The organism is Nonomuraea sp. KM90, assembly GCF_052246675.1.
Lineage (GTDB): Bacteria > Actinomycetota > Actinomycetes > Streptosporangiales > Streptosporangiaceae > Nonomuraea.
Genome location: NZ_JBQQCB010000036.1, coordinates 1 through 56,374 on the forward strand (window position 1 = coordinate 1; position 56,374 = coordinate 56,374).

Below are 56,374 nucleotides of genomic sequence, written 5' to 3' on the forward strand. Positions count from 1 at the left end.
CTACCTCCACCGCGACCTGCGCGCCGAGAGGGAGCCCAACGGGCAGGCCGCCCTGTTCGACGACGACGAGGACGCCCCGGCCAAGGACCTCGCGCTGCGCGCCCACGCCGTGCGCGAGCTGGCCGAGTCCCTGGAGACCTTCCTGGCCGGGCGCGGCGGCACCCAGCTCCTGGCCGACGTGGAGCTGCCGCTGCTGTCGGTGCTGGCCGAGCTGGAGCGGGCCGGCATCGCCGTCGACAGCGAATACTTCGCGGGCCTGGAGGCCGAGTTCGGGGCGGCGGTCAAGCACGCCGTGGAGGAGGCCCACCGCGCGGTCGGCGAGCAGTTCAACCTGGGCTCGCCCAAGCAGCTGCAGGAGATCCTCTTCGTCCGGCTCAACCTGCCCAAGACGAAGAAGATCAAGACCGGCTGGAGCACCGACGCCGACCAGCTCGCCTGGCTGGCCACCCAGACCGAGCACGAGCTGCCCACGATCATGCTGCGCCACCGCGACCAGCAGAAGCTGCGCACCACCGTCGAGGGACTGATCAAGGAGATCGCCGACGACGGGCGGATCCACACCACGTTCAACCAGATCATCGCCGCCACGGGCCGGCTGTCGTCGGAGAAGCCCAACCTGCAGAACATCCCGATCCGCACCGCCGAGGGCCGCCGCATCCGGCAGGGCTTCGTGGTCGGCGAGGGCTACGAGACGCTGCTGACGGCCGACTACAGCCAGATCGAGCTGCGCATCATGGCCCACCTGTCGGGCGACGAGTCGCTGATCGAGGCGTTCGAGTCGGGCCACGACTTCCACCAGGCCACCGCCGCCCGGGTGTTCGACCTGCCGCCCGAGCAGATCGACGGCGAGCTGCGGGCCCGCATCAAGGCGATGAACTACGGCCTGGCCTACGGCCTGTCCGACTTCGGCCTGGCCGGGCAGCTCAACATCCCGGTGGCCGAGGCGCGGGCGCTGAAGGAGGAATACTTCCAGGAGTTCGGCGGCGTGCGCGACTTCCTGCACGCCATCGTCTCCCAGGCCCGCACCGACGGCTACACCGAGACGATCATGGGCCGCCGCCGCTACCTGCCCGACCTGACCAGCGACAACCGCCAGCGGCGGGAGATGGCCGAGCGGATGGCGCTCAACGCCCCGATCCAGGGCTCGGCCGCCGACATCATCAAGGTCGCCATGCTCAACGTCCGCCAGGCGCTCGGCGAGGAGGGGCTGACCTCCAGGATGCTGCTGCAGGTTCACGACGAGCTGGTGTTCGAGGTGGCGCCGGGCGAGCTGGAGCGGCTCACCCAGCTCGTGTGCGACCAGATGAACGCCGCCTACCAGCTGCGGGTGCCCCTGGAGGTCTCCGTGGGCGTGGGGCGCACCTGGGAGGACGCGGGCCACTGACACGACAGGCCGTTTCGGGGGGTTCTGCACTAGCCTGTGAACCTGGTTTCACCGAGCGGCCGGGAGTTCTGTGCGGATACCAGCGTCCCTCACGCGGATCATCGGCATCGCGAACATCGTGGTGATCACGGTCGCCATCATCGGCCTGAGCCTCTTACCCGGCCCGCCCCGGCCGCATGCCGTGCCGAAGGCCGCGGGCACGGTCGAGAGCAGCCCCGCGCCGTCCCTGGCCCCGGTCGGGCAGCCGCCCGGGGTCGTGGCCACGCCCGAGTTCGCCCGGCAGGTGCGCGCCAACGAGGCGGGGCTGGTGCCGGTGCTGATGTACCACCGCATCCTGCGCAAGCGGCTCGCCTCCCTCGACCGGACGCCGGACCAGCTCAGGAAGGAGCTGGAGAGGCTGGCCGAGCGGGGCTACGTGCCGATCACCGCCAGGGAGTTCGTCAGGGGCGAGATCAGGGTGCCGGCGGGGAAGTTCCCGGTCGTGCTGACGTTCGACGACGGGCATCCCAGCCACTTCGGGCTGGACGCGAGCGGCAACCCCCTGCCCGACACGGCCGTGGGCGTCATCCAGGAGGTGGCCTCCCGGCATCCGGGTTTCCGGCCGGTGGCCACGTTCTGGGTCAACAGGGAGCCGTTCGGGCTGCGCGACCATGAGTCCCAGGCGGTCGCCGTACGGTGGCTGGTCGATCATGGCTACGAGGTCGCCAACCACACCTGGAGCCACCCGAACCTGCGCATGCTCAAGCGCAAGCGGGTGGGGGAGCAGATCGTCCGGACCGAGCGGCTGCTGAAGAAGCTCGGCGCGCCGCCCTCCGAGACGATGGCCCTGCCGTACGGGTCGCTGCCCCGCCCGAAGAAGGCCGCCAGGACCGGCTCCTGGGACGGTACAAGGTATAATTTTTCCGGCGTGTTCCTCGCCGGAGCCGAGCCGTCTCTTTCGCCCTACGCGAAAAAGTTCGACCGGGGAGCGATCCAGCGCATCCAGAGCAACGGCAAGAAGGGCGAGTGCCGCAAGTGGTGCTCCCAATACTGGCTGGAGTGGCTGGACAAGCATCCTGGTGAGCGCTACGTCAGCGACGGCGACCCGGAGCGGATCTCCATGCCGGAGGAACTACGAGGTAATATCGTCGCCAAGCGAGGGCTCCAGGTCATCGCCTATTAACTCCTCCCCGGATTGACCCCGTGGCGAAGGTCTCATATGCTGATCGCTGCGCTGTGGGCTCGCGCGCGCCTCAGACGGAGCGGGCTCGCGCTCGGTCACGTCGATGTCGTAATTGCTCGGCTTGATGCGGAAGAGGGCCTGCCGCGCATCCGCCACATCGACATCCTGTCCGCGTTCGGAGCAATTCCACACATGACGTCCAGCACTGAGGCCACCTCGAGCACCCCGCAGGTAGCGGTCAACGACATCGGGTCCGAGGAAGCCTTCCTCGCGGCGATCGACGAGACCATCAAGTACTTCAACGACGGCGACATCGTCGAGGGCACCGTCGTCAAGGTCGATCGAGACGAGGTTCTTCTCGATATCGGCTACAAGACCGAGGGTGTCATTCCCTCGCGTGAGCTTTCGATCAAGCACGATGTCGATCCCGCTGACGTCGTGGAAGTCGGAGAGCACGTCGAAGCCCTGGTCCTCCAGAAGGAGGACAAAGAGGGCCGCCTGATCCTGTCCAAGAAGCGGGCTCAATACGAGCGCGCCTGGGGCACGATCGAGAAGATCAAGGACGAGGACGGCATCGTCACCGGCACCGTCATCGAGGTCGTCAAGGGTGGGCTCATCCTCGACATCGGCCTGCGAGGCTTCCTGCCCGCGTCCCTGGTCGAGATGCGCCGTGTCCGCGACCTGCAGCCGTACGTCGGCCGCGAGCTCGAGGCCAAGATCATTGAGCTCGACAAGAACCGCAACAACGTGGTCCTGTCGCGCCGTGCCTGGCTCGAGCAGACCCAGTCCGAGGTTCGCCAGACGTTCCTCAACACCCTCCAGAAGGGGCAGGTCCGCAAGGGCGTCGTCTCCTCGATCGTCAACTTCGGTGCGTTCGTGGATCTCGGCGGCGTCGACGGCCTGGTCCACGTGTCCGAGCTGTCCTGGAAGCACATCGATCACCCGTCCGAGGTGGTCGAGGTCGGCCAGGAGGTCACGGTCGAGGTCCTCGACGTCGACATGGAGCGCGAGCGCGTCTCCCTGTCGCTCAAGGCCACTCAGGAAGACCCGTGGCAGCAGTTCGCCCGCACCCACCAGATCGGCCAGGTCGTGCCGGGTCGCGTCACCAAGCTGGTGCCGTTCGGCGCGTTCGTCCGGGTCGAGGAGGGCATCGAGGGCCTGGTCCACATCTCCGAGCTGGCAGAGCGCCACGTGGAGATCCCGGAGCAGGTCGTCCAGGTCGGCGACGAGATCTTCGTGAAGATCATCGACATCGACCTCGACCGTCGCCGCATCAGCCTCTCGCTGAAGCAGGCCAACGAGGGCGTCGGGACCGAGGTCGAGTTCGACCCGACCCTCTACGGCATGGCGGCGACCTACGACGACCAGGGCAACTACATCTACCCCGAGGGCTTCGACCCGGAGACCGGGGAGTGGCTCGAGGGCTTCGACAGGCAGCGTGAGGAGTGGGAGCGGCAGTACGCCGAGGCCCAGACTCGTTTCGAGGCCCACAAGAAGCAGATCGAGGAGGCCCGCAAGGCCGAGGCGGAGGCCGGCGAGGCCGCTCCTTCGTCCTACAGCGGCGAGACGCAGGCCCCGCAGGGCGGCTCCTCGTCGTCGGCTCCGGCCAGTGGTGCGCTCGCCTCGGACGAGGCGCTCGCGGCTCTGCGCGAGAAGCTGGCGGGTGGACAGAGCTGAGCTCGGCTCTGACCGCCTAGGGCCCCTCCGGGTGGCCTGAGGCTTCGAAAGGCCCCGCACGGGTGACCGTGCGGGGCCTTTTCGGCATCCTGGCCACACTTGATCGTGGCGGCCGGCCAATGCGGAACGATCCTTGCCGCAATGCCGCCTAAATTCGCGGCATGGAAGAGATCAAGCCTTTTCACATCGACATCCCCCAGGCCGACCTCGACGACCTGAGGGACCGGCTGCGGCGCACCAGGTGGGCCGCGCAGCTGTCCGGCGGGTGGAGCCGGGGCGTGCCCGTGGCCTACCTGCGCGAGCTCGCCGGCTATTGGGCCGACGGGTTCGACTGGCGGGCCCAGGAGGCCAGGCTCAACGCGTTCCCGCAGTTCACCACGCGCATCGACGGGCAGACGATCCACTTCCTGCACGTACGCTCGCCCGAGCCCGGCGCGCTGCCCCTGATCATGACGCACAGCTGGCCGAACACCGTCGCCGAGTTCCTCGACGTCATCGGGCCGCTCACCGACCCGCGCCGCCACGGGCTCGACCCTGACGTCGCCTTCCACGTCGTGGCCCCCTCGCTGCCCGGGTTCGCCTTCTCGCCGTTCCCCGAACCCGCCGACGAGCGGCCGTGGAGCATCGAGCGGGTGGCACGTACGTGGGCGGAGCTGATGGCCGGGCTCGGGTACGACCGGTACGGCGCGCACGGCAACGACGCCGGGGCCATGGTCACCCCCCAGCTCGCCGCCCTGGACCCCGAGCACGTCGCCGGCGCGGTCATCACGGCCGGGCTCGGCATCCCGATGGGGGCGCCGGGGGAGCTGGACGGGGCCACGGAGGAGGAGCTGGCCCAGCTGGGGCTGATGGCGGAGCGGATGGCCGGCGGCAGCGGGTACGGGGCCTACCTGGCCGCCAGGCCGCAGACGCTGGGTCATGGGTTCGTGGACTCGCCGGTGGCGCAGCTGTCCTACCTCGTGGAGAGGTTCAAGGAGTTCGACGGGTGGGGATCGGGGGACGAGCCCGTGGACCGGGACCTGGTGCTCACCAACGCCGGCCTCTACTGGCTGACGGGGACCGGGGCGTCGTCGTCGTGGCCGTACTACGAAGGGGCGGCGGGCCTGCCCATCGACCAGAGCGTGGTGCCGACCGGGGTGACCCACGGCGGGCCGGCCGTGATGCGGCGGATCGCCGAGCGCGGGAACGACCTTGTCTATTGGGGAGAGGCGGACAGTCCCAGCCACATGGTGGCCATGGCGGCGCCCGGTCCGCTGGTGGAGGGTATACGGGCCTTTTTCCGGATACTTCGCTGAGCGGGTCACAGATTTTACGCAGGAGCTTTTGCAAGGCTCTGACCTGCGGGGTTGGGCGCTGAGACACTGCCTGTGCTGTTGGTCGTCGCGACTTGTCAGGGGTTGCAGTGGGCATGGTTCAGCGGATGATCCAGGGCACGGCCGCGCTGACGGCCGCCGTGACCGCCACCACCGTCCCACCCCCACCCGCCACCTACGCCGCCGCCACCCCGCGAGCGGTGAACGCCGCCACGAGCGCCGCCTGGGCCGCACTGTCCCCGCACGCGGTCGCCTCCGGCGCGGCGGTGGCCGCTCCGGGGGTGGCCAGGCGCGACACGGAGTCCGGCGGTCCCGGCTCCTTGGTGTCCGGTGGTCCCGGTGGTACGGCGCCCGGGGGCCGCGGTTCCTTGGTGCCCGGTGGCCCCGGCGGGACGGCGCCCGGTGGCCCCGGCGGGACGGCGCCCGGTGGCCCCGGCGGGACGGTGTCCGGTGGCCCCGGCGGGACGGTGTCCGGTGGTTCCGGTGGGACGGGGTCCGGGTGGACGGAGCCCGGTGGGCTCGGCCCGGTGGGGACCGGCGGGTCCGACCCGCTGCTGTCCGGTGGTCACGGCCGATCCGCACCTGGCGGTCCCGGCTCGGAGGCGCCCAGTGGGTCCGGGCGGCTGGCGGGCGGTGCCGGGGCGGCCGGGGCCGGGGCCGAGGGCGGGGTCGCCGGGAAGGCGCGGCGGCAGGTGGCGTGGTGGGACTGCGGCGACGGGTTGCGGTGCGGCAAGCTGTCCGTGCCCGTCGACTGGGCCAGGCCGCGCGGCTCCCGTACCGAGATCGACCTGGCCTGGCTGCCCGCCCAGGACCCCGCCCGCAACCTCGGCGCGCTGGTCGTGAACACCGGCGACGAGTCCGCCGTCCAGGCCGTGCGCGCCCGGCCCGACACCGTGAGCGAGCTGGCCAGGTGGTTCGACGTGGTGCTGGTCGAGCCGCGCGGCATCGGCGACCGGGGGAGCACCTCCATGGTGCGCTGCTCCGTCCCGCCCCCCGACCCCCGGCGGCTCCAGATCACCCCCGGCCCGGCCGCCTGGCGCGCCTACGCCCGCGACAACGCCGCCTACGACCGCAGCTGCCGCATCGCCGCCGGCCCCGCGTACGCGGGCCTCACCTCCTGGCAGGTGGCCCACGACCTCGACGCCCTGCGCGCCGCGCTCGGCCAGTCGCGGCTGCGCTACTTCGGCAACGCCTACGGGGCGGTGTACGGGCAGGCGTACCTGGAGCTGTTCCCGCGCCGCGTCGAGCGGATGTACCTGGAAGGCGTGCCCGACCACACCGAGCCCGGCCTGGGACGGCGGCTGATCGCCCGCGCCCGCGCGGCCGAGCGGCAGCTCACCGCCTTCCGCGACTGGTGCGCGACCCGCATGGGCTGCCCCCTCGATGACGACGACGCCGTGTCGGTGCTCGACGACCTGCTGGAGCGTGCGCCCCTGCCCGCCGGCCCCGGGCGCTCGCTGGACGCCCGGCTGATCACGGCCGCCGTGCTGGCCGGGCTCGCCCCGCAGCGCTGGCCGGAGCTGGCCAGTGCCATGTCGGCGGCCGAGGAGGGCGACGCGAGCGCGCTGGCGCGGATGGCGGCCGTGGCGCAGCCGGTGGGGCCCGGCACGGTGGCGCGGTCGATGGCGTGCCACGACTTCATGCCCGCCGCCCCCGGCTACCGGCGGTTCCTGGCGATGGAGTCGCGGCTGCGCGAGCTGGCGCCGCGCGTGGGCTGGCTGACCGGCCGGTACGAGGTGGCCCGCTGCGTGGGGCTGCGCGGCCGCCCGAGCTGGCCGCCCCGGCCGTACCGCCCGGCCCGCGTGGGCAAGGGAGCGTCCGTGCTGGTCGGCATCGGCCGGCTGGACACCGACAACCCCGCTTCAGGCGCCGCCCGCGTGGCCGCGCGGATCCCCGGGGCGGCGGTGCTCTGGCACGGCGACGGGCACGGCGCGTACCTGCTGCAGGGCGTGAGCAAGCTGCGCGCCACCTGCCTGCGCACCCGCGTGCACGACTACCTCGTCAACGGCGTGCTGCCCAGGCCGCGCACCGTGTGTCCCGGCGAGCTCACGGCGGGCGTGGGGTCCTGAGATAGGGTGCTGCCCGTGCTGATCGAACGGGCGGTGCCGTCGGATGCCGGCGAGATCCTGACCCTGCAGCGGGCGGCGTACGTCAGCGAGGCCCAGCTCTACGGCGACCCCTACATCCCGCCGCTCGTCGAGTCGCTGGAGCAGGTCCGCAAGGTCGTCGAGGGCGCGCTCGTGCTCAAGGCGATCGACGCCGGCCGGATCGTCGGCGCGGTGCGCGGCCGGCTGTCCGGCACCACCTGCCTGGTGGGCCGCCTCGTCGTCGCGCCCGACCGGCAGGGGCAGGGGGTGGGCACGGCCCTGCTGCGCGCCCTGCACGAGCAGGTGCCGGAGGCGACGGCGTTCGACCTGTTCACCGGTCATCTGTCGGAGGGGAACCTGCGGCTCTACCGCCGTCTGGGCTACCGGGAGACGAGCCGCGAGCGGATGGACGATCATTTGACGATGGTCTACCTGCGAAGGACGCCAGATCGATCCCGTCCTCCGCGATGATCACGGCGCGGCCCATGTCGTCGTCCACCCAGTTCCACCCCCACCGCCACTCCGAGCCCGGCGGATGCGCGGCGTTCAGCCGGTCGAGCGCGGCCCGCAGGGCGGAGGCGGGCACCACGACCTGGTGCCGGCCCCGCCACGGCACGTGCTGGGGCGCCTCGATCGGCGGCACCGGGACACCGTGCCCGCGCAGCGCCGCCAGCACCTCGCCTGGGTCCACCCCGAACAGGTGCAGCGGCGTCGGCCCCCGGTCCGCCTCGGTGTGGTGGGCCAGGGCGGCCAGCCACAGCTCCGGTGTCGGGGTGCGCAGCCCGGCGGCCAGGGCCAGGCCCGTCGCGATGCCGTGCAGCTCGTGGAAGCTCGGATTGGCGAAGCCGCCGGCCCGGTGCGGCGGCCCGGCGTGGTGGGGCAGGCGCTCCGCCGCGCGCTCGCGGTCGAGCCCGGCCTGCGCCAGCACCCGCGCGGCGAGGGAGTCGCCGGCCAGCAGGGCGAGCACCACGTGCGGCGGCCCCACCCAGTCGTCCCCGGCGGCCGCCGCCTGCTCGTGCGCGGCCCGGAAGATGCTAGAGACCATGCCTACGATGATGAGCCCAAGATGATGAACCCGCGCGGCCCGATGGTGGATAGGCTTTCCGCGTGTTGAAGATTGGGCTCACGGGCGGGATCGGCTCGGGCAAGAGTGAGGTGTCCAAGCGGCTGTCGGCCAGGGGCGCGATGGTGATCGACGCCGACAAGATCGCCCGCGAGGTGGTCGAGCCCGGCACGCCCGGCCTGGCCCGGGTGGTGGCCACGTTCGGCGACGACGTGCTCCGCCCCGACGGCTCGCTCAACCGGGAGAAGCTCGGTTCGCTGGTCTTCGCCGACTCCGAGAAGCTGGCGGCGCTCAACGCGATCGTCCATCCGCTCGTGGGGGAGCGGGTGGCGCAGCTGCAGCGGCAGGCGGCCGACGACACGATCATGGTGTACGACGTGCCGCTGCTGGTGGAGAACAAACTGGCCCCGATGTACGACGTGGTCATCGTCGTGGACACGGCCGACGAGGTGCGCATCAGCCGGCTGGCCGAGCACCGGGGCATGCCCGAGGCCGACGCCAAGGCCCGCATCGCCGCCCAGGCGAGCCGCGAGGACCGGCTGGCCGCCGCCGACATCGTGATCCCCAACGAGGGCTCGCTGGACGAGCTGGACGCCCGGGTGGCGGAGGTCTGGGACGAGTTGCTGAGGCGCGCCGCCCGCGGTTGACGGCATGACCCCCTTCCATGACGATCGGAAAGATCGCCCGACAGGTTCGTGGAAGGACCGCAGATGCCGCGCTTATCGCCCTGGCGAGCCGCCGTCACCGCCGTAGCCGTCGCCCTGAGCGTGATCGTCCCGGTGGCCCCGGCCGGGGCGGCGACGCAGTCGTTCCGCAACCCGGTCAACCCGGCCGCCGACCCCAGCCTGATGTTCCACAACGGCAACTACTACGTGGCCACCACGCGCGGCGATCGCATCGGCATCTGGCGCTCGCCCAGCCTGGCCACCCTGCTCGCCGCGCCGGAGCAGGTGGTCTGGCGCGACAGCGACGCCAGCCGCAACACCCAGATGTGGGCGCCCGCCTTCCGCCACGTCGGAGCCCGCTGGTACATCTACTACACCGCCTCCGACGGCGTGGACGCCAACCACCGCATGTACGTCCTGGAGTCGGCCGGCGACGACCCGATGGGCCCGTACACGTTCAAGGCCAAGATCGCCGACTTCGGCGAGTACGCCATCGACGGCGAGCCCATCACCCACAACGGACAGCAGTACTTCGTCTGGGCCGGTCCCGGGCGCGGCATGGGCGGCCCGGCGCAGCTGTACATCGCCCGGATGAGCAACCCGTGGACGGTCACCGGCGGCCGGGTCGCGATCCCCGCCGGCGGCGGCTGCACCGAGGTGCGCGAGGGCCCGACCCCGCTCTACCGCAACGGCAGGACGTTCCTGACCTACTCCACCTGCGACACCGGCAAGCCCGACTACCAGCTGTGGATGAAGAGCATCGCGAACGGCGCCGACCCGATGGTGGCCGCCAGCTGGACGCAGCACGCCGGGCCGGTGTTCGCGCGCAACGACGCGACCGGCGTGTGGGGCCCGGGGCACCACTCGTTCTTCCGCTCGCCGGACGGCACCGAGGACTGGATCGCCTACCACGGCAAGAACACCAGCACCTACACCTACAACTTCCGCACCACGCGGGTGCAGAAGTTCACCTGGAACGCCGACGGCACCCCGAACTTCGGCCGCCCCCTCGCCGCCGGCGCCACGCAGCAGCTCCCGTCCGGCGACCCGGGCGCCGCCACGTCGGTGATCAACGACTTCGACCCGCAGGTCGCGTACGCGGGCACCTGGCAGTCCGGCTCGGGCTGCGGCAACCAGTGCTTCTGGAGCAACGACCACTGGAGCGGCCAGGCCGGCGCGACGGCGACGGTCCGCTTCACCGGCACGCGGGTGGCCCTGCTGAGCGTGCGCGACCGGGGCAACGGCATCGCCGCCATCTCCGTCGACGGCGGCCCCGAGCAGCGCGTCGACTACTACAGCGACATCCGGGTCGGCGAGCAGCTCAACTACCTGAGCCCCGTCCTGGCGCCCGGCGAGCACACGCTGCGGGTGCGCGTGACCGGCGAGCGCAACCCCGCCTCGGGCAGCACGGTGATCAGCATGGACCGGATCGAGGTGTACTAGAAGGGCGAGTCGAGCGGCAACTGGCGCACCCCCGGCAGGTACGCGTCGAGCTCGCCCAGCTCGAACCGTGACATCCCGACGACGTGCCAGAACTGCCCGCCGGGGTCGCCCTGGACCTTGTACCGGCCGTCGGGCGCCAGGGCGGCCCACCCCTCGGCCAGCCCGAGCAGGGTCGCCCGCCGCTCGCCGCCCGCCCAGAGGATCACCACGCCGTCGTCGCCGGCGCTGGCCAGCAGGTCCTGCGCCGGGCTGAAGGCGACCGACCACACCCGGCGGGCGTGCCCGGCCAGCGTGTGCCGCAGGTGGCCGGTCGCGGTGTCCCACACGCGGACGAGGAGGTCGTCGCCCCCGGTGGCCAGGCTGTCGCCGGAGGCGCTGAACGCCACGCTCCACAGCCGCCCGTCGTGCCGGTCGAGCGTGTGCGCGAGCCGGGGCTGCCAGGGCTGGCCGGGGCGCAGCTCCCACACCAGGGCCTTGCCGTCGTTGCCGGCGCTGGCCAGGTGGCGGCCGTCGGGGGAGAAGGCTACGGAGTAGACCCGGTCGGTGTGCCCTTCGAGGGTGGCCACCCGGCCGCCGGAGTCGACGTGCCACAGGCGTACGAGCTTGTCGTCGCAGCCGGTGGCCACGTAGGAGCCGTCGGGGCTGAACGCGATCGAGCGCACCCGCCCGCGGTGGTCCATCAGGTTGACCGCCAGCCGCCCGGTCGGGCGGTACCAGATCCGCACGCTGTCGTCGTCGTTGGCCGTGGCCAGCATGTTGCCGTCGGGGCTGAACGCCTCGGCCCACACGTGGTCGGTCTCGGCGTGCAGCTCGCGCTCGTAGTCGCCGGTGACGGCGTTCCAGAAGTGCACGCCGCCGTCGTTGCTGGAGGTGGCCAGCGTGGGCCCGGCGGGGGAGAAGGAGGCCGAGATCAGCCGGTCGGCCGTGCCGCTGAACTCGCGCAGCCGCCGCCCCGTGCGCGGCTCCCACACGCGTACGATGCCGTCGTTGCCGCTGGTCGCCAGCATCGTGCCGTCGGCGCTGAACCTGACGGAGGAGATGCGGCGCCCGTGGCCGCGCAGCACCCGCTGGCTCTGGCCCGTCACCGGGTCCCACAGCCGCACGGTGCCGTCGTTGCTGCTGGTGGCCAGCTGCTGCCCGTCGGGGCTGAACGCGAAGGGCCAGACCGAGCTGCGGTGCCCGGTCAGCTCGATCCGCTGGCCGCCGCCGAGCCGCTGCAGGCGTACGACGCCGTTGGAGTCGCCGCTGGCCAGGGTCTGCCCGTCGGGACTGAAGGTGACCTGGTAGACGGCCGCCGCGTGGGTGGTGTGCACGCCGCGGGCCTCGCCGGAGGGGTCCCACACGCGGACGCTGCCCGCCGTGTCGCCGGTGGCCAGCAGCGTGCCGTCGGGGGAGAACGTCACGCAGTAGACGCTGCCCAGGTGGCCGGTCAGCTCGTGCAGGAGCGTCCACGTGGCGGTGTCCCAGAGCCGGACGGTGCCCGCCTCGTCGCCGGTGGCCAGCAGGCGGCCGTCGGGGCTGTGCACGGCGCGGTAGACGCTGCCGCGGTGCTCCCCGAGCGTCTCCTTCACCTGGCCGGAGCCGAGGTCCCAGACGCGCACGACGCCCGCGGAGTCGCCGGTCACCAGCGCCGAGCGGCCGAACGAGGCGGTGAAGACGGGCGCCCGGTGGCCGCTCAGCTCGTGCTTCAGCCGCCCGGTGGCCGTCTCCCACACGCGTACGACGCCGTCCCCGCCGCCCGCGGCCACCAGCTCGCCCGAGGCGTCGAGGCGCACCGGCCACACGCCGTCGGGGTGGCCGGCCAGCCGGCGCAGCGGCTCGCCGGTCAGCGCGTCCCACAGCCGCACGGCGCCGTCGCTCGCGCCCGTGGCCAGCAGCCCGCCCGCGAACGTGACCGCGTAGACGCGGCCCCGGTGCCCCTGCAACGTGCGCACGGGCGCGCCGCCGACGCACAGCAGCACGCCGCCGTCCTCGTTGCCGATCGCGATCGTGGCGCCGTCGGGGCTGTAGGCGATCGGCTCGGGCAGGCGGCTGGTCTGGAAGTGGTAGCCGTACGGGACGCCGATGCCGGCCGGCGCGAACTCCACCTCGACCGGCTGCCCCGGCACCACGGCCGCGCCCGGCAGGTGCGGCAGCGTGCCGGTCACGTTGATCAGCGAGGCCCGGTGCCAGCGGGCGCCGTCGAGCGCCGCGTCGCTCAGGTCGACCTGGGCCAGCCGCGCCCCCGACAGGTCGGCGCCGCGCAGGTCGGCCCCGGTGAGCTGGGCGCCGTCGAGCCGCGCGCCCACCAGCCGGGCATCGCGCAGGGTCGCCCTGGACAGGTTGGTGCCCGCCAGCGTCGCCTCGGACAGGTCGGCGCCGGTGAGGTCGACCTCCCGCAGGTCCCTGGCCGACAGGTCCTCGCCCTTCAGGTTGGCCCCGCGCAGGTCGGCGCGGGCCGGCGTGCGCAGCCGGGCGGAGATCTTGACCGCGTTCGCCCTGGACACGTCGTCGCCCGGCGGGTCGGCCACCCAGGCCCGCAGCGCCCGCACGTCGGCCAGGTCGCACAGGAACTCCACGGTCAGCGCCGACAGCGGCCGGCGCGACAGCAGGAGCGGGTTGTCCAGGGTCGTGGCGATGTGCCGGGCGATCAGCCATTCCATCACCGAGGCGTGGATGAAGCCGAACATGCCCTCCTCGGTGCGCACCAGCAGGCTGCCCGAGCCCATCCGGAACGCGGCGTGCGCGGCCGAGAGCTGCCCGTCGGCCAGGTCGGTCAGCGTCTCGCCGATCTCGGTCAGCTCGTCCAGGCCCAGCAGCGCCTCCCCGGAGTCCCACAGGCGCACCGCCAGCGCGGTCACCGCCTGCCACAGCTCGTCGGTGGTCAGCCCGGCCGGCGAGCCGGGGATCCTGGCCCGCCGCTCCTCGAAGGCCAGCCACGAGCTGAGGATCTCCTCGTACAGCAGGGCCGGGCTGATCGTGTGGCGGGCCTCGGCCACCGTGCGCAGGCGGTCGGCGTCGAGGTCGGCGATGAAGCTGAGCATGCGCGGGTTCTGCGCCAGCGCGAGCAGGTCCTCGATCTCCCCCATCAGCGACATGCGGGCGGTGGCCTCGTCACCGCCGGCGAACCTGTTGGCCAGGTAGGAGCGGATCTGGTCGGGCGTGAAGTCCTCGACGCTGAGCACCCGGCGCTGCGGCAGCACCCCCACCATCTCGCCGAGCGAGGTCAGCACCTGGCTGTGGGACTTGAAGTGCTGCGTGCGGCTGGCCACCACGATCTTCGCCTTGTCGTCGGCCGCGGCCAGCAGCGTGGCCAGGTGGTCGGCCGCCCGGTCGTAGGTCAGCCGGGTCACCAGCTCGTCGAACCCGTCGAACAGCAGCACGATCCGCCCTTGCCGCAGCAGGTAGCGGAACGCCTTGAGGTCGATGAACTCCTCGCCGTGGCCGGCCAGGTGGGCCGCCACCAGCGCGTCCACCGAGTGCGCCTTGTCCAGGGCGCGCAGCTCGATGAGGATCGGCGTCAGGTGCGGCAGCTCGACGGGGATGCGGCGGGCCAGCTCGCGCAGCGCGAACGTCTTGCCGTGGCCGAAGTCGCCCAGCAGGAGCAGGAAACGGCCGTGGTCGGCGGCCAGCAGGCGCATCAGCTCGTCGGTCAGGCCCTGCTTGACCTGGCTGCCGGGGCGGTCTAGCTCGCGGTAGCGCTGCGGCACGTACAGGTCGGGCGGGTAGCGCCGGTCGGTCGTCAGCCGGGCGGTCTGCTCGGCGACGTAGCCGCTCAGGTCGAGCAGCCCCTGGAACTCGGTGAAGCTGCGCAGCCGCACGCCCTTGCGCATCAGGTCGTCGCGGATCGCGCGGGACGCGGGCGGCCCCTGGTAGACCAGCTCGGCGGCCAGGCCCACGGCGTGCGCCCGCCGGACGAACTCCGCCGCGGCCGCCTCGTCCGGCTCGCCCACGTGCGCGCCGATCATCGTCTGCCGGACGAACCCGTCCTCGGGGTGGGTGACCACCAGGTGCGTGTCGAACCTGCGGATCCTGGCCCGCTCGTGCCGGGCCTCGCAGACCTCGGTGATGCGGTCGAGCAGCAGCTCGTATGGGCTCGGCTCGCGCTCCTCGGGCTTCGGCGCGGGTGAGGGGACGGCCGGGGCCTCGCCGGTGAACGTGGCCTGCGCGGCCCGCCACCGGGCGCGGACCGGCTCGGGCCGGCCGGCGGGCTGCGTGTCCGGCAGCCAGGTGCGCAGCCCGCCGGGGCCGATCTCGACGACCTGGTGCCGCCCCGAGCGCGGCGCGGCGATGCGGCCCTCGGCCGCCGGCCCGGAACCGCCGTGGAAGAGCAGGTTGAGCCGGTGGCCCAGCAGCCGGTCGAACGTCGGTGCGTCCCTCAGCTCGTCCGGCGGGTGCCCGATCGCGCCCAGGCGCAGCCACGCGCTCTCCTCGTACGGCCGCAGCCGCTCGGCGAACCAGGCCGCCTGCGCCTCCCCGAGCTGCGCGTACGCGTCGCGCTCCAGATGGCTCATCGCCATCGTCGAGTTGAGCCCCGCCACGACCACCTTCAGATCGGGCACCTCGAACAGCGTCCACGGCTGCCCGCCGTCGAACACCCGGTCGTCCAGCCCCTGGTAGACCTCCCCGAACAGCTTCGCGAAGTGGCGCCACTTGGGCCAGTAGGGGGGCTGCGGGCTCACGTCGTCGGCCTCGCAGGTCATGAAGTAGGCGCTGGCGGCGGCCTTGGTGACGTCGCGCGGCCCGGGCAGCAGGATCAGCCGGTGCGGCTCCAGCCCGAGCAGCAGCCTCAGGTCGGTCACGAACCGCGTGGCCTGCCCGAACTGCCCCAGGCTGCCGGACTCGGTCAGGTCGCCGCTGACGACCATGAGGTCGGGGCGGGGCATGCCGCGGTCGTACATGGCGGTCAGGTCGGCCCAGATGCGGGCCTGCATGTCCTCCGGCGTGAAGGGCTCGCCGGGGTCGGGCAGCGCCCTGCCGAACCGGGGGCCGCCGATGTGCAGCACGCTGATCGACTCGCGTCCCCTGCTCTCGCCGGCCGACGGCGGGAACTTCGGCGCCGTGACCGGCGCGCGCCGGGCCCTGGCCCGCTCGGCGGGCGGCGGCAGCGTCGGGACGGGCGCCGGCACGGTGGAGCCGTCGGGGAAGGCGGGCGCGGCGTCGGGCTTGGCGCGGCCCGCCATCGCCTCCCTGACCCGTCCGAGCAGCAGCGCCCTGGCCTGCCCCGGGTCGGAGACGCCCAGCAGGTCGACCCAGGTGATCGTGGACAGCAGGCCCTCGACCTGGACGTCCTCCAGCCGGATCGTGACGAGCTTGTTGGAGGGGTTGTCGGGGTCGGCCCGCAGCGCCGCCTGCCACTCCATCCGGCCGTAGCGGGAGCCCAGGTAGTTGCGCGAGAGCACGGCCACGACGAGCTGGGCCTCGCTGACGCCGCGATCCATGAAGTCGATGAAGTTCGTGCCGGGCACGAAGTCCCAGGCCTGGATCATGGTCTTGTAGCCCGCCGCCTCGAGCTCCCAGGCGATCCACGTCGCCCAGGCCGTGTCGGCCGGGGAGTAGCTGACGAAGATCTCGGTCGGCCTGCCGTCGCGCGCCATCTGCCCAGTATCCCCTGCGGGATCGGCATTTTGGAGCCTGTGTGCGATCATCATCGGGTGTTGCGGCGTGTTGGCGTGCTCGACTGGATCAGGATCGGGCTGCTGGTTCTCGGCCTGGTCTTCGTGGCGACGGGGCTGCTGCCCTGGGCCGATGCGGTGCGCAGCCTCGACGAGATCGGCCCGCTGCTGGTCTTCCTGGTCGCGATCATCGTGCTGGCCGAGCTGACCAAGGAGGCCCAGGTCTTCGACGCGATCGCGGCGAGGATGGCGGTGCTCGGACGTGGCAACTACGCCGCCCTCTTCTTTCTTTGTGCCGCTTTCGCGTCATTTGTCACGATATTTCTGAACTTGGACACGACGGCTGTCCTGCTCACCCCGGTCATGCTCGCCCTGGCCCCCAAGGCCCGCATCGCCGCCCTGCCCCTCGCCATGACCACGATCTGGCTGGCCAACACCGCCAGCCTGCTGCTGCCGGTCTCCAACCTGACCAACCTCCTGGGCATGGACAAGATCGGCCTCGACGCCCAGGAGTTCGCCGCCCGCATGTGGGCGCCCCAGATCGTCTCGATCGCGGTGACGATGGTGTTCCTGTGGGTGTTCTACTGGCGCCGCGGCGAGCGGCGCGACCTGCGCTACACCCCGCCGGTGCTGGAGCCCGTGGCCGACCGCGTGCTGTTCACGGCCGCCTCGGCCGGCTGCCTGCTGTTCATCGTCCTGCTGCTGCTCAAGGCGCACGTCGCCGTCGCGGCCACGGTGGCCGCGGCCATCGTCCTGGGCGCCTTCGTGCTGCGCGCCCGCCGGCGCCTGACGTGGAGCCTCGTCCCGTGGCAGCTCGTCATCTTCGTGACCGGCCTGTTCCTGGTCGTGCCCACGCTCAGCGGCCACGGCCTGTCCGCTCTGATGACCTGGATGATCGGCACGGAGGGCGACCCCTACCGCACGGCCGCCGTCGGGGCCGGCCTGTCCAACCTGATCAACAACCTGCCCGCCTACCAGGCCGTCGAGATCGTCATCCCGCCCGCCGACCAGGACCGCCTGCTGGCCCTGCTGGTCGGCACCAACGTCGGCCCGGTCATCACCCCGTGGGCGTCGCTGGCCACGCTGCTGTGGTTCGAGTCGTGCCGCCGCCACGAGGTCAGGGTCCCGATGCGCCGCTTCCTGCTCACCGGGGCGGGCCTGGCCGTCGCCGGGCTCCTGGCGACGGTGTGGGCGCTGGTGGAGTTCGGCTGAGCCCGCCGGGAGCGGGTCAGGCGGCGGCGAGTTCGTAGGCGCCGGCGACCGCGTCCAGGGCCCAGCGCATCCGGGGCACGTACATCTCGGGGTGGTCGCCGGCCTCCTGCGCCACGTACGCCGCGCACCAGGACGGGTCGCCGCCGCACGCGCACAGCCGCTCGTTCACGGCCGCGCGGATCTGGAACGGGGACAGCGTGTCGGAGGGCTGCAGGGCGGTGGCGAAGAGCACCTGCGCCAGCTCGGTCGTGGTGATCATGTCGGGCTCCTCTCCGTTCGGTGCCGTCTGCCGGGCACCCTCTAACTAGACGTCGAACGGTGACAGAACTCATCGACAAAGGACACACATTTTCTGCGCACTTTTCCTCAGTGGAGCAGCGCCAGCAGCCCGGGCAGGGCGCGGGGGTGGGCGGCCACGAAGCTGCGCTCCCCGGCGGGGGCGTCGATGCACTCGTCGTACGGGCCGCCGTCCAGCGCCCGGATCTCGATGCCGGCCTCCTGCGCGAGCAGCGCCCCGGCCGGCAGGTCCACCACCCCGGCCCGGTAGCCCACCATGCCGTCGATGTCGCCGCGCGCCAGCATCGCCCACGCCAGCAGCGGCGCCCACAGCTGCAGCACCCGGCGCGCGCCGAGGTCGAGTGCCGTCTTCAGCCCCCGCACGGTCGCGTCGTCCCTGGCGATGCCGTAGCCCTGCGTCCAGGCCACCAGCGGCCCGTGGGGGCTCGGCGCGTAGGGGGGAGCCAGGCGGGCCCCTGAGGAGGCCACCGCGCCCTTCCCCCGGACGGCCGACCACGTCTGCCCCGAGACGGGGTCGTGCACCACGCCCAGCAGCGGCAGCCCGCCCCGGCACAGCGCCAGGCCCACCACGTACGTGGGCAGCCCGATCGCCACGTTGTTGGTGCCGTCGAGCGGGTCCACCAGCCACGTCCACTCGCCGCCCGCCGCCCCGGCCAGCCCGGACTCCTCGGCGATCACCGCGTGCGACGGGTACGCCGTCAGGATCCGCTCCAGCAGCAGCTTCTCCGAGGCCAGGTCGAGGTCGGTCACCACGTCGCCCGCCTCGCCCTTGGCCCGCACGCCGAGCGCGCCCCGGGTGCCCTCCAGGAGCAGCGCCCCCGCGGCCTCGGCGGCGTCCACGGCCACCGTGCGAGCGTGATCCAGGTCCATCGGGTCCCTCTCAGGTCAGGTGCGCGGCGATCAGGCGTACGGCCAGGGCCGTCTCCCCGGCGTCCAGCGGCTGCCTGGAGACGTGGTGGAGGCCGCCGCCCAGCGGCCCGAGCGACAGGTCGCGGCTGCCGGCCCGGCCCCGGCCCCGCCCGAGCGCGATCGTGGCCGCCTCGCCGCCCTCGGGCACGACGCTGCTGTGGAACCGGTCGGCGGCCAGCGTGTAGGTGTCACCGGGCCCGAAGACCTCCACCAGGCCCGTGGCGTGCCGCACGGTGCGGCGGGTGGGCGAGATGCGGTCGCCGTCGGCCCCGCTGACCACCTCGAACACCCGGTGCGTGGCGTCCGCGCCGGCGTCGGTGACCACGGCGTGCACGTTGCGCACCTGGCCGTAGAGCACGTGGCTGACCAGGTCCCAGCTGTGGCAGTGGATCTGCGAGGTGGTGCTCTCGGCGGGCGTGAGCGAGTCGGACCACAGGTGGAGGCATACCCCCTCGCCGCCGTCGCGCTCCAGCGGCAGGCAGACGAATCCGAGCGGGTGGCGCACCCCGGTCAGGCCGGGCCGCGACAGCTCCGCCAGGGCCCACGACCTGGCCTCGCCCGCCCGCAGGAGCTCCCGGACGCCGTGGTAGCTCATGACGGGTGGGCGGGGACCGGCGGGCGCGGCTCACCGTACGGGTCAACGGCACGCAGGGCCTTGCGGGCGATGTCGACGACGTCACGGCCGTTGTAGGACTTGGGCAGGGGCACCCCGATGCGTTCGAACAGCTCCTGCACCTCCTCGATGGTGGGCTCGTCGCCGAGCGGCACCTTCTTGTACATCTCCAGCGGCACCCGCCGCGCCTGCTCGAAGCTGAGCCGCAGCTCGGTGTCGCAGTTTTCGTAGTAGAACGTGTCGGCCAGCGCGGTCATGGCCCGGTTCGGGTCCTCGACCGTCATGATCAGGCGGCTGCTCGACAGGTCCCAGCGGAACGTGGTCATCGTCGACGACAGGCCCACCCCGATGTCGAGCAGGCCGTAGCGCTGGCGGTGCCAGAAGGCGGCCAGGATGGTCGCGTACGACTCCTTCCTGGCCCGGTCGGTCGTCCACGTCTCCCCGGTGCCGTCGGGGACGTCGGACAGCGAGCGCCGGTAGTGCGCGTAGGTCTCGCACACCTCCGCGTTGGACGGGTCGATGACCTCGACCCTGACCGTGAGGTGGCGCTTGTCCCTGCGGGCGGCCGCCACGCAGAGGGGGAGCGTGACCGCGCGCAGGTAGGTGCCGGTGCCGCCCTTGAAGCTCCACCGGGTGGTGTCCTTGCGCGCCTCGGCGTGGGACTGGGCGATCTCCTGCTTGCTGGCCAGCACCCGGACGAGCTGGAGCGAGTCGAGCGCTCTGCGGGTGCCGTGGACCATCGTCTCGATCTCCTCCAGGCGCGCCAGGCGTACGGGGAGCTCGGCCAGCGCGCCCGAGGTGATCGTCTTCTCCACGGGGGCCTGGCGGGCGCGGTCGCGCAGCAGCGCGGTGGCCACCAGGGCCATGATCACCAAGGTGGAGGCGGTGACGAGCTGGCGCTGGATGTCGGCGCCCTTGGCGCCGAAGATCTCGGGCGGCATGATGCCGAGCACGCCGACCGCGATGGCCAGGGTGAGCGCGATGGCGCCGTCGGCGTTGCGCGCCGCCCACGGGGCGGTCCGTCTCAACGCCGCCATGAACCGTGCCATCGCTCGCCCCGCCGTCCGACGATCAGTCAGTTCCCGAGGTCATGGTAACGACCGCGCCATGCGACTGCCACTGCACGCAAAGGAGCGATCTCCTAGCGGGAGATGTGGTGAATTATCGCCTCACATCCCCGATGGGGGCGGATGTTCCGCCCTCATCGGGGAGCCGTGACTCCGGGCTAGAACCACCCGCGGTGGCGGGCCATCTGCTCCAGGCCGCGCTGCAGGGCCGTCTCCGCCGACTGCGGCGAGTCGTCGTAGCGCACGGTGAAGCGGTTGTAGGAGTCGTGGCTGGAGCTCAGGAAGCCGCCGCGCTTGTCGGCCTCCAGGATGACGTCCATCTGCCGCGCCCCGGCGATGAACGTCAGCTCCAGCTCGTTGAAGTGGCGCCGCCACTGGCCGCCCGCGTAGTACTCGATCTCCTGGAAGAACGGCATGGTCGAGCCGTACAGGGTGCCGCGCTCCAGGTCGGCCTTCTTGAACTGGAAGCCCAGCCGGTCGAGGGCGCCGATCACGTGCTCCTGGGCCGGCAGCGGGCTGACGAACAGCGGGTCGAGGTCGCCCTTGTCGAGCGCGCCCGCCAGCGCCAGCTCCGTCTGCACGCCCAGTTTCATGCCGTGCAGCGGGTGCCCGGCGATCGCGCTGATCGGCGTCTCCCACGGGATCGCGATCTCGAACTGCTGCTGGTGCTGCGCGCCCTTCGCGAGCTGGAACGTGCCCGCCACCTGCTGGCGCAGGAAGCTGTAGCTCGTCTTGTACTCGTTGTCGCCGGATTCGACCTCCACCACGGCGGTGAGGTCGATGTAGATGCCCTCGACCTTGTAGTCGGAGTTGCCACCACGGAAATGGACGACGCCGCGCAGCAGCTCGCCGGGGCGCACGCCCGTGTTGGTCAACACCGTGTCAACCTCGACGCCCGCGCCGAACGCGGCCATCAATTTGCGGAACACCATGGGGTTCTCCTATGCGGAAGGGGTGTGGCCGTTCATCTGGCCTGTTCCCGTGCCCGAGATGCGGGGGAGCAGCTGGGCCAGGATGAGGGTGGAGAGCGCGGAGTCCGACTGACCCTGCTGGGTGCGTACGACCAGCGGCTGGGGGGCGTTCTCCGTCAGTTTCGCGCCCACGTCGAGGCGCTTGCGGGCCAGCTCGTACTGCAGCACGGCCCGGTTGTCCCGGTACGACTCGGCCAGGCGGCGCAGTGCCTTGGCCTCGTTCTCGGCGGAGGTCAGGTCGGCCCTGCCCCGCGCCTCGATCTCCCACGTCACCCGCTGCGCCTCGGTCTCCTGCTCCTCCAGCATGCGCGCCACGTTCTTGCGCGCGTTGTTGTGGGCGGCCTTGACCTCGACGACGCGGGCGTCACGGGTCTTCTTGGAGCGCTCGATCTCCATCAACAGGGTGTCGATGCGGCGCTTGCGGGTCAGCTCCCACTCGCGCTCGTAGGCCGAGAGCTCCTTGGCCACCTTCTCGCGGGTGGCCAGGTGCTGCTGGTACTGGTCGGGCAGCTGCACGTCGGGGATGTTGGCGCCGGTGATGCGCACGCCGTAGCGGCCCAGCTGGCGGTTGAGCGCGTCCTGCATGTCGCCGACGTCGGAGCCGCGCAGGTCGTACGCGCGCTCGGTGTTGACCCGGCGGCTGCGCTGCCTGATCGCGTCCTGCACCGCGCTGGACAGCACCAGGTCGAAGTTGCCCGCGCCGATCGTGCGGACGAACGCGACCGGGTCCACGATGCGGAACTTCAGGAAGAACTCGATCGACTTCAGCGGCACGTTCTCGGCGGTGGGGCAGGCCACGATCGGGGCCGAGTACGGGATCTCCGTGGAGGTGTCGACGACCGCGTCCACCCGGTCCCACGGCAGCCACAGGTAGTGGCGGCCCGGCGGCAGCGTGCCGGTGATGGCGCCCCAGCGGCTGCGCACGCCGGTGGTGCCCTCCTCGATCTCGATGATCGCCTTGCGCCACATCGTGACCATGGCGATGAGCAGGCTGAACAGCGCCGCGAACGCCGCGACGAGGGTGAGGTCGGTGAGCGCGGCCATGCCGGCGAAGTAGAGCGCCAGGAACACCAGCGTCATCCACGCGAAGCCGCGCCGGTCCTTGGGGATCACGACGGGCACGAGCTGGCCCTGCTCGCCGCCGCGCAGGAGCTGGCGGATGTCTCCCCAGGAGGCCAGCGATTCCTTGATCTTCGAAAACTCGCGGCTCATCAGATCTCACTCCCAGCCTGTCCGTGCTGCTGCCCGCCCGGCAGCAGCCGCTCGACGGTCCGCTCCAGTTCGGAGTCGGGCTCCGGCGTCGCCGGCGGTTGTTCCACGTCGGCGGCGGCCTTGTGCAGCAGCGCGGCGATCTCGGCCTCGCGGTCGCGTACGCGGGCGCCGATCTCGTCGAGCCTGGAGCGGATGGCGGCCATGTCCTCGGCGGAGAACAGCGCCGCGTCCTTGCCGCCCACGAGCTGCTGGGCCAGGGCCAGGAAGTCGATGTCGGTGTGCTCGCCCACCTGCACCACCTGCGGCAGCCTGTGGGCGACCGACTCCAGCTTGGTCAGCAGGTCCTGCTGGAAGCGGTAGTCGAGGATCTCGGGCGCCTCGGCGGCCGACAGCGCCCTGATGTCCAGCGCCTGCGCCTCCAGGAGCGCGGCGTTGGCGTTGGCCGTGGACTCGGCCTCGACCAGGCGCTGCCTGGCCTGTGCCGTGGCCTGGTGGGTGGCGCGTTCGAGCGCGGTGTCCATGCGGGCCTGGTAGCCGGCGATCTCCGCCTGGATGGCGCTCAGCGTCTCCTGCAGCCCGGCCAGCTCCTTGATCAGGTCGCCCTCGTTCTGCTCCTTGCGCAGCTGGAGCTCGTACTCGTAGGTGTAGGCCTCCTTGGCGACGCGGACCATCTCGGGGGCGGCCAGGTCCATGCGGTATTCCTGGCTGGACGGCTCGGCGTGCGTGATGTTGACGTCGGTGAGCCGGACGGCGGGCAGGAACTGCTGGTTGAGGCTCTCCAGCATACCGAGCGTGCTCTCGCCCACCAGGTCGTAGATCTCCTCGGCGCGCTGGGCGTAGATCAGCGAGCGGGTGACCTCGCTGATGGCGTTCTGGAGCTTGGACTGGAAGCCGCTGACCGAGCCGAGCACGAAGATGAACTCCGCCGGGTTCTCGATCCGGAACTGCAGGAACAGGTCCACGCTGGCCTTGACGCCCTGCTGCGTGGGGGCCTCGCTGATCGGCGCGTTGAACGGGTATTCGCGGGTGGTGTTGACGATGTAGCTGACCCGCTTCCACGGGTTGAACAGCGTCACCCGGCCCGGGTCCGCGATGTGCACCAGCTTGCCGAACTGGGTGATCAGCGCCTTGCAGCCCTCGGGCACCATCACCACGCTGCGCCGCCACCACAGGAACACGGCGGCCAGGATGAGGACCACCCAGTAGTGCGGGCCGAAGACCACGTCGACGTTCGGGACGACGTTGCCGAGCGCGCCGATCAGGCCGAGCAGCACGAGGATGCCCAGCGGTATGAGTATCTTGGCGGTGCCGCTCTTGGGGATCACCACGGGCGAGATGACGTGCATGCCGTTCTCGGCGAAGCTGCGGTTGACGATCTCGCCGGCCTCGTTCAGCGACGCCGAGCGGGCCTCGATGAGGGTGCCGACGGACGCGCCGCCGTCGCGCGCCGCGGCGAAGTCATGCGGGTTCAGCGCGAAGCCACGGCCCTGGCCCGCCAACTGCCCCGCCTGGTCCACGACCTGCCCCATGGCCTGGCCCATCGCCTGGCGTACGTCACCCCCTTGGGCAACCGCTTGGGCTATGCCCTGCCCCGCCTGGATCAGTGCCTCTCTGGGTCGTGACATTGAACCTTCCTTTTCCGCTACGGGCGATTCAGACCGTATCGGGTGTGACTTACTGTTCGCTTGCAATGTGGTGTCACATATCTATTGCTTCCTGTAGTAGGTGTGCTATTGATGTAGTAGACCTACTATATGGAGGGCGGATGGGAGCGGTGAGAGCGCTTGAAAGTGGCGTCGACCTCGGGCAGAACGGCTCCGCCATCGAGGTCGCCGGGCTGCGGATGGCGTACGGGAGCAAGGAGGTCCTGCGCGACGTGGCCTTCACCGTCAGCCCCGGCGAGGTGATCGCTCTGCTCGGGCCGAACGGCGCGGGCAAGACGACGACGATCGAGGTCCTGGAGGGGTTCCGGAGGCCGTCCGCGGGTCACGTACGGGTGCTGGGCGTCGAGCCGGCGCGCGGCGACGAGCGCTGGCGGGCCCGGCTGGGCGTCGTGCTGCAGTCGTGGCGCGACCACGGCCGCTGGCGGGTGCACCAGCTGCTGCACCACCTCGGCCGCTACTACGAGCCGTACGCGCATCACGGGAGGCCGCCGTTCGACACCGACGAGCTGATCGAGGCCGTCGGGCTCACCGAGCACGCCGGCCACCGGATCAACCGGCTGTCCGGGGGGCAGCGGCGCCGGCTCGACGTCGCCATCGGCATCGTCGGGCGGCCCGAGGTGCTCTTCCTCGACGAGCCGACCGCCGGCTTCGACCCGCAGGCCAGGCGCGACTTCCACGACCTCGTCCATCGCCTGTCGGACCTCGACGACACCACGATCCTGCTCACCACGCACGACCTGGACGAGGCCGAGAAGCTCGCCGACCGCATCCTCATCCTGGCCGGCGGCCGGATCGTCGCCGACGGCAGCCCCGACAAGCTGGCCCGCGAGGTCTCCCGCGACGCCCAGGTGCGCTGGAGCCGCGACGGGGAGCACTTCGTGCACGCCACGCAGGACGCCACCGGCTTCGTCCGCGGCCTGTTCGAGCAGCACGGCACCGAGATCGGCGACCTGGAGGTGCGGCGGGCCACGCTCGAGGACACCTACATGGCCATCGTCAAGAAGGAGGAGGCGTGAACCCCACGCTGCACGCGGCCCGGCTCGGGCTGAGCCGCGGCTGGATCGAGTTCAGGCAACAGCTCACCAGCGTCCAGGACATGGGCTTCACCGTGGTGAGCACCGTCGGCCTCATCGTCGTGCTCTATTTCCAGCGCGACGCGAAGCTGCCCGGCACCGACGTCTCGCTCGCGGCGGCCACGCTGCCGGGAATGCTCGGGCTCCTGGTCCCGTTCAACGCGCTCATGGGGGCGGTCGGCTCGCTGGCCGTCGAGCGCGAGGACGGCACCCTGCTCAGGGCCAAGGCCATGCCCCAGGGCATGGTCGGCTACCTCGTGGGCCGGATCGTGATGCTCTCCGTGTCCACCGCCGGCTCCCTGGTGCTGATGCTCGTCGCCGGGCTGTTCTTCGTGCCCGGGCTGCTCGGGGTGGGGCCGGGCGGATGGCTCACCGTCGCCTGGATCGCGTTGCTGGGGCTGCTGTCCTCGTTGCCGCTCGGTGCCGTCATCGGCGCCCTGGCCACCAGCCCGCAGGCGGCGGCCGGGCTGTCCATGCTCACCGTCGGCGGGCTCACCGCGATCTCGGGCATCTTCTACCCGATCACGGCGCTGGCCGGCTGGCTCCAGGCCCTCGCCCACGTCTTCCCGCTCTACTGGCTGGGCCTCGGCATGCGCTCGGCGCTGCTGCCCGACGCGGCGGCCGCGGCGGAGATCGGCGGCTCGTGGCGGCCCGTGGAGACCACCCTCGTGCTGCTCGCGTGGGCCGTGGCCGGGCTGGTGCTGGCGCCGCCCATCCTGCGCCGTATGGCCAGGCGGGAGTCGGGCTCGGCGATGGAAGAGCGCCGTCAGCGGGCGATGCAGCGGGTGACCTGAGAAGATACGCGGTGATGAGCGAGACCGTCTACAACCGCATCGCGCTGCTGCGCGCAGAGCGGAACGTGACCCGCAGGCAGCTCTCCGACGCGCTGGGGGTGCACTACCAGACCATCGGCTATCTCGAACGCGGCGAATACAGCCCCAGCCTTTACCTGGCGCTGCGCATCGCCGAATACTTCGAGGTGCCCGTCGAGGTGGTCTTCTCCACCACTCCCTTCCCCCGCATCGGGGAGCGTTCGGCCTGACGGTTTATGTCGGTCGGGCCGCCTACAGTGGCAACATGCGACCGGTCACTGATTTGCAGCGGAAGGTGGCGCCCTTCGAGGTCGTCACCGAGATGACTCCCTCCGGCGACCAGCCGACGGCCATCGCCGAGCTGGAGCGCCGCGTCAAGGCCGGGGAGAAGGACAACGTCCTGCTGGGCGCCACCGGCACCGGCAAGACGGCCACGATCGCCTGGCTGATCGAGCGGCTGCAGCGGCCCACGCTGGTCATGCAGCCCAACAAGACGCTCGCCGCGCAGTTCGCCAACGAGCTGCGGGAGATGTTGCCGAACAACGCGGTCGAATACTTCGTCTCCTATTACGACTACTACCAGCCTGAGGCCTACGTCCCGCAGAGCGACACGTACATCGAGAAGGACTCCTCGATCAACGACGAGGTCGAGCGGCTGCGCCACTCGGCCACCAACTCGCTGCTCACCCGCCGCGACACCATCGTGGTCGCCTCGGTGTCGTGCATCTACGGCCTGGGCACGCCGCAGGAATACGTGGACCGCATGGCCCGGCTGCGCGTCGGCATGGACGTCGACCGCGACCAGCTCCTGCGCCGCCTGGTCGACATGCAGTACACCCGCAACGACCTGGCCTTCACCCGGGGCACGTTCCGGGTGCGCGGCGACACGATCGAGATCATCCCGAAATACGAAGAGCTGGCCGTGCGCATCGAGATGTTCGGTGACGAGATCGAGAAGCTCTCGACCATGCATCCGCTGACCGGCGAGGTCATCACCGAGGACGAGGAGCTCTACATCTTCCCCGCCTCCCACTACGTGGCGGGCGAGCAGCGCATGGCCGCCGCCGTGACCGGCATCGAGGCGGAGCTGGCCGAGCGGCTGTCGGAGCTGGAGCGGCAGGGCAAGCTGCTGGAGGCGCAGCGGCTGCGGATGCGCACGACGTACGACATCGAGATGATGCGCCAGATCGGCACCTGCTCCGGCATCGAGAACTACTCGCGCCACATGGACGGCCGCGAGGCCGGCAGCGCGCCCAACACGCTGCTCGACTACTTCCCCGAGGACTTCCTGCTGGTCCTCGACGAGTCCCACCAGACGGTGCCGCAGATCGGCGCGATGTACGAAGGCGACGCCTCCCGCAAGCGCACGCTGGTCGAGCACGGGTTCCGGCTGCCGTCGGCGCTCGACAACCGGCCGCTGAAGTGGGAGGAGTTCCTCGAGCGGATCGGCCAGACCGTCTACCTGTCGGCGACGCCGGGCCCCTACGAGCTGGGGCGGGTCAAGGGCGACGTGGTCGAGCAGGTCATCCGCCCGACCGGCCTGGTCGACCCCGAGATCGTCGTCAAGCCCACCAAGGGCCAGATCGACGACCTGGTCCACGAGATCCGCGAGCGGGCCGAGCGCGACGAGCGCGTGCTGGTCACGACGCTGACCAAGAAGATGTCGGAAGACCTCACCGACTACCTGCTGGAGCTGGGCATCCGGGTCCGCTACCTGCACAGCGAGGTCGACACGCTGCGCCGCATCGAGCTGCTGCGCGAGCTGCGCACGGGCGAGTTCGACGTGCTGGTCGGCATCAACCTGCTGCGCGAGGGCCTCGACCTGCCCGAGGTGTCGCTGGTGGCCATCCTCGACGCCGACAAGGAGGGCTTCCTGCGCTCCGAGACGTCGCTGATCCAGACCATCGGCCGCGCCGCCCGTAACGTCTCCGGCCAGGTCCACATGTACGCCGACAAGGTCACCCCGTCGATGGAGCGGGCGATCGACGAGACCAACCGGCGCCGGGCCAAGCAGATCGCCTACAACGAGGCCAACGGCATCGACCCGCAGCCGCTGCGCAAGAAGATCGCCGACATCCTCGACTCCCTGCAGCGCGAGGACGCCGACACCGACAAGCTGCTCTGGGGCAGCGGGCGCCAGCAGTCGCGCGGCAAGGCCCCGGTGCCCGGCTTCCAGGTCCGCCAGGCCGGCCAGCACGCCAAGGCCATCGCCGGCGAGATGCCGCGCGCCCAGATGGAGTCGCTCATCGAGTCGCTGACCGAGCAGATGCACCAGTCGGCGGCGGACCTCCAGTTCGAGGTGGCCGCGCGGCTGCGTGACGAGATCAAGGAGCTCAAGCGCGAGCTGCGCGACATGCGCGAGGCGGGGGTCAAGTAGGGCATATGCCATCTGACCTGGGCGAATGGTTTACCTTCGGGTGGGCAGCGTCCAGGGTATGAACAAGACGATCGTTGGGGCCCTGGTCGGCGCGACGGTGCTCGCGGGGGGTTGCGGCACCGTGCTCCGGGAGGTCGAGCGGCTGTCCGTCCAGTCGTCGCCGACCCTGGGCACGCCCACGGCCATCACGCCGACGGCCGGTCCCACCGGCTCGCCGTCCGGCAGCCCGGGTGCCGGAGACCTGAAGCAGGCCGCCCAGGCGGCCCTGGCCGCGGTGCCCGGTTCCACGCTCATCTCCATCGAGACCGAGCAGGACGGCCGGATCTGGGAAGTGCAGGTCGTCGGGAAGGACGGGACCGAGCACCAGATGGACGTGGAGTCGGGCAAGGTCGTCAGCGGCCCCACGACGGAGGAAGAGGACGCGGAGGACAAGGCCAAGCACCGGGAACGGGTGGCCGCGGCCACGCTCGACTACGCGCAGGCGGCCGACAAGATCGCGGCCACGGTGCCGGAAGGGCGGGTCACCGAGCTGAACCTGGACATGGAGCAGGGCAAGACCGTGTGGGAGTCGGACGTGGTCACGCCCGACGGCACCAAGCACGAGGTGGTCCTCGACGCCGCCACGGGCACGGTCACCGGGAACAACGGCGCCACCTCGTGACGCCCGCGGGCCGGGGGCCCTCCAGCGGGGGCCTCCGGCCCGCTGTTGCGCCGACATCGGCCCCACCCGACCACGGGCTCAGGGGCTCAGGGGCTCAGGGCTCAGGGGAACAGGGTGAGGAGAGTCCGGGCGAACGCCTCGGGGTTGTCCAGCATGATGTTGTGCCCCGACTCCGGGATGCCCAGCACCTGGACACCCGCCGCGCGCAGCTCCTCGGCCCCGGCGGGCTCGTCGCCCTCCGGATACAGGTAGGCGCGCGGGATCGGCAGGCCGACCAGCAGCTCCCGCGTGGTGGGCGTGGTGCTCGCGGCCAGGCTGACCGCCGTACGGTGCAGGCCGCGCAGGTCCGCCAGGCGCATCGTGGACCACCAGTGCGGGCCCACCCGCTCGCGCACGTCCTTCCAGCCGCCCGCCACGAACTCCTCCTCGCCGTAGGAGGCGATCCCGGTGCTGCCCGGCTGGGCGGGCGTCGGGGGGTAGGGGTCGAGGTTGGCGTCCACCAGGATCAGGTCGGCGACCAGCTCGGCGTGGCGGGCGGCCAGGACCGTGGCCACCGCCCCGCCCATACTGTGCGCGATCACCGCCGCGCCGGCCACCCCGGCCTTGCGCATGGCCTCGGCCAGGGCGCCGGCGTGGGCCTCCAGCGTGTACGAGAAGTCCTGCGGGCGATCGCTGATGCCGAACCCGAGCAGGTCGATCAGGAGCGAGCGGTGCCGCGGCAGCAGGGGATGGGCCGCGACCTCCGCGTAGTAGGGGGCCGAGGTGGCGCCGAGGCCGTGAACGTAGACGCGGGCCGGATCCGCGCCCGGCAGCTCCACCCAGCGCATGCGAGCGCCGCTGGGATGAACGATGGCATCGTGCATGGCGGGCCTCCTTGTATATCGGCACCAATATATATCGGCTCCGAGGTATACTGAAGTCATGTTGGAGCTGGCGATACTCGGGTTCCTCAGGGATCAGCCGTTACACGGATATGACCTGCGCCGGAGGGTGGCGGCCCTGATGGGGCACGTACGCCCGGTGGCCGACGGGACGCTCTACCCCGCGATCAAGCGCATGGCCACGTCCGGCTGGCTGACCCGGAAGGACGAGCCGGGCAAGGCCGCCGCACCACGGCGCATGCTCTACCTGACCGCGGAGGGGTGCGCGGAGCTGGAACGACGGCTGCGCGAGCCGGACGAGCTCGACATCAGCGACGAGAACCGGTGGTTCGCGCTGCTGGCCTTCCTGCGCCACCTGGACGAGCCCAAGGACCAGGCGGCGGTGCTGCGCCGGCGGCTGGCGTTCCTGGAGGAGCCGACGAGCTTCTTCTACGACGGGGACCGGCCGATGGGGGCCGCGGAGTTCGGCGACCCGTTCCGGCAGGGTCTGCTGACCATCGCCCACGCGACCAGCCAGGCCGAGCTGGCGTGGCTGCACGCGACTATCGAGTCCCTGGAGTCGGGCGCCCACCCGGGAGAGGCCGCCTGCTAGGCCAGCGCCTGAGCCCGGCATCCCGGCATCCCGGCATCCCGACCCCCGACCTCCCGACCTCCGACCTCCGGCGCCCCGCCCTCGGCGCCCGGCGTGCCGCGGCCGGGCGCCTCGCGTCCATGTGCGCTCGGGTTGCCAGGTGACGCGCCGGGGGACTCGCGCTCTGGGGGTGGCGTTCGCGGGTGCCGGAGTACGAGGGTCCGGGGGGTGGGGGCGTGGGCTAGTCGGTTAGGCGGGCTTCGTGGCGGAGGAGGGTGGCGAGGGTGTCGGGGGCGGCGGTGGGGTGGCCCTTGGCGGCGAACCAGGTGGCGACATTGCGGGCGTCGCGGTCGAGGAAGGACGGGCCGGCCGGGTGCGCGATCACGTCCACGATCTGCGGCAGGTCGATGATCACCAGCCTGCCGTCGTGGACCAGCAGGTTGTACGGCGACAGGTCCCCGTGGGCGAGACCCTCGCGGGCCAGCGTGACCATGGCCGCCACGAGCTGCTCCCACAGGGAGTCGAGCCCGTCCGACACCTGCGCCAGCCGCGGCGCCGCGTACCCGTCCGGGGTGCCGATGAACTCCTGGAGGATCTCCGTACCGACGATCTGCACCGGGTACGGCACGGGAACCCCCAGCTCCCACAACCGGCACAGCGCGGAGAACTCGGCCACCGCCCACTGCCCCGCGATGGCCTGCCGGCCGAAGGCGGTGCGGTTGGCCATGGCCCGGTTCATGCGGTTGTCGTGGGTCCGGCGGCCCTCCAGGTAGCCGGAGTCGCGGTGGAACAGGCGGTGCTCGGAGGACGCGGTAGCGCTTGGCGGCCAGCAGGCACACCCGGTCCGTGCCGGTACGCCGCGGGAGATCAGGTGGACGTCGGCTTCCTTGCCGGTCTTGAGCACGCCGTGCTCGGTGTCCACGGCGGCCAGCTCGGTGACCAGCCAGTCAGGGTGGGGCCGCGGCCCCTTCTCCGTCGGCGTGCTCTGGTCCCAGGTGGACCAGCGATCGCCTTCAGAGGGGCCGTCGAAGGTGTCGGGGACGGCGGTGGTCTCGAGCCATTCGACGTCGTCGGCGTCGAGGGCGTGCTTGCCACGGCGGCGGTGTTGCGAGTGCTTCGGCACGGTGGGAGAGCTCCAGGTCTGAGACCCACCGGCGCGCCGGATCAGGCCGGCGGGCTCCCGGTGGGAAGGCATGAGGACGCGGGGAACGGCACGCGAACAGTCGTCATCACGGTCTCACCCTCCCTTCGGCAGCGATCGGCTCGGTGCCCGAGTATGCCGATCACGCGGGCACCGGTGCAACCGGATTTACCGGCGGAAATTGCGGTGCGCCGCCTGGTGGCCGCCTTGTACGGTGCGCCCATGCGACGATGCGGCGAGTGCGCCCACTGGGAGCCCGCCGGCGCGCCGGACTGCGCCCGGTGTGCCGGGCTGGTGGACGAGATCGTGGAGGGGGGCTGGCGCGACTTCCTGACGCGCGAGTTCGGCACCCGCGAGCCGTCCGACGAGCGCCTGATCGCCGAGATGGTCGTCGACGAGCCGGACAAGCATCCGTGGCGCGTGGTCGACGCCGCCTACGACCGCCTGACCTGCCCGGAGTGCGGCGGCCGGCTCAGCAGGGGCCCGGCCGGCTGTGCCCCCTGCGACCTGGCCAACGGCTTCCGCTACAGCGCCATCGAGATCGACCGCCCGGCCGTGCCGCCGGGCAACGAGCACGCGTTGCGGGTCAACGTGTCGGTGGCCCGCCGCCCCTCCGGCATATCGGCCTCGGAGGTGCTTCTGCGGCGTCTGTTCCTGCCCGTTCTCGTCGAGGGCGGCCTTCCGACGACGGCGCAGGCGCAGGCCGTCAAGGCGATGGCGAACAACGGTGCCACGGAGGCGGAGCTCGCCGCGGTCATCTACCGGGATCGGGACACCGGCTGATGCCGGGAGGCCGCCGACGTCACCGGCCGGCCTGGCGTACGTGCGGGCGCGGCCGGGCGGACCCGCCGGGCCGGAGCACCGGCGCCGCTACTTGCGGGTCTGGTTGAAGCGCAGCATGTTGCCGGAGGGGTCGCGGAAGGCGCAGTCGCGGACACCGTACGGCTGGTCGACCGGCTCCTGCAGCACCTCGCCACCCGCCGCCTGGATGCGCCGGAAGGTGGCGTCGCAGTCGTCGGTCTCGAAGATGACGCCGCGCAGCAGGCCCTTGGCCAGCAGCTCCGCCATGGCCTCCTTGTCGGCGGGGGAGGCGTTCGGGTCGGCGAGGGGTGGTTCGAGGACGATGTTCACGTCCGGTTGCGACGGCGAGCCGACCGTCACCCAGCGCATCCCCTCGAACCCGACGTCGGCGCGCACTTCCATGCCGAGAACGTCCCGGTAGAAGGCGATCGCCTTGTCGTGGTCGTCGACGGCGATGAAGCACTGTTGCAGCTTGATGTCCATGGGTTTCACGCTATCGGCGGCGAGCCGGATTTTGCTGCTCCATTCCTGACGGGTCGCGTGTAGATCTTGGCGACGCAGGCCGGGATGGCGGCGCCGTCGTCATGGTTGCGGGCACGGTACGCGCTCGGGCTCTCGCCGACCAGCTCGGTGAACCGCGAGCTGAACGACCCCAGCGAGGTACAGCCGACCTCGAAGCAGACCTCCGTCACCGACAGGTCGCCCCGCCGCAGCAGCGCCTTGGCCCGCTCGATCCGGCGGGTCATCAGGTAGCTGTAGGGCGTCTCCCCGAAGGCGGCGCGGAAGCTGCGGGAGAAGTGGCCCGGCGACATGAGGGCCACGCTCGCCAGCGCCGGGACGTCGAGCGGCTGGGCGTAGTCGCGGTCCATCGTGTCGCGCGCCCGGCGCAACCGGACCAGGTCGTCCAGCGTCGTCACGTGACCACCGTCCCACAACGCCGGCCGCCATCGCCGTGGCCCTGTCGTCCGTGAGCGCGCCGTCCGGGAACACACCGTCCCAGAGCGCGCCGTCCGAGAGCGCGCCTTCCGGAAGCCCCCCGTCCGCGAGAACGGGGTGCCGAGGGCGCACGATTCGTCACAGCGGGCATCGACATCACGATCTATGGTCAGGGGAGGTCCCTGCGCTCCTCCATCGTACGGCGGTAGAGCTCGTCGATCTCGTCCAGCGGGTCAGGGGCGCGGCGGCGGGCCTCGATCTCCAGGTCCGTGCGGGAGTGGAGGTCGGCGATGCCCGTCGCGGTGTGCTGCACCTGGTCGCCGAGGAGGTCGGCGCGGATGCGCGCGCACATCGCCGTCAGCTTGGCCTGGTGCTCCCTGAGCCGGTCGAGGGTGGCGTGGTCGACGTAGGGGGACAGGCGGCGCTGCTGGGCGTACATGCCGAGCTGCCCGTCGTGCACGTCGGCCTGGGCCGTCAGGTCGGCCAGCAGCCGCGGCAGCTCGCCCAGGCCCCAGCCCTGGCGCTGGGCCTGCTCGACGGCCTGCCGGGTGAGGGACACCTCGCGGCGCAGGTCGAGCCGCAGGCGCTCGACCTCGGCGGCGTCTCCGGTGCCCATCGCGTTGACGTGCGTGGTGAGCCGGGTGGTGGCCTGTTTGGCCTTCACCGCGGCCTTCTTGCCCAGCTTGACCAGCACATAGATCCCCACGCCGCCCAAGAGCAGGAGGAAAGCCAGGATCACCAGCACGATGACCAGGAATTCGCCGATCTTCGCCACCCCCACTCGCCGTCGATGCCTTGAAGGATAGTCCGCCGGAGCGGTTCCGGCGCGCATGCCCAAGCAAGCCCTTGATCGGACCTGGGCGCTGTGTTTCAGTTCACATGTTCGCAGAACACCCCGGAAAGGGCGTACATGGTGCTTGACGGCAAGGTTGTGATCATCACGGGCGGCGCCAGGGGGATGGGAGCGGCCACCGCCCGGCGCTGCGCCGCGGCGGGGGCCCGGGTCGTGGTCACCGACGTGCTGGTGGAGGAGGGTACGGCCACCGCCAAGGAGCTGGACGCCCGCTTCATCGCGCACGACGTGACGAGCCAGGACGCGTGGGCGGCGGTGGTCGCCGAGACCGTGGAGGAGTACGGGCGGCTCGACGGCCTGGTGAACAACGCCGGCATCGCCACCATGCTGACCATCGAGCAGCAGCCGCTGGAGGAGTTCGAGCGCGTGCTCCAGGTGAACCTGGTCGGCACCTTCCTGGGCCTCAAGGCCGTGGTCGGGCCGATGCGCCGGTCGGGCGGCGGGGCCGTGGTGAACCTGTCGTCGGTCGCCGGGCTGTTCGCCCTGCCGGCGACCGGCGGCTACGGGGCCTCGAAGTGGGGCGTGCGCGGGCTGACGAAGATCGCGGCGCTGGAGTTCGGGCGGGACCGCATCCGGGTCAACTCCGTACATCCCGGAATGATCGTCACCCCGATGACGCAGTCGCTCGGAGCCGTGTCGGGCGAGGGCACCTTCTCCCTCGCCCCCGCCGGGCGCTGGGGCGAGCCGGAGGAGGTGGCGGCGGCGATCGTGTTCCTGCTGTCGGACGCCGCCTCGTACGTCACCGGCGCCGAGCTGGCCATCGACGGCGGCTGGACGGCGGGCGAGGGCTCGCTGCTGCCCCCGCCGCCGGCCCCCGAGGGGAGCGCGGGATAGATGCCGTACGCGGAGGTGGGCGCGGACGTCAGGCTCTTCTACACCGACGACCACGGTACGGGCGCGGGTGACGGGCCGCCGCTGCTTCTCGTGCACGGCTGGGGCACCGACTCGCACCAGTGGTCCTGGCACATCGACGCGCTCGCCGCCCGGCACCGGGTGATCGCCGTGGACCTGCGCGGCCACGGCTACTCCTCGGTCCCCGAGACCGGCAACACCCCGCGCATGATGGCCGAGGACCTGCACGCCCTGCTCGGCCACCTCGACCTCCCCCAGGTGGTCGCCGTCGGGCACTCCATGGGCGGCCAGGTGGTGTCCATCCTCGCCGTCGAGCACCCTGAACGGGTGCGCGCGCTGGTCACCCTCGACCCCGGCTACGGCATGACGGACCGGATCGCCGGCGGCTTCCCCCAGATGATCGCGGCCCTGCGCGGCCCGCACGCCCACGCCGCCGCCGAGCAGATCGACGAATGGTGCACGAACGCCGCCACCCCCGCCGTCATCAGGCGCTGGCACAAGCGCAGGCTCCACGGCATGCCGCCGCACGTCCTGGTCCAGGCGTTCGAGGCCATGTTCACCGCCCCCGGCGCCATCGGGGTGCGCCCGGTCAGCGACGACTACCTGGCCCGCCGGCGGTGCCCGGTGCTGTCGATCTGGGCCGACCCGGGACGGGCCGCCTGGGAGGCGGGGCTGCTCAAGGACCCCGAGTCCAAGGTGGTGTGCTGGGAGGGGTCGAGCCACCGGCTGCACGAGGAGCGGCCGGCCGAGTTCGTGCAGGTCCTGGAGGGCTGGCTGGGCAGGTTGGACAGGTTGTGAAGGGCCCGGCGGCCGAACGGCCGCCGGGCGCCAACCGCGTGAGCGTGCCAGGGTTGGGGGCCACGTAGACGCTCACACGTCTTTTCGTTACCTGTTGTTCGCTTCCCGGGCCCAACCGTAGGGGCGGCGCGGGCGGCGGCGGATCAGCCCGGAGGCGGATGGCGGGTCAGCCTGGAGGGTGACCCCTGGCCGCCCTCCTGCGCGCCCGGAAGCGGCGTACCCGCCTGATCAGCCACCACGCCAGCACCGCGAGCAGCAGCAACGCGACGATCACCAGCACGGGCGCGAACAGCGCGATCAGGCTCATGCCGAGCGCTCCCGCGTCCTCGGCCGTGCTGACGACCGGCGCCCCGACACCAGCCGTGCCCGCGTTGATCACCGGGCGGGCGGTGGCCTTGATCGCGTGCACGGCCAGCGCCACCACGATCCCCAGCAGCCAGCCGGCCCACGGGTGCTCGGTCATCCACGTCGAGTTCTCGAACTCGGCGGCGGCGTTCGTGGCCGAGAAGACCACCCCGCCCGAGGCCGGGCGCACCACGGTCTGGATGGCGTCGTTGACGCTGTCGACGGCGGGCACCTTGTCCAGGACCATCTCGGCGATCAGCAGCACCGCGAGCACGGCGAGCACGCCCCAGTTCGACAGCCAGGAGTAGCCGTCGGGCAGTCGCACGGTGTCGGTGAGGTTCGCGAGCACGCCCACGACCAGGAGCGGGATGTACGCGTTCAGCCCGGCGGCCGTGGACAGGCCCAGACCGGTCAATGCGGCGAGCATGCCCCTAGTCTGCCCGGGCCGCCTCGTCCATGAGGCCCGCCAGACCGGAAGAGGTGAACTCGGCCACCGCCCGCTCGTACTTCTCCATGCCCCACGACCAGAAGTCGAAGTCGATGGTGTCGTTCGCGCCGTCCTGGATGGAGGCCCAGAGGGTCCAGCCGTATTTGGACATGAGGCCGAGCAGGCGCGCCCGGGCGATCTTGTGGCGGAGCCGGCGGCCGTAGTAGGCGGTGACGAGCTCCTCCAGGTGGTCGAGCGGCAGGTCGGACTCGCTCCAGATGTTGCCGAGCTCGAAGCAGGCGTCGTTGTTGCCGGCGTACTCGTAGTCGATCAGCCACAGGCGCTCACCGTCGTCGAGGATGTTGCCGGGCAGCAGGTCGTTGTTGCAGGGGACCGTCCCCTCGTCCCGGACGGCCAGGCACTTGCGCAGGTCGGCGACGACGGGCAGGAAGTCCAGATAGCGCGGCGGCAGCCGGAAGCCCCGCTCGCGCACGATCTCCAGATAGCGCCGCTGCACCTCGAACATGTCGAAGTCGCTGACGAACCGGGGCCCGGCGTGCAGCCGGCGGCAGGCCCGCGCCACCCGCGGCAGGTTCGCCGGGTCGTGCAGGTCGGCCTCCGTGAACGTACGCCCCGGCAGGTATCCCACCACCAGCACCCCGAGCCCGGGCAGGTAGTCGTGCACCGGCGCCCCGACCCCGGCGCGCGCCGCCGCGATGGAGTTGGCGTGCTCGGCGTCCCGGTCGATGGCCAGCAGGGCGCCGTCGCTGGCCGACACGCGCACCACGTACGTGCCAGAAGGGGTGGTGACCTTGTAGTTGTGGTTGGTGAGCCCGCCGGGCAGCTCCGCCACGGAGCGCGGCAGGCCGGACAGCAGCGGGATGCGATCGAGGACCTCGGGCGCGGCCATGCTCGATGCTAGGCGCCACCGGCCTAAACGGTCTAGACCTTTTGCGGCGTGCCGGTTAGCCTCGCGGGCATGAGCGACTCGGCCCGGATCGTGATCATCGGCGGCGGGGTGGGCGGCGCGTCCGTCGCCTACCACCTCACCCAACTCGGCGAACGCGATGTCGTCCTGCTGGAGCGGGACGAGCTCACCAGCGGCTCCACCTTCCACTCCGCCGGGCTCGTCGGGCAGCTGCGCGCCGACCCCACGCTGACCAGGATGAACCAGTACTCGGTCGAGCTCTACCGCACCCTGGACGCCGGGTGGACGGAGTGCGGCGGCATAAAGCTGGCCGCCACGCCCGAGCGGATGGCGGAGATCCGCCGGCAGATCGGCTGGGCGCGCACGTTCGGGCTGCCGCTGGAGGAGATCTCGGTGGCCGAGGCGGTGGAGCTGTTCCCGCTCATGGACCCGGCGGGGGTGGTGGGGGCGGCGTACCTGCCGACGGACGGGCAGGTGGACCCCTCCCAGCTGTGCTACGCCCTGGCCGCGCGCGCCCGCGAGGGCGGGGCGAGGCTGCGCACCCGCACCCGGGTGCTCGGGATCAAGGTGGCGAACGGCCGGGTCACCGGGGTCAGCACCGACCAGGGCGACATCGACTGCGAGATCGTGGTCAACTGCGGCGGCATGTTCGCGGCCGAGATCGGCCGCATGGCCGGGGTACGCGTCCCGATCGTGCCCATGTCGCACCAGTACGTGGTGACCGACGCCTTCCACGACCACACCGGCCTGCCCACCCTGCGCGACCCCGACCTGCTCGTCTACTACCGGCAGGAGGTGCAGGGCCTGGTCATGGGCGGCTACGAGCGCACCTGCGCCCCCTGGACGGCCGGGCCGAACTCCTTCGACGCCGTCCCGCCCGACTTCAACGGCCGTCTGCTCGCCGAGGACTGGCCCAGATTTGAGGAAATTTCCGACAACTCCAGGGTGCGGGTGCCCGCGATGGCCGACGTCGGCATCCGCAAGCTGATCAACGGGCCGGAGGCGTTCACCCCGGACAACGAGTTCTGCCTGGGGGAGACGGAGGTGGGCGGGTTCTTCGTCGCCGCCGGGTTCTGCGCGCACGGCATCGCGGGCGCGGGCGGCATCGGCCGGATCATGGCCGAGTGGATCGTCGAGGGCGAGCCCAGCATGGACGTCTGGCACATGGACATCCGCCGGTTCGGCCGCCAGTACCGCTCGCCGTCGTACACGATCAAGCGGGCCGTCGAGAACTACGAGACCTACTACGACATCCACTACCCCGGCCACGAGCGGTCGGCGGGCCGGCCGCTGCGGGTCTCGCCCGCCTACACCTGGCACGCCGCCCACGGAGCCGTCTTCGGGGAGAAGTCCGGGTGGGAGCGGGTCAACCACTACGCCGCCAACGAGGGGGACGGCCAGGACGAGCGGCCGCGGGGCTGGGCCGGGCGGGCCTGGTCGCCCGCGATCGGGGTCGAGCACCGGGCCACGCGCACGACGGCGGGGCTGTTCGACGAGAGCTCGTTCGCCAAGATCGAGGTCACCGGTCCGGACGCCGCCGCGCTGCTGGAGTGGGTGTGCGACAACCGGGTCGCCCGGCAGGTCGGCGCCGTCACCTACACGCAGGCGCTCAACCGGCGCGGCGGCATCGAGTGCGACTTCACCGTCACCCGGCGCGGCGAGGAGGAGTTCCTCGTCGTCACGGGCACCGCGTTCGGCTCCCACGACCTCGGCTGGCTGCGCAAGCAGGCCGCGCTCACCGGTTCGAAGGCCAGGATCGCCGACGTGACCGGCCAGTACGCCTGCTTCGCCCTGTGGGGACCGCGCGCCCGCGACGTCCTGGCCGAATTGACGCCCGACCCGCTGGACTTCCCGTTCATGTCGTCACGGGAGCTCACCGTGGGGGACGTGCCGGTGCTGGCGCTGCGGGTGACGTTCGTGGGGGAGCACGGGTGGGAGCTCTACTGCTCCAGCGAGTACGGCCTCGGGCTCTGGCAGGCGCTGTGGCGGGCCGGCCGGCCGCACGGGCTGGTGGCGGGCGGCTACCGGGCCATCGACAGCCTCAGGCTGGAGAAGGGCTACCGGGTGTGGGGCGCGGACCTCGGGCCCGAGACGACGCCGTACGAGGCGGGGCTGGGCTTCTGCGTCAAGCCCGACAAGGAGTTCCTGGGCAGGGACGCCCTGGATCCCGCGCCCGAACGGCGGCTGCGGTGCGTGACGCTGCACGACCCGGCGGCGGTCGCGCTCGGCAACGAGCCCGTGCGGCTCGACGGGCGGACGGTGGCCCGGGTCACCTCGGGCGGCTACGGCTACACCGCCCGGCGCTCCATCGCCTACGCCTACCTGCCGGTCGAGCCGGGCGCCGACGTGGAGATCGAGATCGAGGGCGTCTGGGTGCCGGGTACCGTGTTCAAGGAGCCGCTGGTCCCGTGACGCCGCTGCGTACCGAGATCCGGACCCGGTCGGGGCGGAACAGGTCGAGGGCGTACTCCACCGGCGTGCCGTCGCCGGCGAAGGCGGTGCGCTCGATCCGCATGAGCGGCGTGCCGGGCTCGATGCCCAGCTCGGCGGCCTCGGCCGGCCGGGCGGTCACCGGGTCGAGGTGCTCGACCGCCGTGCGCGGCTCCAGGTCGTAGCGGGCGGCCAGCAGGGCGTAGAGCGAGCCGGTCAGGTCCTGGCCGAGCAGGCCGGGCAGGTCGGGGAAGTAGGAGCGTTCGAGCGCCACGGGGGAGCGGCCCGCCGAGCGCACCCGGGCCACCTCGTGCACCGGCGAGCCCGGCTCGACGCGCAGCGCCCTGGCCGCGGCCGCGGGCGCGGGCACGGTCGCGGCCCGCAAGATCCGCGCCTCGGCCCGCAGGTGGGAGCGGCGCATCTGCTCGGTGAACCCGGCCAGCCCGGTCAGGTCGCACTCGATGCGCGGCTCGGCCACGAACGCGCCGCCCGACCTGCCGGGCACCCGCAGCAGCACGCCGTCGCGCTCCAGCGTGGACAGCGCCTGCCTGAGCGTCATCCTGCTCACGCCGAGCCGCCCGGCCAGCTCCCGCTCGCCGGGCAGCCGGTCGCCCGGCGCCAGCTCGCCGCCGGCGATCGACTCCAGCAGCCACCGCTCGATCTGCACGTGCGCGGGGACGCCGGTGCCACGCTCCAGCTCAGGCGGGTTCCCGACCACACGCGCAGGCTACCGGCCCGGTGAGCCACTCCGACAGGCGCCGCGGCAGGTCACTCCGACAGGCGCCGGAGCCGCTCCACCGCCTCGCCGAACTCGCCGATCAGGTCGTAGACCACGTCCTTGGCCGGCCTGACCTGGTCGAGCTGGCCCACGACCTGCCCCACGAAGTAGTTGGCCAGCTCCACGGCGCCCGGCTCGCCCTTCTCCGCCGCCGCCACGATGCGGGCCATCGCCCCCTCGGCCACCAGCATCTGCAGCGGCATGCCCAGCGGTCCCGGGCTCTCCTGGCCGGAGTCCCATTCCTCGGTCCAGGCCGACTTGAGCTGCCGGGCCGGCTTGCCCGTACGGGACCGCGACCGGACCGTGTCCAGCGACGAGGCCGCCAGCATCTTGCGCTTGACCGCGGGCGAGGTCTCGGCCTCCTCGGTCGTGAGCCAGACCGAGCCGCACCACACGCCCTCCGCGCCGAGCGCCATGGCCGCCGCCATCTGCCGCCCGGACGCGATCCCGCCCGCCGCCAGCACCGGGACCGGGGCGACCGCGTCCACGACCTGCGGCACCAGCACCATCGTGGAGATCTCGCCGGTGTGCCCGCCCGCCTCGGTGCCCTGCGCCACGATGAGGTCCGCGCCCGCCGCCACCTGCCTGCGGGCGTGCTCGACCGTGCCGACCAGCGCGGCCACCGGCACGCCCGCCTCCCTGGCCCGGGTCACCATCTCCGGCGGGGGCGGCCCCAGGGCGCTGGCGATCAGCCCGATCCGGTGCTTGAGCGCCACGTCGATCAGCCCCGTCGCCCCGCTCGCCGTCACGCGCCGGCCGAGCTCGTCCGCCGCCGCCGTCAGCGGCTGCCCGGGGGCGCTCACGCCGTACTTGGCCAGCAGGTGCGTGACGAAGTCCCGGTGCCGGTCCGGGACGGAGTCCATGAGGTGCGCGCGCCGGTCGAGCGCGGAGGCGTCGATCTTCCCCGGTACGAGCACGTCCACGCCGTACGGCCGGCCGCCCACCCGCGCGTCCAGCCAGGTCAGTTCCGTGTCGAGCTGGTCGGGTGAGTACGCCACCGCGCCCAGCACCCCGAACCCGCCCGCGTTCGTGACTGCGGCCACCACGTCGCGGCAGTGGCTGAAGGCGAACAGCGGGAACTCGATCCCCAAACGCTCACATATGGCGGTCCGCATGACCCGACGCTAACGGTCAGAACCTTGTTCGGTCCATCCCTGTCCGGCAAGCCGTCTCAGGTGGCCGCGTCCGCCGCGCCGGGCGGGGGCCGTCTCAGGTGGCCGCGTCCATCGCGACGGGCGCGTGCCAGCCCAGCTCGGGCGTGTAGCCGCGGACCCGCCTGGCCGGCACCCCGGCGACCACGCTGTGGTCGGGGAACGTGCCGCGCACCACCGCCCCGCCCGCCACGACGCACTGCCGGCCCAGCGTGGTGCCCGGCAGGATGATGGCGCCCGCGCCCAGCCACGAGCCGGAGCCGATGGCGACCGGGCTGTTGCGCGGCCACTGCCTGCCGATCGGGATGTCCGGGTCGTCGTAGACGTGGTTCTGGTCCGTGATGTACACGTACGGGCCGGTGAAGACGTCGTCGCCGATGTCGATCGACTGGTGGGCCACGATGTGCGAGCCCCTGCCGATCGAGCAGCTCCCGCCGATGCGCAGGATGGAGGAGGGGCCGAGGTCCGGGCCCGGCATCATGCCGCACGAGAGCGACACCCGCTCGCCGATGAGCGTGTGTTCGCCGATCTCGATCCACTGCTCGCCGAAGATCGCGCCAGGAGGGAAGGCGATGCTGACCCCGTCGCCGAGCCGGCGGAACCGGTAACCGGCGGGAGCGGCCGGAGTGATCGCACCGGCGTGCCGGATCGCCGTGTAGGCACGGTGAATCAATGTGCCCAAAGCCCGACGTACTAGTGACATAAGCACCAAAGTTACCGCTAGGTCATGCCGTTCGGGCATGTGAGGGGCGTTGTTTGATATCCTGAGAGCCCGTGGACACTTCGACCACACCTCGAGCCACGGGAGCCCCTTTGCGCAGCGCATCGCAAACCAAGCATCTGTTCGTCACCGGCGGTGTCGCCTCCAGTCTCGGCAAGGGGCTCACGGCATCCAGCCTCGGTCGCCTGCTCAAAGGGCGCGGTCTCAGGGTCACCATGCAGAAGCTCGACCCTTACCTCAATGTCGACCCCGGCACCATGAACCCGTTCCAGCACGGCGAGGTGTTCGTCACCGACGACGGTGCCGAGACCGACCTCGACGTCGGCCACTACGAGCGGTTCCTCGACACCCACCTGCACGGCTCGGCCAACGTGACCACCGGGCAGGTCTACTCCAACGTCATCGCCAAGGAGCGGCGGGGCGAATACCTGGGCGACACCGTCCAGGTCATCCCGCACATCACCAACGAGATCAAGGACCGGATCCGGGGCATGGCCGGTCCTGACGTGGACGTGGTCATCACCGAGGTCGGCGGCACGGTGGGCGACATCGAGTCGCTGCCCTTCCTGGAGGCCGTGCGGCAGATCAGGCACGAGGTCGGGCGCGACAACGTGTTCTTCCTGCACGTCTCCCTGCTGCCGTACATCGGGCCGTCCGGGGAGCTCAAGACCAAGCCGACCCAGCACAGCGTGGCGGCGCTGCGCAGCATCGGCATCCAGCCGGACGCGATCGTGCTGCGGTCCGACCGGCCCGTGCAGACGGCGATCAAGCGCAAGATCAGCCTGATGTGCGACGTCGACGAGGACGCCGTCGTCTCCGCCGTGGACGCCGCCTCGATCTACGACATCCCGAAGGTGCTCCACACCGAGGGGCTCGACGCCTACGTGGTGCGCCGGCTCGGCCTGCCCTTCCGCGACGTGGACTGGAAGGAGTGGGAGCAGCTCCTGCGCCGGGTGCACCGGCCGGCGAAGGAGGTCACCATCGCGCTGGTCGGGAAATACATCGACCTGCCGGACGCGTACCTGTCGGTCACCGAGGCGCTGCGCGCCGGCGGGTTCGCCAACGACGCGCGCGTCAACATCCGCTGGGTCAAGAGCGACGACTGCGAGACCCCCGACGGCGCCGAGCGCGAGCTCGACGGCGTGGACGGCGTGCTGATCCCCGGCGGCTTCGGCGTACGCGGCATCGAGGGCAAGATCGGCGCCATCCGCCACGCCCGGGAGGGCAAGATCCCGCTGCTCGGCATCTGCCTCGGCATGCAGGGCATGGTCATCGAGGCCGCCCGCAACATGGCCGGCATCGAGGACGCCAACTCCGCCGAGTTCGACCCCGACACCAAGCACCCCGTCATCTCCACCATGGCCGACCAGGAGGACGTCGTCGCCGGCGAGCGCGACATGGGCGGCACGATGCGCCTGGGCAGCTACACCGCCAAGCTCGGCGAGGGCACCCTCGCCCGGCACCTCTACGGCGGCAAGGCCAAGGCCGACGAGCGCCACCGCCACCGCTACGAGGTCAACAACGCCTACCGCGAGCGGCTCGAGAAGGTCGGGCTGGTCTTCTCCGGCCTGTCGCCCGACGGCCGCCTGGTCGAATACACCGAGCTGCCCGTCGACGTCCACCCCTTCTTCATCGGCACCCAGGCGCACCCCGAGTTCCGCTCCCGCCCCACGAGGGCCAACCCGATGTTCAAGGGTCTCGTCAGCGCCGCCCTGGCCTACGCCGACAGCCGCGTGAGCGCCAAGGTGGGGCCGTGAGGATCGAAGACACGCCCGAGGCGTGGGACGTGGTCGAATCGAGACCTCGGTTCAAGGGCCACATCATCGACGTGGTCACCGACACCGTCAGGATGCCGCGTGACGAGGTCGCCGAGCGCGACTACGTCGTGCACCCCGGAGCCGTCGCCGTGCTCGCGCTCGACGACCGCGACCGGGTCCTGATGATCAGGCAGTACCGCCATCCCACCCGCCACCTGATGTGGGAGCTGCCGGCCGGGATCCGCGACGTGGCGGGCGAACCGCTCGTCACCACCGCCGCCCGCGAGCTCGCCGAGGAGGCCGGATACCGCGCCGACACGTGGCACACGCTGGTCGATCTGCGCTCCTCGCCGGGCATGACCGACGAGCGCGTACGCGTGTTCCTCGCCCGCGGCCTGACCAGGATCCCCGACGCGGAGAACGGCTTCGTGCACCGGCACGAGGAGATCGACATGCCGGTCGAATGGGTCCCTCTGGCCGACGCGGTCGAGAAGGCACTCATGGGAATGATCCACAATTCCTCGACCGTGGCCGGTATCCTCGCCGCATATGCGGCTTCGGTTGAGGGGTTGGCCCTGTTGCGCCCCGCCGACGCCCCGGAGGCGTGACGGAAGGACCAGTTCGTGGAGGCAGTGCTCTCCAGCTACCTCGCCCATCTGGCGGTGGAACGGGGCCTGGCTGCCAACACGCTCGCGTCCTACCGTCGTGACCTTTGCCGATACTTCGAGCACCTCCAGGCGCGCGGGCGCCTGGAGCTCGACGAGGTGGGGGAGGCCGACGTGCTGGCCTTCCTCGCCGCGCTGCGCGAGGGCGACGGGGAACACCCCGCGCTCGTCGCCAGCTCCGCCGCCCGCGCCGTCTCCGCCGTACGCGGGCTGCACCGTTTCGCCCTGCGCGAAGGCGTCACGGCCCACGACCCCGCCCACGAGGTACGCCCGCCGCGACAGCTCCGCAGGCTCCCCAAGCCCATCGGCGTGGACGAGGTCGAGCGCCTCATCGCCGCCTCCGGCCCCGACGGCGCCCCCCTCACGCTGCGCAACCGCGCCCTGCTGGAGGTCCTGTACGGCACCGGCGCCCGCATCTCCGAGGCCGTCGGGCTGGCCGTGGACGATCTGGAGGACGACCAGGTGCGGCTGCGGGGCAAGGGCGCCCGTACGCGGGTGGTGCCGCTGGGGCGCTATGCCCGGTCGGCGCTGGACGCGTACCTCGTGCGGGCCCGGCCCGGCCTGCTCGCCCACGGCCGCGGCACCCCCGCGGTCTTCCTCAACGCCCGCGGCGGGCGGCTGACCAGGCAGGGAGCCTGGGAGGTGCTCCAGGCCGCCGCCGAACGCGCCGGACTCGACGGGATAAGCCCGCACGTACTCCGGCATTCCTTCGCAACTCACCTTTTGGACGGCGGGGCGGACGTTAGGGTGGTTCAGGAGTTGCTCGGCCACGCCTCTGTGACGACCACTCAGGTCTACACGCTGGTGACGGTCGACAAGCTCCGCGAGGTCTATGCCGCCGCGCATCCGCGTGCCCGGCAGTGATCTATAGTCTTTTGGGACGTGCGCCGCCCTCGGCGTGCCGCCTTGCCGCGTTAAGTGGTGACGCCATAGTGTCCGTCCGGACGGTCCGGTTCGGGATCGTCAGGGAGGTTCGAGCTGGTGACTGTGACGACCAAGGGTTCGACCCCGGGGACCCCCGACAACCCCTGGGGCGACACGAAGACCAACGCGCCTTCGAACGGCGTCAATCTGGGTCCCACGCAGCGACCCAGACCCGTGTTCCCGGAGCCGGTGCCCCCGGCGGTGCACGGCCCGGCGCGCGTGGTCGCGATGGTCAACCAGAAAGGTGGCGTCGGCAAGACCACGACCACCATCAACCTGGGGGCCGCCCTCGTCGAATGCGGCCTCAAGGTGCTGCTCGTCGACTTCGACCCGCAGGGGGCGCTGTCCGTCGGCCTGGGCATCAACCCGCTCCAGCTCGACCTGACCGTCTACAACCTGCTGATGGAGCGCAACGTCACCGCCGAGGACGTGCTGCTCGAGACCGGCGTCGAGGGGCTCGACCTGCTGCCGAGCAACATCGACCTGTCGGCCGCGGAAGTGCAGCTCGTCACCGAGGTCGCCCGCGAGCAGGTGCTCGGGCGCGTGATCAAGCCGCTGCTGCCGCACTACGACGTGTGCCTCATCGACTGCCAGCCGTCGCTGGGCCTGCTCACCATCAACGCGCTGACCTGCGCGCACGGCGTGATGGTGCCGCTGGAGTGCGAGTTCTTCGCCCTACGCGGCGTGGCGCTGCTCATGGACACCATCTCCAAGGTGCAGGAGCGGCTCAACGAGGAGCTCGAGATCGAGGGGCTGCTCGCCACCATGTACGACGCCCGCACGCTGCACGGGCGCGAGGTGCTGGCCCGGGTGGTGGAGGCGTTCGGCGACAAGGTGTTCCACACCGTGATCAACCGTACGGTCCGCTTCCCCGACGCCACGGTGGCCGGCGAGCCGATCACCACGTTCGACCCGTCCTCCCTGGGCGCCAACGCCTATCGTGAGCTGGCCCGCGAAGTGCTGTCGCGCTGGCCGGCGCCTGCGACAATGGCCAGGTGACCGCAGAGCAGACCTCACCTCAGGGCTTCCAGGTTCACCTGGACGTCTTCGAGGGTCCGTTCGACCTGCTCCTCGGCCTCATCGCCAAGCACAAGCTGGACATCACCGAGGTCTCGCTCTCCAAGGTCACCGACGAGTTCATCGCGTACATCCGGTCTCGGGGCCCCGAGTGGGACCTCGACCAGACCAGCCACTTCCTGCTGGTGGCGGCGACCCTGCTGGACCTGAAGGCGGCCCGGCTGCTGCCGTCCGGCGAGGTGGAGGACGAAGAGGACCTGGCGCTGCTGGAGGCCAGGGACCTGCTGTTCGCCCGGTTGCTGCAGTACAAGGCGTACAAAGAGGTGGCGAAGGTCTTCGCCGGGCGGATGGCGGAGGAGGCGCTGCGCTTCCCGCGTACCGTGCGGATGGAGGAGCAGTTCGCCAGCCTGCTGCCCGAGCTGATCCTCGGGATCGGGCCCGAGCAGCTCGCCCGGATCGCGGCCAAGGCCTTCATCCCGAAGCTGCCGCCCACGGTGAGCGTGGGGCACATCTACCAGCCGCTGGCCAGCGTCAAGGAGCAGGCGGCGATCCTGGTCATGCACCTGCGCCGGCTCCGGCGGGCCACCTTCCGCGCGCTGGTCTCCGACTGCGAGGGGACCTTCGAGGTCATCGCCCGGTTCCTGGCCGTGCTGGAGCTGTTCCGGGAGTCGGCGGTGACGTTCGAGCAAGTCGAGCCGCTGGGGGATCTGCACGTGACCTGGACGGGGACCGACGACGGGGATGTCGCGGTGGGCGACGACTACGAGGAATCGGCGGAGAAACCATCTGATGACTGACGACAACCCGCTGCCCAACCCCCGCAGGTCACCGGATTCGCAGCCGCCGCTGCCCGCCTGGATGACCCTCCCGGGCTCCCTCGTCCAGCCGGGCGCCCCCCATGTGGAGGACGCCCCGGCCGATGAGGTGCCGTCGGGGGAGGACGTGGCGGCGTTTGGGCCGGGGGAGCCCGGCGGGACAGACGCGGCCGAGGACGCCGCGGCCGAGAGTGCTGCGGGCGAGGACTCCGCGGGCGAGGGTGCCGCGGCGGACGATCCTGCGGACGACGCGCCCGGCTCGGGGCCTTCGGGCGCCGGGGCGGTGGGGCGTGATGCGGCAGAGGGTCTCGCGGCGGCAGTCGGAGCGGCGTACGCGCCGGAGGACGACGTGCCGGGCCCGGATCCTGTGGGGGGCGCGTCGGCGGATGGTGTGCCGGGTTCGAATCGGGTGGCGGGCGCGTCGGCGGACGGCGTGCTCGCGTCGGGTTCTTCGGGCGCCGGGTCGGCGGGGCGTGGTGCGGTGGAGCTCGGCGCAACGCGTGCGGCGGTCGGCGTGGCTGACGTTGAGGACACGGAGGACGGGGCTCAGGGGCACGGTGAGGGGGCGGTGGGGGAGGGGCCGACGCTGGGGGCGGCGTTGGAGGCTATCCTGCTGGTGGTCGACGAGCCCGTCGCCGAGGTGACCCTGGCTCAGGTGCTGGAGCGGCCCACCCATGAGGTGGGTGCGGCTCTGCGTGGCCTGGCGGCGGAATATACCGCTGCCGGGCGGGGTTTTGACTTGCGAGAAGTTGCGGGCGGCTGGCGGTTCTACACGCGTGCCGACTGTGCGCAACTGGTCGAGCGGTTCGTACGCGACGGCCAGCAGACGCGGCTGACCCAGGCCGCGCTGGAAACACTCGCGGTCGTGGCTTACCGGCAACCGGTGAGCCGTGCCCGCGTCGCCGCCGTGCGCGGCGTCAACAGCGACGGCGTCATGCGGACGCTCGTCGCCAGGGGGCTGGTCGAGGAGGCCGGCACCGACCCGGAGAGCCAGGCAGTGCTCTACCGGACAAGCTCATACTTCCTTGAACGTCTGGGACTGCGGGATCTGAGCGAGCTCCCCGAGCTCGCGCCCTTCCTCCCCGACGACCTGGAAAATCTCGAGGAGACAACAAAGTGATCAACAGGCGCAGCACCCCGTCCGGTGATGGACGCGGTCGTGGGCGTACCGGCGGCTCCGGCCGCAGCGGGCGTCCCGCCTTCCGTTCCGACGACACGCGCGGCGGTTTCCGTCGCGACGATTCCCGTGGCGGCCCTCGCCGTGACGACGACCCTCGTGGCGGTTTCCGCCGTGACGACGACTCCCGTGGTGGCCCCCGCCGGGATGACGACTTCCGTGGTGGGGCCGGGCGAAGGGACTCCGGGCCTCGCCGTGACGGCGATTTCCGCGGTGGGCCCCGCCGTGACAACGACTTCCGTGAGCGCACCTCACGTGACTCCCTGCGCGCCGACCGGGGCGGATCCCGGGCTCGGTTCGGCAGGCGGGACGGCGACAACGACAGCCGCGGCGGCAGTGGCGGCAGCGGTGGCAGCAGTAGCGGCGGCCGCTATCCGCGTGAGGAGCGGTTCTCGCGTGATGAGCGTGGTAGTTCCTGGAGCAGCGACCGGAGCAGCGACCGGGGCCGCGGTTTCGACCGTGGGCCCGATCGTGGGGCCGATCGTGGTTTCGACCGTGGCGGTGAGCGGTCCAGGGGCGAGCGTGAGGGCTCCCGTTTCGGTCGTGGTGACCGCGAGGGCGCCTACGGTCGCGAGGGCCGGGACAGCGGCCGCTACGGCCGTGAGGACCGGTACGGCCGTGGTGAGCGGGCCCGTGGTGAGCGGCCCCGTGGGGACGAGCGGGGCGGCTACCGTCCCGAGTCCCGTGATGATCGCGGTGGGTTCCGGGGCGAGGCGCGCGGTGAGCGTGGCGGGTTCCGTCCCGAGTCCCGTGACGATCGCGGTGGGTTCCGGGGCGAGGCGCGCGGTGAGCGTGGCGGGTTCCGGGCCGGGCGGAGCGGGCGCCGGGAGGATGCCGCTCCCGGGGGCGCGGGCTCGACCAGGTCCCGGTACGGCAGGCGGGACGGCGACGATCGCGGTGCCCGGCAGGGCGGCGGCGACCGGCGCGCACCCCGTACGCCGCGCCGCGACGACGTGCAGACCGTCGGTGGCGGCAGGCGCGAGAGCTACGGGAGCCCGCAGCACGACCGGGTGAAGGCCGCCAGGCAGCCCCTGCGCGACCGTAACTTCTACCCCGAGGGCTACACCGACGAGCGCGACACCACCGAGGTCCCCGGCGGCGTACGCCTGCAGAAGGTCCTCGCCCAGGCGGGCGTGGCCAGCCGCAGGGCCTGCGAGGAGATGATCGGTGACGGCCGCGTCACCGTCAACGGGCAGGTAGTACGCAGGTTCGGCGCCAAGGTGGACCCGGCCGCCCAGGTCATCCACGTGGACGGCAAGCGCATCCCGACCGCGCCCGACCTGGTCTACTACGCCCTGAACAAGCCCATCGGCGTGGTCTCCACGATGGACGACCCGCAGGGGCGGCCGTGCCTGGCCGACTACGTCGAGGAGCTGGCGCCGAGGCTGTTCCACGTGGGCCGGCTCGACACCGAGACCGAGGGCCTGCTGCTGCTCACCAACGACGGTGAGCTGGCCAACAGGCTGACGCACCCGAGCTACGGCGTGCAGAAGAAATACTGGGCCAAGGTGCCGGGGCCGATCCCGCGCGACCTGGGGCGCCGCCTCAAGCAGGGCATCGAGCTGGAGGACGGCATCGCCAGGGCCGACAGCTTCGCCATCGTGCACGAGCACGGCCAGCAGGCGCTGGTCGAGGTGGTGCTGCACGAGGGCCGCAAGCACGTCGTCAGGCGGATGCTGGAGGAGGCCGGTCACCGGGTGATCGACCTGGCCAGGATCGAGTTCGGGCCGGTGAAGCTCGGCCGTACCAAGCCGGGCACCGTCAGGGCGCTGAGCTTGAAGGAAGTCGGCGAGCTGTACGCGGCCGTGAAGCTGTAATCTGGCCGGACGCAGGAGCCCGTGCGGAACCTCCGCACGGGCTCTCCCGGTAATAAGAGGGGAACGAACCACATGGTGCGGGCGATCCGTGGGGCGATCCAGGTGGACGCCAACGACCGCGACTCGGTCATCTCGGGCACGACCGAGCTGGTCAGCGCGATCATGGAGCGCAACAGCCTGACCCCCGACGACGTGATCAGCGTGCTGTTCACCGCCACGCCCGACCTGACGGCCGAGTTCCCGGCCCTCGCCGCGCGCAAGCTGGGCTTCCACGAGGTGCCGCTGATCTGCTGCACCGAGATCGACGTGCCGGGTGCGCTGCCCCGCGTCGTACGCCTCATGGCCCACGTGGAGACCGACCGGCCGCGTTCCGAGATCCAGCACGTCTATCTGCGGGGCGCGGTGGCGCTGCGCCAGGACATCGCCCAATAAGCGAGCCCGAGCAGGTAAGCCTAGTAAGTAAGCGACCGGCAAGTCGGCCGTGCAACACTCCAGCATCCGTATCGCCCGATAAATCAGGACATCGAGATGGAACTTCGCACCGTGCTCGTCGTCGGCACCGGTCTCATCGGCACCTCCGCTGCTCTGGCGCTGCGCAAGCGGGGCGTGCGCGTGCTGCTCGCCGACCGCGACCAGGGAGCCGTACGGCTGGCACGGGAGCTCGGCGCGGGCGAGGAGTGGGCCCCAGCCATAAATCCCGCCGCAAATCCGGCCACGGACTCCGATGTCAGCCCCGCCGCGCAGCCGGCGGAGCGGGTGGACCTCGCGATCATCGCGGTGCCCCCCGCCCACGTGGCCACCGAGCTGCTGGAGCTGCAGCGGATGGACGCGGCCTGCTTCTACACCGACGTCGCCAGCGTGAAGGCGGAGCCCATCCACCGGGCCGCGCAGCTCGGCTGCGACCTGTCCGCCTACGTGGCCTCCCACCCGCTGGCCGGGCGCGAGAAGTCCGGGCCCGGGGCCGCCAGGGAGGACCTGTTCCTCGGGCGGCCGTGGGCGCTGTGCCCCACCGAGGAGTCCGACCCCGAGGCGAAGGCGGCCGTGCTGCGGCTGATCGAGCTGTGCGGGGCCAACGCGGTCGAGGTGAGCGCGGTCGACCACGACCGCGCCGTCGCCGTGGTCTCCCACGCGCCGCACGTGGCCGCCTCCGCCGTGGCCGCCCGCCTGGCCGACGCCACCGACGTGGCGCTCGGGCTGGCCGGACAGGGCGTACGCGACGTCACGCGGATCGCGGGCAGCGACCCGAGCCTGTGGCTGGGCATCCTGTCCGGCAACGCCTCCCCGGTGGCCGAGGTGCTGGAGGCCGTGGCCAACGACCTGGCCGACGCCGCCAGCGCGCTGCGTGCTCTGGCGGAGGGCGACGGCACCGCCACCGGCGAGCTCACCCAGCTCCTCAAGCGCGGCGTGGCCGGCCACGACCGCATCCCCGGCAAGCACGGCGGCCCCGCCTCCGACTACGCCGCCGTCCAGGTGGTCATCGGCGACCGCCCCGGCCAGCTCGCCCGGCTGTTCCAGGTCTGCGACGAGGTGGGGGTCAACGTCGAGGACGTACGCCTGGAGCACGCCCCCGGCCTGCCCCTGGGCATCGCCGAGCTGTCGGTCGAGCCCGACGCCGCCACGACGCTCACCGAGGCCCTGCGTGAGCGGGGCTGGCAGGTTCCCTGAAAATACTCGGGGCCTGATGTCACATCCGCGCCTCCTCGATCCGTCTGCAGGTCGAATCGAGGAGGTACGGAAGATGACTGACATCCTGGTACTCGGCGCAGGCTACACGGGCGTCATGGCGGCCATCCGGGTCGCCCGCAGGACCCGCCGCACCGGCGGCAAGGTGACGCTGGTCAACGCGTCGCCGAGGTTCACCGAGCGGCTGCGCCTGCACCAGACGGCGGCGGGGCAGCGGCTGGCCGACCACCCGCTGGACGAGGTGGTGGCCGGCACCGGCATCGCGTTCGTCCAGGGCCGGGTGAGCGCGGTCGATCCCGGGCGGCGCGAGGTGCGGCTCGACGACGGGCGGACGCTCGGCTACGACAAGCTGATCTACGCACTCGGCACCGTCACCGACGTCTCCGTCCCCGGTGTCGCCGAGCACGCCTACTCCTACGACGACCACGCGGCCGCCGTACGGCTCTCGAAGCATCTCGACACCCTGACCCGCGGCACGGTGATCGTGGCCGGGGGCGGGCTGACCGGCATCGAGTCGGCGACCGAGCTGGCCGAGACCCGCCCGCACCTGCGCGTCATCCTGCTGACCAGGGGCCGGCCGGGCTCGATGATGGGCCGGGGCGCCCGCGCGTACCTGGACGCGGCGCTGGAGCGGCTCGGCGTGGAGGTCCGCACCGGCGTGGACATCACCAAGGTCCTGCCGGACGGCGTCGAGCTCGCCGGCGGCGAGCTCCTCCACTCCGACGCCACGCTCTGGACCACCGGCACCAGGGGGCTGCCCGTGGCCGCCGGGTCGGGACTGAGCGTCGACGCCCGCGACCGGATCGTGGTGGACTCCACGCTGCGCTCGGTCTCCCATCCCGACGTGTACGCCGTCGGCGACGCCGCCGCCGTCAGCCAGAAGTTCGGCGTCATGCACGGCACCTGCCAGGGCGGCATCCCCACCGGCCTGCACGCCGCCGACTCGCTGGCCGACACCTTGCGCGGGAAGGCGCCGAGGCCCTTCAAGTTCGGATATTTCCACCAGCCGGTCAGCCTGGGACGCGGGGACGCGGTCATCCAGTTCACCCGGCCGGACGACAGCCCGCGCAGGTGGTACCTGACCGGGCGGGCGGCCGTCTTCTACAAGGAGACGGTGAGCAGCAGCCCGATACCGATGTTCCGGCTGCTCAAGCGGGGGCTGGTGCCCGTGCGGGCGTTCGCGCTGAGCGCCCTGCCCTCATGAGGGCCTTCATGAGGGCCCTCATGGGCGGCAGACAGCGCGGCGGGCGTGACCGGTGGTCCCGCCCGCCGTGCTCCCCACGGATCAGCGTTTCGTGACCGCCTCGCTGACGGCGTTCGGGCCGTCGTAGCGGCGGTCGGGCATGGCCTCCAGGGCCTGGACTATGTCGTTGCCCGCGTTGTGCTCGCGAGCTGCCTTGATCAGATCGTCCTTGGTGGCCGGGTAGTCGACCCCGCTCAGATGCTTCTGCAGGTCGATCGGGTTGGGTGCAGTACTCATACCTGCCTGCTGCCCCGCGTTCACGAGACGTAACGGCGCGCCCGCGAGTTGGCCTGCGACGCCTCCAGGCTCGCCAGCCGGGCCTCCACCCGCGGCGGTACGCGCCGCCGCTCGGCCAGCACCCACGGCAGGCCGCGCAGGGCGTCCAGGGCCGCCAGCGCCGAGACGCGGTCGCGCGGCACGGTCGCCGCCAGTCGCAGGGTACGCCGCAGCGCCGCCGGGACCGGCCGCCGCAGCCAGGTGAACCAGAGCGTGTTCCGCAGCCCCACCCGGCGCCTGGCGTGCGCGTCGCGCTGCTTGGAGGCCTGGTGGTGCACGGTCAGCTCCGCCAGGTAGCACAGCTCCCACCCGGCCGTGGCCAGGTCCACGGCGAGCAGCTCCTCCTCACCGCCCAGCCACAGCCGCCGGTCGAAGCCCCCGCACTCCAGGAACGCCTCCCGCCGCAGCACCGAGGCGCCCGCCAGGAAGCTGCCGAGCGCGGGGCCGGGCAGCCAGGCGGGGCCGCGTACGGGGGAGTCCCGCAGCTCGGCCACGATCGGGTCGTCATGCCCGCCCGGCTCGGTCAGGATGCGGGCCGTGACGACGGCCAGCCGGGGATGCGCGTCGAGCACGTCGGCGGCCCGCGCCAGCGAGCCCGGCGCCCACCAGGTGTCGTCGTCGGCGAAGGCCACGTACGGCGTGCGCAGCCGCTCCACCCCCACGTTCCGCCCCACGGCGCCCAGGTTCTCGTCGAGCGCGACCACGTCCACCTCGGGATAGGCGGCCGCGACGGCCTGAGCGGTGCCGTCGTCCGAGCCGTTGTCCACCAGCACCACCTGGGGCCGCTCCGGCAGCGCCAGCAGCCTGCCCAGCGAGGTGAGCACCTCCTCGCGCCGGTTCCAGGTGATCACGACGGCTCCCACGCGCTGATCAGCCACCGGTACGCTCCAGCCTGCGCCGCGCGCGCTCCACCGAGACCGGCAGCCCGCGCCGCTCGGCCAGCGCCCGCGGCAGCCTCCGCACGGCGGTACGCAGCCCCTCCCAGCCCGCGGGCCCGCCGCGCAGCGCCTCGAACGAGCGCCGCGCCACCACCCGCCAGGGGCGGCGCAGCACCGCTGTGAGCACGGCGTTGCGGGCGGCCAGGACCTGCCTGCCGCGCGGGTCCCGGGCCGGCGAGGGATGGTGGTGGGCCACCACGTCGTCCACGTACGCCAGACCCCAGCCCTTCGCGGCCAGGTCCATGGCCAGCCGCTCCTCCTCGCCGAAGAAGAAGATCACGTCGTCGAACCCGCCCGCCTCCAGGAACGCCTCCTTGCGCACCACCGCCCCGCACGCCAGGAACCCCAGCACGCTCGGCCCCGGCAGGTCCGGCTCGACGCCGAGCGGGGAGTCGCGCATCAGCTCCGACACCGGGTCCAGCCGCTCCTCCGGCCCCACCAGCACGCGCGCGCCCAGCACCGCCAGGCGGGGATGGGCGTCCAGCACGTCGGCGGCCCGCTCCAGGGCGTCCGGCGCCCACCAGGAGTCGTCGTCGGCGAAGGCGACGTACGGCGTCTCGGCCATCTGGACGCCGATGTTGCGGGCGGGGGCGCCCAGGTTCCGGCCCGCCTCGACCACGTGGACGTCGGGGAAGTGGCGGCGGACGAATACGGCGGTCCCGTCGGTGGAGCCGTTGTCCACGAGGATCACCGGGCGCGGGTGCAGGGGGAGCGAGCGGGTCAGCGCCCGAAGGCGGTCCTTGCTCGCCACCACCACCGTGACGCGGGCTCCGTTCTTCACACCGTGTCACTTACCGGGCGGGCAGCTCTTAGTCCTCCCGCGGCCGTTGACGGGCCGGTGGGAGGGGCGTAGAAAGGGTGGTAACAGTGTTACCCGGAAGAAACGGCGTTTCTGGATGACGATCACCACCTATCAGCAGGCCCAGCGGCAGGGGCAGGAGGCCGTCAGGGCGGCCGTCCTCGACGCGGCCAAACGGCTGCTCATCGGCGCGGGGCCGGAGGCGCTGACCGTGCGGCGGATCTCCGCCGAGGCCGGCTGCTCGACCAAGGTGATCTACACGCTCTTCGGCGGGAAGGACGGGCTCAGCGAGGCGCTCTGGCTGGAGGGGTTCGCCCGGTTCGAGCGGCGGCTGCTGGCCGTGCCGCCGGACGACGACACGCTCCGGCGGCTGCACGCGGGCCTGGCCCTCTAC

51 protein-coding genes and 1 pseudogene (1 of these 52 cut by a window edge) are annotated in these 56,374 nt (G+C 71.8%); 30 read left to right on the top strand and 22 right to left on the bottom strand.

Going from position 1 to position 56,374, the window contains the following annotated elements:
- The 6 genes from ACTWPW_RS29925 to ACTWPW_RS29950 all read left to right on the top strand — a co-directional run.
- The coding region (locus tag ACTWPW_RS29925) for a DNA polymerase (RefSeq protein WP_443170590.1) at nucleotides 1-1,384 on the top strand (1,384 nt) is incomplete at its 5' end.
- Nucleotides 1,385-1,454: 70 nt separating this feature from the next.
- A complete protein-coding gene (locus ACTWPW_RS29930) occupies nucleotides 1,455-2,546 on the top strand; it encodes a polysaccharide deacetylase family protein (protein WP_375109332.1) in 1,092 nt (363 codons plus the stop codon).
- A gap of 192 nt (nucleotides 2,547-2,738) precedes the next feature.
- Nucleotides 2,739-4,223 carry a 30S ribosomal protein S1 gene (gene rpsA / locus ACTWPW_RS29935; protein ID WP_364118574.1) on the top strand — a complete coding sequence of 495 codons (1,485 nt, stop codon included), beginning with the start codon at nucleotides 2,739-2,741 and terminating at the stop codon, nucleotides 4,221-4,223.
- Nucleotides 4,224-4,384: 161 nt separating this feature from the next.
- Nucleotides 4,385-5,518, top strand: coding sequence for an epoxide hydrolase family protein (locus ACTWPW_RS29940; RefSeq protein WP_443170591.1), 1,134 nt, complete (start codon nucleotides 4,385-4,387; stop codon nucleotides 5,516-5,518).
- A 125-nt stretch (nucleotides 5,519-5,643) separates the two neighbouring features.
- Nucleotides 5,644-7,605: an alpha/beta hydrolase gene (locus ACTWPW_RS29945; RefSeq protein WP_443170592.1), complete on the top strand. Its 1,962-nt coding sequence runs from the start codon at nucleotides 5,644-5,646 to the stop codon at nucleotides 7,603-7,605.
- Nucleotides 7,606-7,623: 18 nt separating this feature from the next.
- Nucleotides 7,624-8,094, top strand: coding sequence for a GNAT family N-acetyltransferase (locus ACTWPW_RS29950; protein WP_375109530.1), 471 nt, complete (start codon nucleotides 7,624-7,626; stop codon nucleotides 8,092-8,094).
- A gap of 421 nt (nucleotides 8,095-8,515) precedes the next feature.
- Here ACTWPW_RS29950 and ACTWPW_RS29955 read toward each other — a convergent pair.
- A pseudogene (locus ACTWPW_RS29955) lies at nucleotides 8,516-8,668 on the bottom strand (Clp protease N-terminal domain-containing protein); the annotation flags it as partial.
- 62 nt (nucleotides 8,669-8,730) lie between these two features.
- On the opposite strand from ACTWPW_RS29955, the gene coaE reads away from it, so the two are divergent.
- Nucleotides 8,731-9,333: a dephospho-CoA kinase gene (coaE, locus tag ACTWPW_RS29960; protein ID WP_375109335.1), complete on the top strand. Its 603-nt coding sequence runs from the start codon at nucleotides 8,731-8,733 to the stop codon at nucleotides 9,331-9,333.
- 63 nt (nucleotides 9,334-9,396) lie between these two features.
- Nucleotides 9,397-10,794 carry a family 43 glycosylhydrolase gene (locus ACTWPW_RS29965; RefSeq protein ID WP_443170593.1) on the top strand — a complete coding sequence of 466 codons (1,398 nt, stop codon included), beginning with the start codon at nucleotides 9,397-9,399 and terminating at the stop codon, nucleotides 10,792-10,794.
- On the opposite strand, the gene ACTWPW_RS29970 is transcribed toward ACTWPW_RS29965, so the two are convergent.
- Nucleotides 10,791-16,370, bottom strand: a complete 5,580-nt coding sequence (locus ACTWPW_RS29970) for a TIR domain-containing protein (protein WP_443170594.1) — start codon at nucleotides 16,368-16,370, stop codon at nucleotides 10,791-10,793. The genes ACTWPW_RS29965 and ACTWPW_RS29970 overlap by 4 nt on opposite strands.
- 57 nt (nucleotides 16,371-16,427) lie before the next feature.
- Between ACTWPW_RS29970 and ACTWPW_RS29975 the strand changes: the two genes are divergently transcribed.
- Nucleotides 16,428-17,600, top strand: a complete 1,173-nt coding sequence (locus ACTWPW_RS29975) for an SLC13 family permease (protein WP_375109338.1) — start codon at nucleotides 16,428-16,430, stop codon at nucleotides 17,598-17,600.
- 16 nt (nucleotides 17,601-17,616) lie between these two features.
- On the opposite strand, the gene ACTWPW_RS29980 is transcribed toward ACTWPW_RS29975, so the two are convergent.
- From ACTWPW_RS29980 to ACTWPW_RS30010, 7 genes are all read right to left on the bottom strand, one after another.
- Complete coding sequence (locus ACTWPW_RS29980) at nucleotides 17,617-17,859, bottom strand: hypothetical protein (RefSeq protein ID WP_375109339.1); 243 nt, start codon at nucleotides 17,857-17,859, stop codon at nucleotides 17,617-17,619.
- 107 nt (nucleotides 17,860-17,966) lie between these two features.
- A complete protein-coding gene (locus tag ACTWPW_RS29985) occupies nucleotides 17,967-18,767 on the bottom strand; it encodes an inositol monophosphatase family protein (protein WP_364118587.1) in 801 nt (266 codons plus the stop codon).
- Between the two features lie 10 nt (nucleotides 18,768-18,777).
- Nucleotides 18,778-19,401, bottom strand: coding sequence for a hypothetical protein (locus tag ACTWPW_RS29990; RefSeq protein WP_443170595.1), 624 nt, complete (start codon nucleotides 19,399-19,401; stop codon nucleotides 18,778-18,780).
- On the bottom strand, nucleotides 19,398-20,456 hold the full coding sequence (locus ACTWPW_RS29995) for a hypothetical protein (protein WP_375109341.1): 1,059 nt from the start codon (nucleotides 20,454-20,456) through the stop codon (nucleotides 19,398-19,400). The genes ACTWPW_RS29990 and ACTWPW_RS29995 overlap by 4 nt, the downstream gene beginning before the upstream one ends.
- Nucleotides 20,457-20,644: 188 nt before the next feature.
- A complete protein-coding gene (locus tag ACTWPW_RS30000; RefSeq protein ID WP_375109342.1) occupies nucleotides 20,645-21,418 on the bottom strand; it encodes a sporulation protein in 774 nt (257 codons plus the stop codon).
- Between the two features lie 9 nt (nucleotides 21,419-21,427).
- Nucleotides 21,428-22,669, bottom strand: a complete 1,242-nt coding sequence (locus tag ACTWPW_RS30005; RefSeq protein ID WP_375109343.1) for an SPFH domain-containing protein — start codon at nucleotides 22,667-22,669, stop codon at nucleotides 21,428-21,430.
- Nucleotides 22,669-24,294, bottom strand: a complete 1,626-nt coding sequence (locus tag ACTWPW_RS30010; RefSeq protein WP_375109344.1) for an SPFH domain-containing protein — start codon at nucleotides 24,292-24,294, stop codon at nucleotides 22,669-22,671. Before ACTWPW_RS30010 ends, ACTWPW_RS30005 begins: the two co-directional genes overlap by 1 nt.
- Before the next feature lie 140 nt (nucleotides 24,295-24,434).
- On the opposite strand from ACTWPW_RS30010, the gene ACTWPW_RS30015 reads away from it, so the two are divergent.
- The 5 genes from ACTWPW_RS30015 to ACTWPW_RS30035 are packed head-to-tail and all read left to right on the top strand — an operon-like array spanning nucleotide 24,435 to nucleotide 29,256.
- A complete protein-coding gene (locus ACTWPW_RS30015; RefSeq protein ID WP_443170596.1) occupies nucleotides 24,435-25,349 on the top strand; it encodes an ABC transporter ATP-binding protein in 915 nt (304 codons plus the stop codon).
- Nucleotides 25,346-26,200 carry an ABC transporter permease gene (locus ACTWPW_RS30020; protein ID WP_375109346.1) on the top strand — a complete coding sequence of 285 codons (855 nt, stop codon included), beginning with the start codon at nucleotides 25,346-25,348 and terminating at the stop codon, nucleotides 26,198-26,200. Before ACTWPW_RS30015 ends, ACTWPW_RS30020 begins: the two co-directional genes overlap by 4 nt.
- Nucleotides 26,201-26,214: 14 nt before the next feature.
- Entirely contained in the window at nucleotides 26,215-26,448 is a 234-nt protein-coding gene (locus ACTWPW_RS30025) for a helix-turn-helix transcriptional regulator (protein ID WP_375109347.1), read from the top strand.
- A gap of 35 nt (nucleotides 26,449-26,483) precedes the next feature.
- A complete protein-coding gene (gene uvrB / locus ACTWPW_RS30030) occupies nucleotides 26,484-28,595 on the top strand; it encodes an excinuclease ABC subunit UvrB (protein WP_364118601.1) in 2,112 nt (703 codons plus the stop codon).
- 58 nt (nucleotides 28,596-28,653) lie between these two features.
- Complete coding sequence (locus tag ACTWPW_RS30035; protein ID WP_443170597.1) at nucleotides 28,654-29,256, top strand: PepSY domain-containing protein; 603 nt, start codon at nucleotides 28,654-28,656, stop codon at nucleotides 29,254-29,256.
- Between the two features lie 101 nt (nucleotides 29,257-29,357).
- On the opposite strand, the gene ACTWPW_RS30040 is transcribed toward ACTWPW_RS30035, so the two are convergent.
- Nucleotides 29,358-30,119 carry an alpha/beta fold hydrolase gene (locus ACTWPW_RS30040; RefSeq protein ID WP_443170598.1) on the bottom strand — a complete coding sequence of 254 codons (762 nt, stop codon included), beginning with the start codon at nucleotides 30,117-30,119 and terminating at the stop codon, nucleotides 29,358-29,360.
- Nucleotides 30,120-30,177: 58 nt separating this feature from the next.
- Here ACTWPW_RS30040 and ACTWPW_RS30045 point away from each other — a divergent pair, with 58 nt between their 5' ends.
- The gene (locus ACTWPW_RS30045) at nucleotides 30,178-30,729 is read left to right on the top strand and encodes a PadR family transcriptional regulator (protein ID WP_443170599.1); all 552 of its coding nucleotides are present in this window, start codon (nucleotides 30,178-30,180) and stop codon (nucleotides 30,727-30,729) included.
- 220 nt (nucleotides 30,730-30,949) lie between these two features.
- Here the strand turns inward: ACTWPW_RS30045 and ACTWPW_RS30050 are convergent, their stop codons facing one another.
- Nucleotides 30,950-31,831, bottom strand: a complete 882-nt coding sequence (locus ACTWPW_RS30050) for a serine protein kinase RIO (protein ID WP_443170600.1) — start codon at nucleotides 31,829-31,831, stop codon at nucleotides 30,950-30,952.
- Nucleotides 31,832-32,071: 240 nt separating this feature from the next.
- Between ACTWPW_RS30050 and ACTWPW_RS30055 the strand changes: the two genes are divergently transcribed.
- Nucleotides 32,072-32,632: a hypothetical protein gene (locus ACTWPW_RS30055; protein WP_443170601.1), complete on the top strand. Its 561-nt coding sequence runs from the start codon at nucleotides 32,072-32,074 to the stop codon at nucleotides 32,630-32,632.
- 87 nt (nucleotides 32,633-32,719) lie between these two features.
- On the opposite strand, the gene ACTWPW_RS30060 is transcribed toward ACTWPW_RS30055, so the two are convergent.
- From ACTWPW_RS30060 to ACTWPW_RS30070, 3 genes are all read right to left on the bottom strand, one after another.
- Nucleotides 32,720-33,133: a VOC family protein gene (locus ACTWPW_RS30060; protein ID WP_364118611.1), complete on the bottom strand. Its 414-nt coding sequence runs from the start codon at nucleotides 33,131-33,133 to the stop codon at nucleotides 32,720-32,722.
- Nucleotides 33,134-33,138: 5 nt separating this feature from the next.
- Nucleotides 33,139-33,519, bottom strand: coding sequence for a helix-turn-helix transcriptional regulator (locus ACTWPW_RS30065; RefSeq protein ID WP_375109531.1), 381 nt, complete (start codon nucleotides 33,517-33,519; stop codon nucleotides 33,139-33,141).
- A gap of 236 nt (nucleotides 33,520-33,755) precedes the next feature.
- Nucleotides 33,756-34,361 (bottom strand): hypothetical protein, encoded by a 606-nt coding sequence (locus ACTWPW_RS30070; RefSeq protein WP_443170602.1) that lies wholly within the window; start codon nucleotides 34,359-34,361, stop codon nucleotides 33,756-33,758.
- 135 nt (nucleotides 34,362-34,496) lie between these two features.
- Here ACTWPW_RS30070 and ACTWPW_RS30075 point away from each other — a divergent pair, with 135 nt between their 5' ends.
- Together ACTWPW_RS30075 and ACTWPW_RS30080 are read left to right on the top strand one after the other, a co-directional pair.
- Nucleotides 34,497-35,273 carry a glucose 1-dehydrogenase gene (locus ACTWPW_RS30075; protein WP_443170603.1) on the top strand — a complete coding sequence of 259 codons (777 nt, stop codon included), beginning with the start codon at nucleotides 34,497-34,499 and terminating at the stop codon, nucleotides 35,271-35,273.
- Complete coding sequence (locus ACTWPW_RS30080) at nucleotides 35,274-36,089, top strand: alpha/beta fold hydrolase (protein ID WP_443170604.1); 816 nt, start codon at nucleotides 35,274-35,276, stop codon at nucleotides 36,087-36,089. It begins immediately after the preceding gene.
- A gap of 166 nt (nucleotides 36,090-36,255) precedes the next feature.
- On the opposite strand, the gene ACTWPW_RS30085 is transcribed toward ACTWPW_RS30080, so the two are convergent.
- Nucleotides 36,256-36,861, bottom strand: coding sequence for a DUF4126 domain-containing protein (locus tag ACTWPW_RS30085; RefSeq protein ID WP_375109357.1), 606 nt, complete (start codon nucleotides 36,859-36,861; stop codon nucleotides 36,256-36,258).
- A 4-nt stretch (nucleotides 36,862-36,865) separates the two neighbouring features.
- Complete coding sequence (locus tag ACTWPW_RS30090; protein ID WP_443170605.1) at nucleotides 36,866-37,771, bottom strand: choline/ethanolamine kinase family protein; 906 nt, start codon at nucleotides 37,769-37,771, stop codon at nucleotides 36,866-36,868.
- A gap of 69 nt (nucleotides 37,772-37,840) precedes the next feature.
- Between ACTWPW_RS30090 and ACTWPW_RS30095 the strand changes: the two genes are divergently transcribed.
- Entirely contained in the window at nucleotides 37,841-40,201 is a 2,361-nt protein-coding gene (locus tag ACTWPW_RS30095; protein WP_443170606.1) for a GcvT family protein, read from the top strand.
- On the opposite strand, the gene ACTWPW_RS30100 is transcribed toward ACTWPW_RS30095, so the two are convergent.
- From ACTWPW_RS30100 to ACTWPW_RS30110, 3 genes are all read right to left on the bottom strand, one after another.
- Nucleotides 40,179-40,937 (bottom strand): GntR family transcriptional regulator, encoded by a 759-nt coding sequence (locus ACTWPW_RS30100; RefSeq protein WP_375109360.1) that lies wholly within the window; start codon nucleotides 40,935-40,937, stop codon nucleotides 40,179-40,181. The two genes, ACTWPW_RS30095 and ACTWPW_RS30100, sit on opposite strands and share 23 nt — an antisense overlap.
- 50 nt (nucleotides 40,938-40,987) lie before the next feature.
- The gene (locus ACTWPW_RS30105; protein WP_443170607.1) at nucleotides 40,988-42,112 is read right to left on the bottom strand and encodes an NAD(P)H-dependent flavin oxidoreductase; all 1,125 of its coding nucleotides are present in this window, start codon (nucleotides 42,110-42,112) and stop codon (nucleotides 40,988-40,990) included.
- Between the two features lie 94 nt (nucleotides 42,113-42,206).
- Nucleotides 42,207-42,830, bottom strand: a complete 624-nt coding sequence (locus ACTWPW_RS30110) for an acyltransferase (RefSeq protein ID WP_375109362.1) — start codon at nucleotides 42,828-42,830, stop codon at nucleotides 42,207-42,209.
- Between the two features lie 131 nt (nucleotides 42,831-42,961).
- Between ACTWPW_RS30110 and ACTWPW_RS30115 the strand changes: the two genes are divergently transcribed.
- From ACTWPW_RS30115 to ACTWPW_RS30160, 10 genes are all read left to right on the top strand, one after another.
- Nucleotides 42,962-44,626 carry a CTP synthase gene (locus ACTWPW_RS30115; protein ID WP_364118630.1) on the top strand — a complete coding sequence of 555 codons (1,665 nt, stop codon included), beginning with the start codon at nucleotides 42,962-42,964 and terminating at the stop codon, nucleotides 44,624-44,626.
- Nucleotides 44,623-45,234 carry an NUDIX domain-containing protein gene (locus ACTWPW_RS30120; protein WP_375109364.1) on the top strand — a complete coding sequence of 204 codons (612 nt, stop codon included), beginning with the start codon at nucleotides 44,623-44,625 and terminating at the stop codon, nucleotides 45,232-45,234. The genes ACTWPW_RS30115 and ACTWPW_RS30120 overlap by 4 nt, the downstream gene beginning before the upstream one ends.
- A 15-nt stretch (nucleotides 45,235-45,249) precedes the next feature.
- Nucleotides 45,250-46,155, top strand: a complete 906-nt coding sequence (locus tag ACTWPW_RS30125; RefSeq protein WP_375109365.1) for a site-specific tyrosine recombinase XerD — start codon at nucleotides 45,250-45,252, stop codon at nucleotides 46,153-46,155.
- Nucleotides 46,156-46,278: 123 nt separating this feature from the next.
- Nucleotides 46,279-47,214 (top strand): ParA family protein, encoded by a 936-nt coding sequence (locus ACTWPW_RS30130; RefSeq protein WP_375109532.1) that lies wholly within the window; start codon nucleotides 46,279-46,281, stop codon nucleotides 47,212-47,214.
- Entirely contained in the window at nucleotides 47,211-48,029 is an 819-nt protein-coding gene (locus ACTWPW_RS30135) for a segregation and condensation protein A (protein ID WP_375109366.1), read from the top strand. Before ACTWPW_RS30130 ends, ACTWPW_RS30135 begins: the two co-directional genes overlap by 4 nt.
- 586 nt (nucleotides 48,030-48,615) lie before the next feature.
- Nucleotides 48,616-49,167: an SMC-Scp complex subunit ScpB gene (scpB, locus tag ACTWPW_RS30140; protein WP_364118670.1), complete on the top strand. Its 552-nt coding sequence runs from the start codon at nucleotides 48,616-48,618 to the stop codon at nucleotides 49,165-49,167.
- Between the two features lie 1,010 nt (nucleotides 49,168-50,177).
- Nucleotides 50,178-51,041 carry a pseudouridine synthase gene (locus ACTWPW_RS30145; protein ID WP_364118640.1) on the top strand — a complete coding sequence of 288 codons (864 nt, stop codon included), beginning with the start codon at nucleotides 50,178-50,180 and terminating at the stop codon, nucleotides 51,039-51,041.
- A 72-nt stretch (nucleotides 51,042-51,113) separates the two neighbouring features.
- Entirely contained in the window at nucleotides 51,114-51,473 is a 360-nt protein-coding gene (gene aroH / locus ACTWPW_RS30150; RefSeq protein ID WP_364118642.1) for a chorismate mutase, read from the top strand.
- A gap of 96 nt (nucleotides 51,474-51,569) precedes the next feature.
- A complete protein-coding gene (locus ACTWPW_RS30155) occupies nucleotides 51,570-52,706 on the top strand; it encodes a prephenate dehydrogenase (protein WP_443170608.1) in 1,137 nt (378 codons plus the stop codon).
- Nucleotides 52,707-52,779: 73 nt separating this feature from the next.
- Nucleotides 52,780-53,928: an NAD(P)/FAD-dependent oxidoreductase gene (locus ACTWPW_RS30160; RefSeq protein ID WP_443170609.1), complete on the top strand. Its 1,149-nt coding sequence runs from the start codon at nucleotides 52,780-52,782 to the stop codon at nucleotides 53,926-53,928.
- An 81-nt stretch (nucleotides 53,929-54,009) separates the two neighbouring features.
- Here the strand turns inward: ACTWPW_RS30160 and ACTWPW_RS30165 are convergent, their stop codons facing one another.
- From ACTWPW_RS30165 to ACTWPW_RS30175, 3 genes are read right to left on the bottom strand one after another with little or no spacing between them, the layout of a single operon-like run.
- Nucleotides 54,010-54,204 (bottom strand): DUF2795 domain-containing protein, encoded by a 195-nt coding sequence (locus ACTWPW_RS30165; protein WP_364134888.1) that lies wholly within the window; start codon nucleotides 54,202-54,204, stop codon nucleotides 54,010-54,012.
- Nucleotides 54,205-54,224: 20 nt separating this feature from the next.
- Entirely contained in the window at nucleotides 54,225-55,121 is an 897-nt protein-coding gene (locus ACTWPW_RS30170) for a glycosyltransferase family 2 protein (RefSeq protein ID WP_443170610.1), read from the bottom strand.
- Entirely contained in the window at nucleotides 55,114-55,962 is an 849-nt protein-coding gene (locus tag ACTWPW_RS30175; protein ID WP_375109370.1) for a glycosyltransferase family 2 protein, read from the bottom strand. The genes ACTWPW_RS30170 and ACTWPW_RS30175 overlap by 8 nt, the downstream gene beginning before the upstream one ends.
- 115 nt (nucleotides 55,963-56,077) lie before the next feature.
- Here ACTWPW_RS30175 and ACTWPW_RS30180 point away from each other — a divergent pair, with 115 nt between their 5' ends.
- Nucleotides 56,078-56,374, top strand: partial view of a TetR/AcrR family transcriptional regulator gene (locus ACTWPW_RS30180; RefSeq protein WP_375109371.1) — the 5' portion only. The gene runs 330 nt beyond the window's last position; the window shows 297 of its 627 coding nt (coding positions 1-297); it begins with the start codon at nucleotides 56,078-56,080; the stop codon falls past the right edge of the window.

Excerpts from the sequence above, each read along its gene's own strand:
- ACTWPW_RS29995 (WP_375109341.1), bottom strand. The coding sequence starts at position 20,456 with ATGGCGGCGTTGAGACGGACCGCCCCGTGGGCGGCGCGCAACGCCGAC.
- ACTWPW_RS30065 (WP_375109531.1), bottom strand. The coding sequence starts at position 33,519 with ATGGACCGCGACTACGCCCAGCCGCTCGACGTCCCGGCGCTGGCGAGC.
- ACTWPW_RS30155 (WP_443170608.1), top strand. The coding sequence starts at position 51,570 with ATGGAACTTCGCACCGTGCTCGTCGTCGGCACCGGTCTCATCGGCACC.
- ACTWPW_RS30075 (WP_443170603.1), top strand. The coding sequence starts at position 34,497 with ATGGTGCTTGACGGCAAGGTTGTGATCATCACGGGCGGCGCCAGGGGG.
- uvrB (WP_364118601.1), top strand. The coding sequence starts at position 26,484 with ATGCGACCGGTCACTGATTTGCAGCGGAAGGTGGCGCCCTTCGAGGTC.
- ACTWPW_RS29990 (WP_443170595.1), bottom strand. The coding sequence starts at position 19,401 with ATGAGCTACCACGGCGTCCGGGAGCTCCTGCGGGCGGGCGAGGCCAGG.
- ACTWPW_RS30000 (WP_375109342.1), bottom strand. The coding sequence starts at position 21,418 with ATGGTGTTCCGCAAATTGATGGCCGCGTTCGGCGCGGGCGTCGAGGTT.
- ACTWPW_RS30040 (WP_443170598.1), bottom strand. The coding sequence starts at position 30,119 with ATGCACGATGCCATCGTTCATCCCAGCGGCGCTCGCATGCGCTGGGTG.
- ACTWPW_RS30035 (WP_443170597.1), top strand. The coding sequence starts at position 28,654 with ATGAACAAGACGATCGTTGGGGCCCTGGTCGGCGCGACGGTGCTCGCG.
- ACTWPW_RS30105 (WP_443170607.1), bottom strand. The coding sequence starts at position 42,112 with ATGCGGACCGCCATATGTGAGCGTTTGGGGATCGAGTTCCCGCTGTTC.
- ACTWPW_RS30165 (WP_364134888.1), bottom strand. The coding sequence starts at position 54,204 with ATGAGTACTGCACCCAACCCGATCGACCTGCAGAAGCATCTGAGCGGG.
- ACTWPW_RS30080 (WP_443170604.1), top strand. The coding sequence starts at position 35,274 with ATGCCGTACGCGGAGGTGGGCGCGGACGTCAGGCTCTTCTACACCGAC.
- ACTWPW_RS30055 (WP_443170601.1), top strand. The coding sequence starts at position 32,072 with ATGCGACGATGCGGCGAGTGCGCCCACTGGGAGCCCGCCGGCGCGCCG.
- ACTWPW_RS30085 (WP_375109357.1), bottom strand. The coding sequence starts at position 36,861 with ATGCTCGCCGCATTGACCGGTCTGGGCCTGTCCACGGCCGCCGGGCTG.
- ACTWPW_RS29985 (WP_364118587.1), bottom strand. The coding sequence starts at position 18,767 with ATGGACCTGGATCACGCTCGCACGGTGGCCGTGGACGCCGCCGAGGCC.
- ACTWPW_RS29945 (WP_443170592.1), top strand. The coding sequence starts at position 5,644 with ATGATCCAGGGCACGGCCGCGCTGACGGCCGCCGTGACCGCCACCACC.
- ACTWPW_RS30005 (WP_375109343.1), bottom strand. The coding sequence starts at position 22,669 with ATGAGCCGCGAGTTTTCGAAGATCAAGGAATCGCTGGCCTCCTGGGGA.
- ACTWPW_RS30090 (WP_443170605.1), bottom strand. The coding sequence starts at position 37,771 with ATGGCCGCGCCCGAGGTCCTCGATCGCATCCCGCTGCTGTCCGGCCTG.
- ACTWPW_RS29940 (WP_443170591.1), top strand. The coding sequence starts at position 4,385 with ATGGAAGAGATCAAGCCTTTTCACATCGACATCCCCCAGGCCGACCTC.
- ACTWPW_RS30010 (WP_375109344.1), bottom strand. The coding sequence starts at position 24,294 with ATGTCACGACCCAGAGAGGCACTGATCCAGGCGGGGCAGGGCATAGCC.
- ACTWPW_RS30060 (WP_364118611.1), bottom strand. The coding sequence starts at position 33,133 with ATGGACATCAAGCTGCAACAGTGCTTCATCGCCGTCGACGACCACGAC.
- rpsA (WP_364118574.1), top strand. The coding sequence starts at position 2,739 with ATGACGTCCAGCACTGAGGCCACCTCGAGCACCCCGCAGGTAGCGGTC.
- ACTWPW_RS29965 (WP_443170593.1), top strand. The coding sequence starts at position 9,397 with ATGCCGCGCTTATCGCCCTGGCGAGCCGCCGTCACCGCCGTAGCCGTC.
- ACTWPW_RS30025 (WP_375109347.1), top strand. The coding sequence starts at position 26,215 with ATGAGCGAGACCGTCTACAACCGCATCGCGCTGCTGCGCGCAGAGCGG.
- aroH (WP_364118642.1), top strand. The coding sequence starts at position 51,114 with ATGGTGCGGGCGATCCGTGGGGCGATCCAGGTGGACGCCAACGACCGC.
- ACTWPW_RS29980 (WP_375109339.1), bottom strand. The coding sequence starts at position 17,859 with ATGATCACCACGACCGAGCTGGCGCAGGTGCTCTTCGCCACCGCCCTG.
- ACTWPW_RS29970 (WP_443170594.1), bottom strand. The coding sequence starts at position 16,370 with ATGGCGCGCGACGGCAGGCCGACCGAGATCTTCGTCAGCTACTCCCCG.
- ACTWPW_RS30095 (WP_443170606.1), top strand. The coding sequence starts at position 37,841 with ATGAGCGACTCGGCCCGGATCGTGATCATCGGCGGCGGGGTGGGCGGC.
- ACTWPW_RS30015 (WP_443170596.1), top strand. The coding sequence starts at position 24,435 with ATGGGAGCGGTGAGAGCGCTTGAAAGTGGCGTCGACCTCGGGCAGAAC.
- ACTWPW_RS30045 (WP_443170599.1), top strand. The coding sequence starts at position 30,178 with ATGTTGGAGCTGGCGATACTCGGGTTCCTCAGGGATCAGCCGTTACAC.
- ACTWPW_RS30160 (WP_443170609.1), top strand. The coding sequence starts at position 52,780 with ATGACTGACATCCTGGTACTCGGCGCAGGCTACACGGGCGTCATGGCG.